36 protein-coding genes and 1 pseudogene are annotated in these 47,949 nt (G+C 71.1%); 23 read left to right on the top strand and 14 right to left on the bottom strand.

Translation table 11 applies throughout. The features are described from left to right. Positions 1 to 203: 203 nt before the first annotated feature. Genes ACWGJB_RS02715 through ACWGJB_RS02730 form a run of 4 tightly spaced genes read right to left on the bottom strand, consistent with a single transcriptional unit; the run spans position 204 to position 3,984 of the window. Complete coding sequence (locus ACWGJB_RS02715; RefSeq protein WP_453378457.1) at positions 204 to 659, bottom strand: MaoC family dehydratase; 456 nt, start codon at positions 657 to 659, stop codon at positions 204 to 206. A 14-nt stretch (positions 660 to 673) separates the two neighbouring features. Further along, positions 674 to 2,182, bottom strand: coding sequence for an o-succinylbenzoate--CoA ligase (gene menE, locus ACWGJB_RS02720; RefSeq protein ID WP_453378458.1), 1,509 nt, complete (start codon positions 2,180 to 2,182; stop codon positions 674 to 676). A 9-nt stretch (positions 2,183 to 2,191) separates the two neighbouring features. Continuing rightward, positions 2,192 to 3,067, bottom strand: a complete 876-nt coding sequence (locus ACWGJB_RS02725; protein WP_362573186.1) for an amidohydrolase family protein — start codon at positions 3,065 to 3,067, stop codon at positions 2,192 to 2,194. Beyond that, the gene (locus tag ACWGJB_RS02730) at positions 3,067 to 3,984 is read right to left on the bottom strand and encodes an SDR family NAD(P)-dependent oxidoreductase (protein WP_453378459.1); all 918 of its coding nucleotides are present in this window, start codon (positions 3,982 to 3,984) and stop codon (positions 3,067 to 3,069) included. Before ACWGJB_RS02730 ends, ACWGJB_RS02725 begins: the two co-directional genes overlap by 1 nt. A 288-nt stretch (positions 3,985 to 4,272) precedes the next feature. Here ACWGJB_RS02730 and ACWGJB_RS02735 point away from each other — a divergent pair, with 288 nt between their 5' ends. Together ACWGJB_RS02735 and ACWGJB_RS02740 are read left to right on the top strand one after the other, a co-directional pair. Then, positions 4,273 to 4,692, top strand: a complete 420-nt coding sequence (locus ACWGJB_RS02735) for a MarR family winged helix-turn-helix transcriptional regulator (protein ID WP_453378592.1) — start codon at positions 4,273 to 4,275, stop codon at positions 4,690 to 4,692. Next, positions 4,689 to 5,459 carry an IclR family transcriptional regulator gene (locus ACWGJB_RS02740; protein WP_453378460.1) on the top strand — a complete coding sequence of 257 codons (771 nt, stop codon included), beginning with the start codon at positions 4,689 to 4,691 and terminating at the stop codon, positions 5,457 to 5,459. Before ACWGJB_RS02735 ends, ACWGJB_RS02740 begins: the two co-directional genes overlap by 4 nt. A 240-nt stretch (positions 5,460 to 5,699) precedes the next feature. Here the strand turns inward: ACWGJB_RS02740 and ACWGJB_RS02745 are convergent, their stop codons facing one another. Then, complete coding sequence (locus ACWGJB_RS02745; protein WP_453378461.1) at positions 5,700 to 8,366, bottom strand: FAD/NAD(P)-binding protein; 2,667 nt, start codon at positions 8,364 to 8,366, stop codon at positions 5,700 to 5,702. Positions 8,367 to 8,666: 300 nt separating this feature from the next. Here ACWGJB_RS02745 and ACWGJB_RS02750 point away from each other — a divergent pair, with 300 nt between their 5' ends. Continuing rightward, positions 8,667 to 9,914, top strand: a complete 1,248-nt coding sequence (locus tag ACWGJB_RS02750; protein WP_453378593.1) for a L,D-transpeptidase — start codon at positions 8,667 to 8,669, stop codon at positions 9,912 to 9,914. Positions 9,915 to 10,094: 180 nt separating this feature from the next. Continuing rightward, positions 10,095 to 11,510 (top strand): glycoside hydrolase family 16 protein, encoded by a 1,416-nt coding sequence (locus ACWGJB_RS02755; protein WP_453378462.1) that lies wholly within the window; start codon positions 10,095 to 10,097, stop codon positions 11,508 to 11,510. A gap of 52 nt (positions 11,511 to 11,562) precedes the next feature. Here ACWGJB_RS02755 and ACWGJB_RS02760 read toward each other — a convergent pair whose 3' ends face one another. Beyond that, complete coding sequence (locus ACWGJB_RS02760) at positions 11,563 to 12,459, bottom strand: helix-turn-helix domain-containing protein (RefSeq protein ID WP_453378463.1); 897 nt, start codon at positions 12,457 to 12,459, stop codon at positions 11,563 to 11,565. Positions 12,460 to 12,604: 145 nt separating this feature from the next. Between ACWGJB_RS02760 and tkt the strand changes: the two genes are divergently transcribed. From tkt to ACWGJB_RS02830, 14 genes and pseudogenes are all read left to right on the top strand, one after another. Beyond that, on the top strand, positions 12,605 to 14,683 hold the full coding sequence (tkt, locus tag ACWGJB_RS02765) for a transketolase (RefSeq protein WP_453378464.1): 2,079 nt from the start codon (positions 12,605 to 12,607) through the stop codon (positions 14,681 to 14,683). A 62-nt stretch (positions 14,684 to 14,745) separates the two neighbouring features. Then, on the top strand, positions 14,746 to 15,888 hold the full coding sequence (tal, locus tag ACWGJB_RS02770; RefSeq protein ID WP_453378465.1) for a transaldolase: 1,143 nt from the start codon (positions 14,746 to 14,748) through the stop codon (positions 15,886 to 15,888). Beyond that, positions 15,888 to 17,456 (top strand): glucose-6-phosphate dehydrogenase, encoded by a 1,569-nt coding sequence (gene zwf / locus ACWGJB_RS02775; protein WP_453378466.1) that lies wholly within the window; start codon positions 15,888 to 15,890, stop codon positions 17,454 to 17,456. The genes tal and zwf overlap by 1 nt, the downstream gene beginning before the upstream one ends. Further along, a complete protein-coding gene (gene opcA / locus ACWGJB_RS02780; RefSeq protein ID WP_453378467.1) occupies positions 17,453 to 18,388 on the top strand; it encodes a glucose-6-phosphate dehydrogenase assembly protein OpcA in 936 nt (311 codons plus the stop codon). Before zwf ends, opcA begins: the two co-directional genes overlap by 4 nt. Then, entirely contained in the window at positions 18,381 to 20,021 is a 1,641-nt protein-coding gene (pgi, locus tag ACWGJB_RS02785) for a glucose-6-phosphate isomerase (RefSeq protein WP_453378468.1), read from the top strand. The genes opcA and pgi overlap by 8 nt, the downstream gene beginning before the upstream one ends. A 6-nt stretch (positions 20,022 to 20,027) precedes the next feature. Continuing rightward, positions 20,028 to 20,909 (top strand): phosphogluconate dehydrogenase (NAD(+)-dependent, decarboxylating), encoded by an 882-nt coding sequence (gene gnd / locus ACWGJB_RS02790; protein ID WP_453378469.1) that lies wholly within the window; start codon positions 20,028 to 20,030, stop codon positions 20,907 to 20,909. Between the two features lie 6 nt (positions 20,910 to 20,915). After that, positions 20,916 to 21,509 (top strand): histidine phosphatase family protein, encoded by a 594-nt coding sequence (locus tag ACWGJB_RS02795; RefSeq protein WP_453378470.1) that lies wholly within the window; start codon positions 20,916 to 20,918, stop codon positions 21,507 to 21,509. 228 nt (positions 21,510 to 21,737) lie between these two features. Continuing rightward, positions 21,738 to 22,982, top strand: coding sequence for an ROK family protein (locus ACWGJB_RS02800; RefSeq protein WP_453378471.1), 1,245 nt, complete (start codon positions 21,738 to 21,740; stop codon positions 22,980 to 22,982). A gap of 36 nt (positions 22,983 to 23,018) precedes the next feature. Then, the gene (locus tag ACWGJB_RS02805) at positions 23,019 to 23,306 is read left to right on the top strand and encodes a hypothetical protein (RefSeq protein WP_453378595.1); all 288 of its coding nucleotides are present in this window, start codon (positions 23,019 to 23,021) and stop codon (positions 23,304 to 23,306) included. Further along, positions 23,258 to 23,800: pseudogene (locus ACWGJB_RS02810) on the top strand (ricin-type beta-trefoil lectin domain protein); the annotation flags it as partial. The gene ACWGJB_RS02805 and the pseudogene ACWGJB_RS02810, both read left to right, overlap by 49 nt. A 252-nt stretch (positions 23,801 to 24,052) precedes the next feature. Then, positions 24,053 to 25,318: an ABC transporter substrate-binding protein gene (locus ACWGJB_RS02815; protein WP_453378472.1), complete on the top strand. Its 1,266-nt coding sequence runs from the start codon at positions 24,053 to 24,055 to the stop codon at positions 25,316 to 25,318. 20 nt (positions 25,319 to 25,338) lie between these two features. Then, positions 25,339 to 26,304 carry a carbohydrate ABC transporter permease gene (locus ACWGJB_RS02820; protein ID WP_453378473.1) on the top strand — a complete coding sequence of 322 codons (966 nt, stop codon included), beginning with the start codon at positions 25,339 to 25,341 and terminating at the stop codon, positions 26,302 to 26,304. After that, positions 26,301 to 27,194 (top strand): carbohydrate ABC transporter permease, encoded by an 894-nt coding sequence (locus tag ACWGJB_RS02825; protein WP_453378474.1) that lies wholly within the window; start codon positions 26,301 to 26,303, stop codon positions 27,192 to 27,194. The genes ACWGJB_RS02820 and ACWGJB_RS02825 overlap by 4 nt, the downstream gene beginning before the upstream one ends. 25 nt (positions 27,195 to 27,219) lie before the next feature. After that, positions 27,220 to 30,102 carry a glycoside hydrolase family 2 TIM barrel-domain containing protein gene (locus ACWGJB_RS02830; RefSeq protein ID WP_453378475.1) on the top strand — a complete coding sequence of 961 codons (2,883 nt, stop codon included), beginning with the start codon at positions 27,220 to 27,222 and terminating at the stop codon, positions 30,100 to 30,102. A gap of 13 nt (positions 30,103 to 30,115) precedes the next feature. Here ACWGJB_RS02830 and ACWGJB_RS02835 read toward each other — a convergent pair whose 3' ends face one another. From ACWGJB_RS02835 to ACWGJB_RS02845, 3 genes are all read right to left on the bottom strand, one after another. Next, positions 30,116 to 31,987, bottom strand: coding sequence for an ArnT family glycosyltransferase (locus tag ACWGJB_RS02835; protein WP_453378476.1), 1,872 nt, complete (start codon positions 31,985 to 31,987; stop codon positions 30,116 to 30,118). Positions 31,988 to 32,195: 208 nt separating this feature from the next. Continuing rightward, entirely contained in the window at positions 32,196 to 33,986 is a 1,791-nt protein-coding gene (locus tag ACWGJB_RS02840) for a bifunctional sugar phosphate isomerase/epimerase/4-hydroxyphenylpyruvate dioxygenase family protein (RefSeq protein WP_453378477.1), read from the bottom strand. A 103-nt stretch (positions 33,987 to 34,089) separates the two neighbouring features. Then, positions 34,090 to 34,971 (bottom strand): shikimate dehydrogenase, encoded by an 882-nt coding sequence (locus tag ACWGJB_RS02845; protein WP_453378478.1) that lies wholly within the window; start codon positions 34,969 to 34,971, stop codon positions 34,090 to 34,092. A gap of 144 nt (positions 34,972 to 35,115) precedes the next feature. On the opposite strand from ACWGJB_RS02845, the gene ACWGJB_RS02850 reads away from it, so the two are divergent. Together ACWGJB_RS02850 and ACWGJB_RS02855 are read left to right on the top strand one after the other, a co-directional pair. Next, positions 35,116 to 35,781, top strand: coding sequence for a TetR/AcrR family transcriptional regulator (locus tag ACWGJB_RS02850; RefSeq protein ID WP_453378479.1), 666 nt, complete (start codon positions 35,116 to 35,118; stop codon positions 35,779 to 35,781). A 222-nt stretch (positions 35,782 to 36,003) separates the two neighbouring features. Beyond that, positions 36,004 to 37,365 (top strand): MFS transporter, encoded by a 1,362-nt coding sequence (locus ACWGJB_RS02855; RefSeq protein WP_453378480.1) that lies wholly within the window; start codon positions 36,004 to 36,006, stop codon positions 37,363 to 37,365. A gap of 105 nt (positions 37,366 to 37,470) precedes the next feature. Here ACWGJB_RS02855 and ACWGJB_RS02860 read toward each other — a convergent pair whose 3' ends face one another. Further along, entirely contained in the window at positions 37,471 to 37,776 is a 306-nt protein-coding gene (locus ACWGJB_RS02860) for a hypothetical protein (protein WP_453378481.1), read from the bottom strand. Positions 37,777 to 38,042: 266 nt separating this feature from the next. On the opposite strand from ACWGJB_RS02860, the gene ACWGJB_RS02865 reads away from it, so the two are divergent. After that, positions 38,043 to 39,044 carry an acyl-CoA desaturase gene (locus ACWGJB_RS02865; protein ID WP_453378482.1) on the top strand — a complete coding sequence of 334 codons (1,002 nt, stop codon included), beginning with the start codon at positions 38,043 to 38,045 and terminating at the stop codon, positions 39,042 to 39,044. Positions 39,045 to 39,148: 104 nt separating this feature from the next. On the opposite strand, the gene ACWGJB_RS02870 is transcribed toward ACWGJB_RS02865, so the two are convergent. Genes ACWGJB_RS02870 through wecB form a run of 4 tightly spaced genes read right to left on the bottom strand, consistent with a single transcriptional unit; the run spans position 39,149 to position 44,892 of the window. Then, a complete protein-coding gene (locus ACWGJB_RS02870) occupies positions 39,149 to 41,335 on the bottom strand; it encodes a glycosyltransferase (protein WP_453378483.1) in 2,187 nt (728 codons plus the stop codon). Further along, positions 41,332 to 43,140: a hypothetical protein gene (locus ACWGJB_RS02875; RefSeq protein WP_453378484.1), complete on the bottom strand. Its 1,809-nt coding sequence runs from the start codon at positions 43,138 to 43,140 to the stop codon at positions 41,332 to 41,334. Before ACWGJB_RS02875 ends, ACWGJB_RS02870 begins: the two co-directional genes overlap by 4 nt. Continuing rightward, positions 43,140 to 43,811: a class I SAM-dependent methyltransferase gene (locus ACWGJB_RS02880; protein ID WP_453378485.1), complete on the bottom strand. Its 672-nt coding sequence runs from the start codon at positions 43,809 to 43,811 to the stop codon at positions 43,140 to 43,142. The genes ACWGJB_RS02875 and ACWGJB_RS02880 overlap by 1 nt, the downstream gene beginning before the upstream one ends. Beyond that, a complete protein-coding gene (gene wecB, locus ACWGJB_RS02885; protein ID WP_453378486.1) occupies positions 43,804 to 44,892 on the bottom strand; it encodes a non-hydrolyzing UDP-N-acetylglucosamine 2-epimerase in 1,089 nt (362 codons plus the stop codon). The genes ACWGJB_RS02880 and wecB overlap by 8 nt, the downstream gene beginning before the upstream one ends. A gap of 92 nt (positions 44,893 to 44,984) precedes the next feature. Here wecB and ACWGJB_RS02890 point away from each other — a divergent pair, with 92 nt between their 5' ends. Both ACWGJB_RS02890 and ACWGJB_RS02895 read left to right on the top strand, forming a co-directional pair. Further along, a complete protein-coding gene (locus tag ACWGJB_RS02890; protein ID WP_453378487.1) occupies positions 44,985 to 46,406 on the top strand; it encodes a glycosyltransferase in 1,422 nt (473 codons plus the stop codon). Positions 46,407 to 46,483: 77 nt separating this feature from the next. Continuing rightward, complete coding sequence (locus ACWGJB_RS02895) at positions 46,484 to 47,806, top strand: nucleotide sugar dehydrogenase (RefSeq protein WP_453378488.1); 1,323 nt, start codon at positions 46,484 to 46,486, stop codon at positions 47,804 to 47,806. Positions 47,807 to 47,949 lie beyond the last annotated feature (143 nt).

The following is a 47,949-nucleotide window of genomic DNA, read 5'->3' on the forward strand; positions in this document are numbered from 1 at the left end:
TCCGCCCCGCCCGCCCCCACCCCCCCCGGGGGGGCCCCGGGCGCGGGGGGGGGGCAATGTTGTTTATACTCCCCCCTTTTTGGGGGGGGGGGGGGGGGGGGCCCCGCCCCCCCCCCGGGGGCCCGGGGAACTGCGCGCCCAGCCCCCGCCGGCCCGCAGTTCCCCACCGCAGCAGCCCGGAGAGTCGGTTCCCGGGCGAAGCCCTACGCGTAGAACCGCGACAGACTCTGCAGCACGGCGGCCGGCTTGGTGCCGCCCTCGATCTCGATGGTCCCCTCCACGGCGATCTGCACCCCGCCCGGCACCACCTCGACCTCCGCCAGCCGGGCGGCCAGGCGGATACGGGAGCCGGCCTTCACCGGGGACGGGAAACGCACCTTGTTCAGGCCGTAGTTGACCTTCGTGGTGACGCCCCGGACGTCCAGCAGCTCGGTGAAGAGGGGGATGAACAACGACAACGTGAGATAGCCGTGGGCGATCGGGGCGCCGAAGGGGCCCTCGGCCGCGCGCCCGGGGTCGACGTGGATCCACTGGTGGTCGCCGGTCGCGTCGGCGAAGGTGTCGATGCGGTCCTGGGTGACCTCGATCCACGCGCTGGTGCCCAGGTCGCTGCCCGCGAGCTTCTTCAGTTCGTCGAGGCCGTTGACGGTGACGCTCATGTCGATGTCCTTGGCTATGAGTTGGCGGAGCCGTAGCGTTTGCGCACACGGGACTTGAGGAGCTTTCCGGAGGCGGTGCGCGGGAGTTCGTCCGCGAGCACCACCGATTTCGGAAGCTTGTACTTGGCGAGCCGGCCGGACAGGGAGGCCAGCACCTCGTCGGGGTCGAGGGCGGCGCCCTCGCGGGGGACGACCACCGCACGCGGCACCTCGCCCCACTTGTCGTCCGGCACGCCGATGACCGCGCACTCCACGATGTCGGGGTGGGCGAGGAGCAGGTCCTCGATCTCGGCGGGGTAGATGTTCTCGCCACCGGAGATGATCATGTCCTTGAGGCGGTCGACGATGTAGACGTAACCGTCCTCGTCGACCCGGGCCGCGTCCCCGCTGCGGAACCAGCCGTCCGCGAAGGTGGCCGCCGTCTCCTCCGGCAAGCCCCAGTAGCCAGGCATGACATGGGGGCCGCGGACCACGACCTCGCCGGGTTCGTCGACGTCGACCGGGGTCAGGTCGGGCCGTACCACCCGTACGTCGCTGAAGAAGTGCGGCACGCCCGCCGAGCCCGCCTTGCCGATCGCGTGCTCGGCGTCGAGGAAGAGGGTGCCGGGCGAGGCCTCGGTCATGCCGTAGCCCTGGAGGAAGGTCAGCCCGCGTTCCTGGTAGGCCGCGATCAGCGGGGTCGGGACCGGGGAGCCGCCGCAGGTGAGGATGCGCAGGGAGGAGAGGTCGGCGGCCTGCCAGCGCGGGTGGCGGGCCACCTGGTCGAACATCGTCGGCACCCCGAACATGAAGGTGATCCGGTGTTCCTCGATCAGGTCGAGGGTCGCCTCCGGGTCGAAGGCCGCCACCAGGACACAGGTACCGCCCTTCAGGAGGACCGGCAGGGTGAGCATGTTGAGGCCCGCTGTGTGGAACAACGGGGCCGAGACCAGGGCGCGTTCGTCGGCGATCAGGTCGGTGTCGACCAGGACGTTGACCGCGTTCCAGGTCAGGTTGGCGTGCGTGAGCATCGCGCCCTTGGGGCGGCCGGTCGTCCCCGAGGTGTACATGATGACGCAGGTGTCGTCGGGGGTGACGGGCTCGTCGATCGGGTCGTCCACCGCCGCCGCCAGCAACTCCTCGTACTCGGGGCCGACTTCGACGTATGTCCGGACGTCGGTGGTGCCGGGCAGGCCCGCGACGAGACCGGCGTGCGAGGGGCCGTACAGCAGGACCCTGGCGCCGGAGTCGGCGAGCTGGTAGGCGATCTCGGGGCCGGTCAGGCGGGTGTTGAGCGGGACGAAGACCGCGCCGAGGGTACCGGCCGCGAAGAGGGTTTCCAGGTGGGCGGGGTGGTTGGGGCCGAGGTAGGCGACGCGGTCGCCGCGGCGGACGCCCCGGGCGCGCAGGGCGTGCGCGAGGCGGGTGGTGCGCGTGTACAACGTGCGGTAGTCGGTGGCCTGTTCACCGTGTACCAGCGCGGTGCGGTGCGGGGTCTTGCGGGCCCGGCGTGCGGGCCACGACCCCAGTCCCTCGTTGCGCATCTCGGCCCCTTACGGCTTGGTCAGCCCGAGCAGACGGGCGGCGTTCTCCTTGAGGATCTTCGGCCGGACCTCGTCCTTGACCGGCAGCTTCGCGAAGTCGGCGAGCCACCGGTCGGGGGTGAGGACGGGGAAGTCGGAGCCGAACAGCACCTTGTCCTTGAGCAGCGTGTTGGCGTACTGCACCAGCTGCGGCGGGAAGTACTTCGGCGACCAGCCGGACAGGTCGATGTGCACGCCCGGCTTGTGGGTGGCGACCGCAAGGGCCTCGTCCTGCCAGGGGAAGGACGGATGCGCCAGAATGATCTTCAGGTGCGGGAAGTCGGCCGCCACGTCGTCCACGTGCAGCGGGTTGGAGTACTTCAGCCTGATCCCGCCGCCGCCCGGGACGCCGGCGCCGATGCCGGTCTGGCCGGTGTGGAAGAGGGCGATGGTACCCGTCTCCTCGATCACCTCGTAAAGGCCGTACGCCACCGCGCGGTCGTCGGGGAAGAAGCCCTGGATGCTGGGGTGGAACTTGAAGCCCTTCACGCCGTACTCCTCGACCAGGCGGCGGGCCTGCCGGACCCCCGCCTTGCCGCGGAAGGGGTCGACGGAGGCGAAGGGGATCAGGACGTCCGCGTTGGCGGCGGCGGCCTCGGCGACCTCCTCGTTGGGGACGGGCGCGGTGCCGGTCGCGGACTCGGCGTCCACCGTGAAGATCACGGCGGCCATGTTCCGCTCACGGTAGTAGGCGGCGGTCTCCTCGATGGTCGGCTTCCGCTTGCCCTCGACCTTGAAGTAGGCGGAGGAGGCGTCGTGCAGGTCGTCGTCCAGGGAGGAGTGGCCCTTGGCGGAGACCTCTGCGTGGGTGTGGACGTCGATCGCCGTGAGTGCCTCGATGTCCATCATGCCTCCGGGAGCCTGGGCGCCGGGATACCGACCGTCTGGAGCTCGGCGCCGACCGAGGTGGGGAAGGCGTCGGCCAGGGCCTCCGGGGTCCAGCCGCCGTCGGCGTAGGCCGCCCGGATCTCCTGCGGGTGCGACCACAGTGCCACCTTGTCGCCGCCGATGCCGATGGCCTGGCCGGTGATGGAGCGGGCGGCCGCGGAGGCGAGGAAGGGGACGACGGCCGCGCAGTCCTCGGGGGTGCCGAAGCCCTCGCCCTTGCGCAGGAGGTCCGGCAGCGGTTCGCCGGTCTTCATGGCCTCGACGTAGGGGGCGAAGGCGGGGATGGTCTCGGTCATCGCGGTGGCGGCCACCGGGACGATCGCGTTGACCGTGATGTTCGCCCGGCCCAGCTCCATCGACCAGGTGCGGGCCATGGCGGCGATGCCGGCCTTGGCGGCGGCGTAGTTGGTCTGACCGAAGTTGCCGCGCTGGCCGGCCGGGGAGCCGACCAGGATCAGGGTGCCGCCCTCGCCCTGCTCGCGCATCCGGACGGCGGCGGCGCGGGCGCAGGTGAAGGTGCCCCTGAGGTGGGTGGTGAGCACCGCGTCGAAGTCGTCGTCGGTCATCTTCCACAGCACCTTGTCGCGGAGGATGCCCGCGTTGGTGACCAGGACGTCGAGCCGCCCGAACTCCGCCACGGCCCGGGCGACCAGCCGGTCCGCAGCCTCGCTCGTGCCGACCGGGACCACCTCGGCGACGGCGGTGCCGCCGGCCTCGGTGATGGACTTCACGGCCTGCTCGGCGACGGCCTCGTCCACGTCGTTGACGACCACACAGGCGCCGTGGGCGGCGAGTGCGTGGGCGTAGGCGAGGCCGAGGCCCCGGCCGCTGCCGGTGACGACGGCGGCCTTGCCGGTGAGATCGATGCTGGGCACGGGCGATGTCCCTTCGGGTACGACGGGTACGACGGGTGCGGCTTGCGGGTACGACAGGTGCGGCTTGCAGGTACGACGGGTGCGGCTTCTCGGGTGCGGCGGGTGCGGCTTCGAGATCGAAGCTAGGAGCAATAATTGTTGTCGTCAATAGTTGTTGCACATCCACGAGTGCGCCATGCTGGAATCTGCGCCACAGACCGCCCCGCCGCCGGGGCCCGGACCAGGGAGACGGCCATCACCCGCCAGCACACCGAGAACCCGACCTCGATCGACGCGGATGAGCCGTGGATGCGCGGGCTGCACGCGGACACGGGCTACCTGCTGTACCGCCTGGGCCTGCGCTCGGGGCAGCTCTTCAACACGTTCCTGCAGGAGTCGGGGGTGCGGCTGCGCCACTACGCGGTGCTGCGTTTCCTCGCCACCTCGCAGGGCGCGCTCCAGCGGGAGCTGAGCACCCGGCTCGGCTACGACCCGAGCGCGATCGTCGGCCTGGTCGACGACCTGGAGAAGCTGGGCTTCGCCGAGCGGCGCCCCTCCCCCGACGACCGCCGCAGCCGGATCGTCGTCCTCACCGAGGCCGGCGGTGCCTTCCTGCGGGACACCGACGAAGCGGGCCAGCGGGTCACCAACGATCTGCTGGGCCCGCTCGACCCCACCGAGCGCCGGGCGCTCCACGCACTGCTGCTGCGCGTCGCCGACCGGCCATGACCGCCGCCGCCCGCTCCGCACCCGACCGGCTGCTGTCGGTGCTGGCCGCGTTCGACCACGGGCATCCGGCGCTCAGCCTGAGCGGCATCAGCCACCGGGCCGGGCTCTCCCTGACCACCGCGCACCGCCTGGTCGGCGCGCTCACCGCGTGGGGCGCGCTGGAGCGGGACGCCGACGGTTTCTACCATGTGGGGCTGCGGCTCTGGGAGCTGGCCGCGCTGGCACCCCGTGGGCTGGCGCTGCGTCAGGTCGCGCTGCCGTATCTGGAGGACCTGTACGAAGCGACCCATGAGAACGTGCAGTTGGCCGTGCGGGACGGATCCGAGGTCGTCTACATCGAGTGGCTGTCGGGACGTTCGGCGGTGGGGGTGCACATCCGGGTGGGCGCCCGCTGGCCGCTGCACGCGACGGGGGTGGGCCTGGCCCTGCTCGCGCACGAGCCCTCCGGGTTCCAACAGGATTACTGCGCGGGCCCGTTGGATGCCTTCACCCCGTACACCATCACGGATCCGGGCCGGTTGCGGCGCTCGTTGGCCGAGGTGCGGCGCACCGGGGTCGCGGTGAGCAGCCGTCAGGTGACCGACGACGCGCTGTCGGTGGCGGCTCCGGTGCGCGGAGCGGCGGGGCAGGTGGTCTCGGCCGTCTCGGTGGTGGTGCCCCGGGCCGACGCCCAGGTACCGGCGCTGGTCCCGGCGGTACGCCTGGCGGCCCGTGGCATCTCCCGGGCCCTGGGCTGGCGGCCGGAACGCCCGGAACAGGCCGGGTAGCGGTGCCCGTTCCCGGCTCGTCGCGGTGGGTGCGGAGCAAGCCGAGCGCGGGTCCGGAGATCAGGTCGGGGGCGCAGACCTCCTGGGCGCCGCCCTTGTCGGCCGGGATCTCCTCGCGGGTGCCGTTGACCACAGGTACTCGGGGAAGCGGTCGTAGGCCCGGGTGAAGCCGACGGCGAGGGTGTCCAGGCGCGCGTCCCCGCCGGTCGTCCGGCGGGGACGGGCACAGGTGCCGTCGGCTCAGGCGGGCAGCGCCGCGCGCAATCGCCGGTCGCGGGGCGCCGGTTTGCGGTCGAGCCGGGCGTCCAGCAGACGCCGGGCGGCGTCGCAGCGGCCGCCCGCGACCAGGGCGTACAGCAACGTCTCCGCCACCACCTCCCGTTGGGCCGCGCTGCCGCCGACCCTGCGCAGCACCGGCAGCAGGGCGTCGAGCCCCCGGGCCGCCTCGTGGAAGCGCTCCTCGACGAGGTCGGCGAAGGCCTCGCACAGCGGCGCGATCACCTCCCGCTGCACCGGGTCGGCGGCGGCCGCGTGGTCGCGCAGCCTGCGCAGCGCGGGCAGGTCGCCGGCGGCGGTGAGGGCGATGGCCACGTGCAGCGCGGTGAACGCGGTCGCGGGCCGCTCCAGCACCTCCCGGGCCACCGAGTCCAGGACGTCCGCCGCCGGCAGGTCCCCGTCCCAGCTGTCGCTGAGCCGGGCCCGCCACAGCAGCGAACCGGAGTCCACCAGCGCCCGCACCCCGCGCACCCGGCCCGGCGCGAGCTGGGCGAACCAGCGGCGGCGGACGGCGGCCGGGTCGTCGAGGGCGAGTTCGTGCAGGGCGATGTGCCAGGAGAAGTGCGCCCGGTGCACCGCGCCCCGTCCGCGCCCGGACACCCAGCCGTCGAGCCAGTCCCGGCCCGCCTCGTGCGCCCCGGACTCGTAGTGGACGTGGGCCAGGGCGTGCACCGCATGCCCGGAGGCGGGCTCGGCGGCCAGCGCGCGGTGGGCCAGCTCCCCCGCCTCGTGCAGCCGGCCCTGCTCCTGGCGCAGGAAGGCCAGCAGCGAGGTGTGGAACCAGTGCCCGTCGTAGGCGGGCGAGGTCAGGTCGAGCAGTCGCAGGGCGTCGTCGTCCTGGAGATCGCTCACCCCGGAGAACGCGATGGTGGGCACGGCGGCCGCGAGCGCCAGCGCGTCCCCCGGGTGCTCCCGCAGATGCCGTACGAGCGCCGCGTCCCCGTCGTCGCCGGTCACCCGGCGGGTGACCACGTCCACGAATGACCGTTCGCGTTCGTCGGCGCGCTCGCGGGCCGAGCGCTGGGCGTCGGCGAGGGCGCGGGGCACGTCGACGGCGGCGGCGCACTCGTGGCCCAGCAGGGCGAGGGCCGCGTGGCCGAGGGCGAAGCCGGGGTCGAGGGCGACCGCGCGGGCGACGGCGTCCTCGGCGCCGGAGCGCACCTTGAGGACCCGGTCGAGACCGCTGCGGTAGGCGGCGGCCGCCTCGGCGTGGGTGGACAGCGGCAGTCCGTGGCCGTCGAGGGGACGCCGGGAGGCCCGCCTGCGCCCGGGCAACGGCAGCAGCCGCTGGGCCAGCTCGACGGCCTGGACGCGGATCTCCGGGATCGCCGTGGTCTCCCACAGCTCGCCGCGGCGCGGGGCGCCAAGCGTGAACAGGGACCCCGCGGCGCGGCCTTGGGCGTCGAGGAGCAGTCCGTCGTGGGTGGCCGCGCCCATGCCGAGCGGTCCGGGGACGGCGAGCCCGGCGGTGAACAGGGCCTGCCACAACGGCTCGTCCAGACGGCGGCCGGGTCCGGTGCAGTCCACCACCCAACCGACGTGCACCACGTGGCCGTTGGACAGTTCGACAGCGAGAGGGCCGGACTCGCCGGCCGTGACGCGGGCGACGGTGCCGGTGTGGACGTGCAGGCGGCGTGCGGTGCGGGCGCGGGAGACGTGTTCCGCGGTGGCGGGGGCCATCCGGTGGCGGTGGGTGTTCCACAGGGCGCCCTCGCGGGCCAGGAACTCCTCGCGCTCCTGGGGGGAGAGGCTGCGCCACAGCCGTGCGGTGTGCGGGCGGAGGCTGTCCAGGCCCGGGCGCCAGTCGCCGTGGGTGCGTACCGAGCGGCTCACCTGGCGGTAGACCGCGCGGCGCAGCCGGCCCAGCGAGGTGTCGTCGAGGCCCTCCGGGGCGGGCATGGCGCCGGCCGGGCCCAGGGCGTGCGGCTGGGGCAGCAGCCCGCTGCGGGACAGGGCGTGCACGGCACGGCCGGGGCGGTCGAGGGTGAGGGCGAGGTCGACGGCGGTCAGACCGGTGCCGACCAGCAGGACGTCCTCGGGGCTGTCCTGTACGGGGTCCAGGGCACCCGGCGCCCACGGGGTGCCGACGAACCGGTCCGAGGCGCGCAGGGCGGGTGGGGCCCAGCCGCCGGTGGCCCCGGCGGGACCGGTGGCCAGGACGGCGCTGTCCGCCAGCAGGGGTCCCCCGGCGGCGAGGTGGAATTCCACCCGGCCGTCGGGGGTGCCGGTACAGGACTCCGCTCGGGTGCGCAGCCGGCGGACCGCGACCGTTCCGTGGGCGCGGACGAGGGCTTGGCCGAGGGTGTCGGCGAGGTAGGCGCCGTAGCGGTAGCGGGTGGCGAAGTCGGCGCCGGTGACGGTGGGTTCGCCGTGCCGGCACAGCCAGCGCAGGAAGTGCCCGGGGTCGTCCGGGTAGGCGCTCATGTTGCCGGCGGGCACGTTGAGGCGGTGCCGGGGGTCGCGAGTGGCGTAGGCGGTGCCGCGGCCCGCCTCCGGGGCCGGGTCGATCAGGACGAGGTCGAGAGGGGTCCGGCGGCGGTGCGCCGTCTCGCAGAGCTGGACGGCGGTGAGAGTGCCCGCCGCTCCGGCTCCCACGATGGCCACGCTCTGCCGCTTGCGGACGTCGGTCACGGAATACCTCCGGCGGGGGATCGGCGTACTGCTTCTTCACTATTCCGATCGGATAGGTGGGGAAGCCATCCCGGGAGGGGGATCTCACCGGAAACTCAGGCCGCCGGTCGGGCGTTCATACTCTGTTCACGAACGGAGCCGCGGACAACCGGGGTTCCGGTCGACTCGTTCCGGCTCCGCAGGGCGACGCCCGGAGCTCCTCATCGGAATCTCAGGGATCACCCCCGCGATTCAAAGGAACCACCCATACAACCGACGCAGGATGCCCTGACACAGGTGGACAAGTCAGGAAGGCGTGTCGTGGGCGTCCAGCACATATCGAACGGGTCCGGTCGGCAGTCGCGGAGGTGGTCCCGGCGCGGACTCCTCGCCGCTCTCGGCGCGGTGCCCGCGGGGGCCGCGCTGGCCGGATGCAGTTCCTCGGCGGACGCCTCGGCCGCCGCCGACGGCAAGGGCGCGACGCCCTCGGCCAAGTCCGCGGCCAAGAAGGCCACGATCACGGTCACCCCTGTCTCCGGCACCACGAAGGCCGCCTTCACCAGCCCGGTCGAGGTCACGGTGACCGATGGCAAGCTGGCCTCCGTGACGGTCGCGGGCAACGACGGCTCGACGCTGTCGGGCACCTTCGACGACGCGAAGACGAAATGGACGTCGGCGAAGAACCCGTACTCCGGCACGAAGTACACGGTGACGGCAAAGGCGCAGGGCGCGACCGACGAGACGGTGGCCACCTTCACCACGAAGTCCCCGGGTGAGACCTTTCTCGGCTACTTCACGCCGGAGGCGGACTCCACGTCCGGTGTCGGCATGCCGGTGTCGATCAACTTCACGCACGCGGTCGCGGACCGGGCGGCGGTCCAGAAGGCGATCACGGTGACGGCCGAGCCGGAGGTCGAGGTCGCCGGGCACTGGTTCAGTGACACCCGGCTCGATTTCCGCCCGGAGACGTACTGGGCGGCCGGCACGAAGATCACCCTCAGTCTGCGGCTGAAGGACGTCGAGGGCACGGACGGTGTCTACGGCACCCAGTCGAAGGACGTCACCTTCCACATCGGCCGGGAGCAGATCTCCACGGTCGACCTGTCCACCAAGCAGATGGTGGTCAAGCGGGACGGCGCCACGTACGCCGGTTACCCGGTCTCCGGCGGCGACTCCGACCACACCACCTGGTCCGGGATCATGGTGATCAGCGAGCGGTTCAAGCAGACCCGGATGGAGTCCTCCACGGTCGGCCTCGGCGACGAGTACGACATCTCCGACGTCCCGCACGCCCAGCGCCTGACCACCTCCGGCACCTTCGTGCACGGCAACTACTGGGCGTCCACCTCGGTGTTCGGCAGCCAGAACACCAGCCACGGCTGTGTCGGCCTGCACGACGCCAAGGGCGCGAGCGACTCCTCGGTGGCCGGCTACAAGTTCTACGAGAGCTCGATGCTCGGCGACGTGGTGATCGTGAAGAACTCCGGCGAGAAGACCGTCGAGGCCTCCAACGGCCTCAACGGCTGGAACCTGTCCTGGTCGGACTGGAAGGCCGGCAGCGCGGTCTGATCCGCAGGCGCCTTCACCGCCTGAACTCCGTTGGGAAACAAGGAGATTCTTTGTTTTAACTCTTGACGACCGCAGGCACGGAGAGCACATTGGGCCCACTTTGAGAGCGCTCTCAACAACGTCTTCCGGCGCTCTCGGAGGCATCCCGCGCACCCCCACTCCGTACCCGAGAGGCACCCCATGAGTGAAACCTCCGGTATACCCCTTGCGGATCACAGACGGCGGCGCTCCCTCCGCCGCGCCCTCGTCGCCGTACTCGCCACGATCGGTCTGGCGGCCGCGGCCGCCACGACCGCCACCCTCCCCGCCAGCGCCTCCGCACCCGGTGCGCCGTCCGGCTGGAGCCAGGTCTTCCTCGACGACTTCAACGGCACCGCCGGCACCGGCGTCAACACCTCCAACTGGCAGTACGACACCGGGATCTCGTACCCGGGCGGCGCGGCCAACTGGGGCACCGGCGAGGTCGAGACGATGACCTCGTCCACCAACAACGTCGCGCTCGACGGCAACGGCAATCTGCTGATCACCCCGCGCCGCGACGCGTCGGGCAACTGGACGTCGGGCCGGATCGAGACCACCCGCACCGACTTCCAGCCCCCGGCCGGCGGCAAGCTGCGCGTCGAGGCGCGGCTGCAGATGCCCAATGTCACCGGCACGGCGGCGCAAGGGTACTGGCCCGCGTTCTGGATGCTCGGCTCGCCGTTCCGCGGCAACTACCAGAACTGGCCGTCCGTCGGCGAGCTGGACATCATGGAGAACGTGCAAGGCCTGAACACCACGTGGGCCACCATGCACTGCGGCACGAGCCCGGGCGGTCCGTGCAACGAGACCACCGGTCTCGGCAACTCCACCTCCTGCCCCAACTCCACCTGCCAGTCCGGCTTCCACACCTACACGATGGAGTGGGACCGCTCGGTGAGCCCCGAGGCGATCCGCTTCTACGTCGACGGCGTCAACTACCAGACGGTGACGGCCAATCAGGTCGATGCCACGACCTGGTCCAACGCCACCAACCACGGCTTCTTCGTCATCCTGAACGTGGCGATGGGCGGCGGCTTCCCGGGCGCGTTCGGCGGTGGCCCCTACAGCACCACCGAGCCGGGCCACCCGATGGCCGTCGACTATGTGCAGGTGCTCCAGTCCAGCGGCAGCGGTGGCGGCACCACGCCCCCGCCGTCCGGCAACCGGGACGCCTACAGCGCCGTCCAGGCGGAGTCGTACGACAGCCAGTCCGGCGTGACCGCCGAGACGACGACCGACACGGGCGGCGGCCAGGACATCGGTTACGTCGCCAACGGCGACTGGGCGCTGTACAAGGGCGTCAACTTCGGCTCGTCGGCGGCCACTCAGTTCAACGCGCGAGTCGCGAGCGGCGCCGCGAGCGGAGTCAGCGGGCTGGTGGAGGTCCGCCTCGACAGCCGCAGCAACGCACCCATCGGCAGTTTCGCGGTGGGCAACACCGGCGGCTGGCAGACCTGGAAGACGGTCCCGGCCAACATCGGCGCGGTGACCGGCACCCACGACGTCTACCTGACCTTCAGCAGCGGCCAGCCGGCGGACTTCGTGAACGTGAACTGGTTCGACTTCGGTCACTGACAGGGGAGTCGAGCACGCGGCGCCGGGGGTTTCCTCCGGCGCCGTCGCCGTGTCAGCGCAGTTCCGCCCGGAAGGCCACCGGGGTCTGGCCCGTGTGCAGGTGGAAGAACTTGGAGAAGTTCGCCGCGTCCGGGAAGCCGACCGCCGCGCCCACCCGGCCGATCGGGAGGTCCGTGTGGGCCAGCAGGCGTTTGGCCTCCAGGACGACCCGCTTGTCGATGAAGCCCTTCGGGGTCTCCCCGGTGGCGGCGCGGACCGCGCGGACCAGGGTGCGGCGGGAGTAACCGAGGGCGTCGGCGTAGGCGCTGACACTGTGGTTGGTGGCGAAGTCCTCCTCCACCGCGTCCCGGAACAGGGTGAAAGTCGTATCGGCCTGGCGGCGGGCCGCCTCCGCCGAGCTGGCCGCGAGATGCGCGAGCCGCAGCAGGAGCGCGGTGAGCGAGTGCCGCAGGACCGAGGTGTGCAGGCTGAGGGGGAGGGTCTCGTCGTCCTCGTACTCGCGTTGCAGGTTGGCGAGCGACGCCCGCAACGCGGTGAGCTGGGGTGCGTCGGGGCGGAGCAGCGGCGGCAGGTCGTAGCGGTAGAGGCCGGTCGCCTCCACGATCGCCCTCGGCAGGAAGCCGGGCTGCATGGTCAGGACGCTTCCGCGGTACTCGCAGGTCCGCGAGAAGCGGTGCACCTGTCCGGGCCGGATCCACAGCAGGTCACCGGCGTGTGCCTCGTACTCGGCGAAGTCGATCATGTGGCGGACGGGGCCCTCGGTGAAGAGCATGACCACGTGGAAGTCGATGCGGTGGACGCGTTCCAGGGGGGCGTCGGCGTGCCACATACGCTCGGTCCCCATCGGGCCGACCTGTATGCCGACACCGCCGACGCTCAGATCCACCGGGAAGGGGAAGGTTCTGATTCCGTCACCGTCGCCTGCCCCTTCGGGCGTTCTGTCCGCCATGTCCTTCTCGTGCCGTCCCTGTCGAAGATCCGTGTCCCACTTTCACCACAGGCTGACACACTCCAACCTTCCTTCCCAAAAGTCAGACTTTTAGTTTTGAACGCGTCAGGCCAGCCAGAACGCTTCTAACGAGGACTTCTTGAAGATGAGCACGCAGACATCAGACGGCTTCGAGTGGACCGACCTGGACCGGCGTGCCGTGGACACCGCGCGCCTGCTCGCGGCCGACGCCGTGCAGCAGGTCGGCAACGGGCACCCCGGCACCGCGATGAGCCTGGCCCCGGCCGCGTACACGATCTTCCAGAAGGTGATGCGCCACGACCCGGCCGACCCGGAGTGGACCGGCCGGGACCGTTTCGTCCTCTCCCCCGGCCACACCTCGCTGACCCTCTACACCCAGCTGTTCCTCGCCGGGTACGAGCTGGAGCTGAACGACCTCAAGGCCTTCCGGACGCATGGGTCGAAGACGCCGGGCCACCCGGAGTACGGCCACACGGCCGGTGTCGAGACCACCACAGGACCGCTCGGCCAGGGCGTCGCCAACGCGGTCGGCATGGCGATGGCCGCCCGCTACGAGCGCGGCCTCTTCGACCCGGAGGCCCCCGAGGGCACCTCCCCCTTCGACCACACGATCTGGGCGATCGTCTCCGACGGAGACCTGGAGGAGGGCGTCTCCGCCGAGGCCTCCTCGATGGCCGGCCACCAGAAGCTCGGCAACCTGGTCTTCCTCTACGACGACAACCACATCTCCATCGAGGGCGACACCGCGACCGCGTTCTCGGAGGACGTGCTGGGTCGGTACGAGGCCTACGGCTGGCACACCCAGCGCATCGAGCCCACCGCCGAGGGTGACGTCGACGTTCACGCCTTGTACGCGGCCCTGAAGACGGCCCAGGCGGAGACCGAGCGACCGTCGATCATCGCGATGCGCACGATCATCGCCTGGCCCGCGCCGAACGCGCGGAACACCGAGGCCTCCCACGGCTCCGCGCTCGGCGCGGACGAGGTCGCCGCCACCAAGCGCGTCCTCGGCTTCGACCCGGAGCGGACCTTCGAGGTCGCCAACGAGGTACTGGCCCACACCCGCCGGGCGCTCGACCGGGGCGCCGAGGCGCACGCCGCCTGGGACAAGCGGATCGCCGAGTGGCGCACCGCCCGGCCGGAGCAGGCGCGGCTCTTCGACCGGGTCGTCGCCGGCCAGCTCCCCGAGGGCTGGGAGTCCGAGATCCCCGTCTTCGAGGAGGGCAGGTCCGTCGCCACCCGGGCCGCCTCCGGCAAGGTCCTCCAGGCGCTCGGTCCGGTGCTGCCCGAGCTGTGGGGCGGCTCCGCCGACCTCGCGGGCTCCAACAACACCACCATCGACAAGACCTCCTCCTTCCTGCCGGAGGGCAACCCGCTGCCCGAGGCCGACCCGTACGGCCGTACCGTCCACTTCGGGATCCGCGAGTTCTCGATGGCCGCCGAGATGAACGGCATCGCGCTGCACGGCAACACACGGATCTACGGCGGCACCTTCCTGGTGTTCTCCGACTACATGCGCAACGCCGTCCGCATGGCCGCGCTCATGCAGCTCCCGGTGACCTACGTCTGGACGCACGACTCGATCGGCCTCGGCGAGGACGGCCCCACCCACCAGCCGGTCGAGCACCTCGCCGCGCTGCGCGCCATCCCGGGCCTGAACGTCGTCCGCCCGGCCGACGCCAACGAGACCGCGACGGCCTGGGCCGAGATCCTGAAGAGGCACGCCACGCACCCCGCCCCGCACGGGCTCGCGCTGACCCGCCAGGGCGTGCCGACGTACGCGCCGAACCCGGACGCGGCCAAGGGCGGCTACGTGCTGCGCGAGTCGTCCACCGAGACCCCGGAGGTGATCGTCATCGCCACCGGTTCCGAGGTCCACCTCGCCGTCGAGGCGCGGGACCTCCTGGAGGCCGAGGGGGTCGGCACCCGGGTGGTGTCGATGCCTTCCGTGGAGTGGTTCGAGGAGCAGCCCCGCGAGTACCGCGAGAGCGTCCTGCCGCCGGCCGTGAAGGCGCGGGTCGCCGTCGAGGCCGGGATCGGCCTGACCTGGTACCGGTTCGTCGGCGACGCCGGCCGGATCGTCTCCCTGGAGCACTTCGGTGCCTCCGCCGACGCCAAGACCCTGTTCGCCGAGTTCGGCTTCACCGCCGGGCACGTGGCCGCCGCGGCCCGCGAGTCGCGCGCCGCCGCCCGTACCGCCTGATCCGCCCGACAGAAGCACCGGCAGCAGTACCAGAAGAGCCAGAAGAGTTCCGGTAGAGGAAGATGATCACTGTGACCGAAGCAACCGCCACCGCGGGAGCACTGAAGAACCTGTCCGACGAGGGCGTCTCGATCTGGCTGGACGACCTGTCGCGCAAGCGGATCAGCACCGGCAACCTGGCCGAGCTCGTCGCGACGAAGAACGTCGTCGGCGTCACCACCAACCCCTCGATCTTCCAGGCCGCCATCGGCTCGGGCGAGGGGTACGAGGAGCAGCTGGCCGACCTCGCCGTTCGGGGTGTCACGGTCGACGAGGCCGTCCGCATGATGACCACGCAGGACGTGCGCGCCGCCGCGGACGTACTGCGCCCCGTGTACGACGCGACGGACGGCCGGGACGGCCGGGTCTCCATCGAGGTCGACCCCCGGCTGGCCCACGACACCACGGCCACGGTCGCCGAGGCCAAGCAGCTCGCCTGGCTGGTCGACCGCCCCAACGTCATGATCAAGATCCCGGCGACGAAGGCCGGTCTCCCGGCGATCACCGAGGTCATCGGCCTCGGCATCAGCGTCAACGTCACGCTGATCTTCTCGCTGGATCGCTACCGCGAGGTCATGGCCGCGTACTTGGCCGGCCTGGAGCGGGCCGCCGCCAAGGGCCTGGACCTCTCCACGATCCACTCGGTGGCCTCCTTCTTCGTCTCCCGCGTCGACGCCGAGATCGACAAGCGGCTGACCGTCCTCGGCACGGACGAGGCGCTCGCCCTCAAGGGCAGGGCCGCGCTGGCGAACGCGCGGCTGGCCTACGAGGCCTACGAGCAGGCCTTCGCCACTGACCGCTGGACCGCCCTGGAGTCCGCCGGCGCGAACCGGCAGCGCCCGCTGTGGGCCTCCACCGGCGTGAAGGACCCGTCGTACAAGGACACCCTCTACGTCGACGAGCTGGTCGCGCCAGGCACGGTCAACACCATGCCGGAGGCGACGCTCGACGCCACCGCCGACCACGGCGACGTCCGCGGTGACACGGTGACCGGCGGCTACGACCGGGCCCGCGCCGACCTGGCGGCCGTCGAGCGGCTCGGCATCTCCTACGACGAGGTCGTGGGCAAGCTGGAGGACGAGGGCGTCGCCAAGTTCGAGGTGGCCTGGCAGGAGCTGCTGGACGCCGTCACGAAGTCCTTGAACAGCAAGGGAGTTGACGCGTAATGAGCAAGACGGAAAAGGAGGTGCGGGTGCCGGTGGCGCCCGCCGCCGACTGGGACAACCCGTTGCGGGACGCACGCGACCGGCGGCTGCCGATGGTCGCCGGGCCGTCCGGCCTGGTCATCTTCGGTGTCACCGGTGACCTGTCCCGCAAGAAGCTGATGCCGGCCGTCTACGACCTGGCCAACCGGGGTCTGCTGCCGCCGGGCTTCTCGCTCGTCGGCTTCGCCCGCCGGGACTGGGAGGACCAGGACTTCGCCCAGGTCGTCCACGACGCGGTGCGCGAGCACGCCCGGACCCCGTTCCGCGAGGAGGTCTGGCAGCAGCTCGCCGAGGGCATGCGCTTCATCCCTGGCGACTTCGACGACGACACCGCGTTCAAGCAGTTGAAGGCCGCGGTCGACGAGCTGGACGGCTCCCGGGGCACCGGCGGCAACTTCGCCTTCTACCTCTCCGTGCCGCCGAAGTTCTTCCCGAAGGTCGTGCAGCAGCTGAAGAAGGTCGGCCTGGCCACCCCGCCGGCCGGGTCCTGGCGGCGGGCGGTCATCGAGAAGCCGTTCGGCCACGACCTGGCGTCGGCGCAGGACCTCAACCGGGTCGTGCACGACGTGTTCGACCCGGACCAGGTGTTCCGGATCGACCACTACCTGGGCAAGGAGACCGTCCAGAACATCCTGGCGCTGCGCTTCGCCAACCAGATGTACGAGCCGATCTGGAACCGCTCCTACGTCGACCACGTGCAGATCACGATGGCCGAGGACATCGGCATCGGCGGCCGGGCGGGGTACTACGACGGCATCGGGTCGGCCCGTGACGTCATCCAGAACCACCTGCTCCAGCTGATGGCGCTGACCGCCATGGAGGAGCCGATCGCGTTCGACGCGGACGCGCTGCTCACCGAGAAGCTGAAGGTCCTGAAGTCGGTGCGGCTGCCCGAGGACCTGGGCAGGCACACCGTGCGCGGCCAGTACGCCGAGGCCTGGCAGGGCGGCGAGAAGGTGATCGGCTACCTCCAGGAGGACGGTATCGACCCCAAGTCGAAGACCGACACCTACGCCGCGGTCAAGGTCGAGATCGACAACCGCCGCTGGGCGGGCGTCCCCTTCTACCTGCGCACCGGCAAGCGGCTCGGCCGCCGCGTCACCGAGATCGCCGTCGTCTTCCAGCGGGCTCCGCACTCCCCCTTCGACTCGACGGCCACCGAGGAACTCGGCGCGAACGCGATCGTCATCCGCGTCCAGCCCGACGAGGGCATGACCGTCCGGTTCGGCTCCAAGGTGCCGGGCACGTCCATGGAGATCCGGGACGTGACGATGGACTTCGCGTACGGCGAGTCGTTCACGGAGTCCAGCCCCGAGGCGTACGAGCGGCTCATCCTGGATGTGCTGCTCGGTGACGCCAATTTGTTCCCCCGTCACCAGGAAGTGGAAGAGTCCTGGAAGATCCTCGACCCGATCGAGACGTACTGGGCGAAGCATGGCAAGCCCGCGCAGTACGAGTCGGGCAGCTGGGGACCGAAGGAAGCCGACGAGATGCTCGCACGAGACGGACGGAGCTGGCGCAGGCCATGAAGATCGACCTGACCGACACCACGGCAAGCAAGATCAACAAGGCGCTGGTGCAGGGCCGCCGCGCCATCGGAACCCCTGCGGTGGGCATGGTCCTGACGATGGTGATCGTCACGGACGAGGAGAACGCCTACGACTCGATCAAGGCGGCCGAGGAGGCCTCGCACGAGCACCCCTCGCGCACCCTGGTCGTCATCAAGCGGCACGCCCGCACCCTGCGCGACCGCACCACCTCCCGCCTCGACGCGGAGGTCCGGGTGGGCTCCGAGGCCGGCACCGGCGAGACGGTCGTGCTGCGCACGTACGGCGAAGTCTCCGACCACGCCGACTCGGTGGTGCTGCCGCTGCTGCTGCCGGACGCCCCGGTCGTCGTGTGGTGGCCGGTGGAGGCCCCGGACAACCCGTCCAAGGACCCGCTCGGCGCCCTCGCCCAGCGCCGGATCACCGACCTGTACGCCGTCGAACGGCCGATGGAGGTCCTGGACGCCCGCGGCCGCAACTACGCGCCCGGCGACACCGACCTCGCCTGGACCCGGCTCACCCTGTGGCGGTCCATGCTGGCCGCCGCCCTCGACCAGGCCCGGGTCGCCGTGACCTCGGCGGCCGTCGAGGCCGAGGCGGACAACCCCAGCGCCGAACTCCTCGCCCGCTGGCTGGAGGCCCGCCTGGGCGTCAAGGTGAACCGCGTGGTCTCCCCCGGCCCGGTCGTCACCGCCGTCCGGCTCGGCACCGCGACCGGCGAGATCGTCATCGACCGCCCCGAGGGCCCGCTGGCCACCCTGACCCTGCCGGGCCAGCCGCCGCGCACCCTCGCGCTGAAGGTCCGCGCCACCTCCGAACTGATCGCCGAGGAGCTGCGCCGCCTCGACGCCGACGAGATGTACGCCATCGCCCTGCGCGGCGAGGGCACCAAGGAGACCGCTTCCGATGTCTGACACCCCCCGGCTCACCCGGCGGCCCGAGTGGGCCGCCCTGGAGGACCACCGCGCCCAGGGACAGCCGGTCCTGCGTGAGCTGTTCGCGACGGACCCGGCACGCGCCGAGCGGTACGTCGTACGGGTCGGCGACCTGTACATCGACTACAGCAAGCACCTGATCACGGACGAGACCCTCGCCCTGCTCCAGGAACTGGCCACCGCCACCGACGTGTTCGGGCTCCGGGACGCCATGTTCCGCGGCGAGAAGATCAACATCACCGAGCAGCGGGCGGTCCTGCACACCGCGCTGCGCGCCCCGCGTGACGCGGTGGTCGAGGTCGACGGCGAGAACGTGGTGCCGGCCGTGCACGCGGTCCTGGACAAGATGGGCGACTTCGCCGCTCGGGTCCGCTCCGGCGAGTGGACCGGCCACACCGGCAAGCGCATCAGGAACGTCGTCAACATCGGCATCGGCGGCTCCGACCTGGGCCCGGCGATGGCCTACGAGGCCCTGCGGGCCTTCACGGAACGGGAGTTGACGTTCCGATTCGTCTCCAACGTGGACGGCGCCGACCTGCACGAGGCGACCCGTGACCTGGACCCGGCGGAGACCCTGTTCATCGTCGCCTCGAAGACGTTCACGACGATCGAGACGATCACCAACGCGACCTCGGCGCGCACGTGGCTGCTGGATGGCCTGGATGGCGACGAAAAGGCGGTGGCGAAGCACTTCGTCGCCCTCTCCACGAACGGCGAGAAGGTCACCGACTTCGGTATCGACCCGGACAACATGTTCGAGTTCTGGGACTGGGTCGGCGGCCGCTACTCCTACGACTCCGCCATCGGCCTCTCCCTGATGATCGCGATCGGCCCGGACCGCTTCCGTGAGATGCTCGACGGCTTCCACCTGGTCGACGAGCACTTCCGCACCGCCCCCGCCGAGGCCAACGCACCCCTGCTGCTCGGCCTGTTGGGCATCTGGTACGGCAACTTCTTCGACGCCCAGTCGCACGCGGTGCTGCCGTACTCGCACTATCTCTCCAAGTTCACCGCCTACCTGCAGCAGCTGGACATGGAGTCCAACGGCAAGTCGGTGGACCGGGAGGGGCGTCCGGTGGACTGGCAGACGGGTCCCGTGGTGTGGGGCACGCCCGGCACCAACGGGCAGCACGCCTATTACCAGTTGATCCACCAGGGCACGAAGCTGATCCCGGCGGACTTCATCGGCTTCGCCGAGCCGGTCGCCGAGCTGAGCGGTGAACTCAAGGCGCAGCACGACCTGTTGATGGCGAACTTCTTCGCCCAGACCCAGGCGCTGGCCTTCGGCAAGACCGCCGAGGAGGTCCGTGCGGAGGGCGTCGCGGAGGAGCAGGTCGCGCACCGCACCTTCCAGGGCAACCACCCGACCACGACGGTCCTGGCCCGTGAGCTGACCCCGTCCGTGCTCGGCCAGCTGATCGCGCTGTACGAGCACAAGGTGTTCGTCCAGGGCGCCGTGTGGAACATCGACTCCTTCGACCAGTGGGGCGTGGAGCTCGGCAAGGTCCTCGCCAAGCGCATCGAGCCCGCCCTGACCGAAGGCGCCGATGTGCCCGGCCTCGACCCGTCCACCTCCGCTCTCGTCTCCACGTACCGCACGTTTAGGAAGTGAACTGACATGCAGCTCGGACTCATCGGCCTCGGCAAGATGGGCGGCAACATGCGCGAGCGGATCCGCCGCGCGGGCCACACCGTCATCGGCTACGACCGCAACCCGGACGTCTCCGACGTCAAGAGCCTTGCGGAACTGGTCGACAAACTCGACGCCCCGCGCACGATCTGGGTGATGGTCCCGGCCGGCACCGCCACCCAGGGTGTCGTCGACGAGCTCAAGGACCTGCTGTCCGACGGCGACACCGTGGTCGACGGCGGCAACTCCCGCTGGACGGACGACGAGAAGCACGCCGCCGAGCTGGGCATCAAGGGCATCGGCTTCGTCGACGCCGGTGTCTCCGGCGGTGTGTGGGGCCTGCAGAACGGCTACGCCCTGATGGTCGGCGGCGACAAGGAGCACGTCGAGCGGTTGAAGCCGATCTTCGACGCGCTCAAGCCGGAGGGCCCCTACGGCTACGTGCACGCGGGCCGGGTCGGCGCCGGGCACTTCTCCAAGATGGTCCACAACGGCATCGAGTACGCCATGATGCAGGCGTATGCGGAGGGCTGGGAGCTTCTTGAGAAGGTCAAGTCGGTGGACAACGTCCGTGAGGTCTTCCGCTCCTGGCAGGACGGCACCGTCATCCGCTCCTGGCTGCTCGACCTCGCGGTCAACGCCCTGGACGACGACGAGCACCTGGACAAGCTGAAGGGCTTCGCCCAGGACTCCGGCGAGGGCCGTTGGACCGTCGAGGCGGCCATCGACAACGCGGTGCCGCTGCCGGCGATCACCGCCTCCCTGTTCGCGCGGTTCGCGTCCCGCCAGGACGACTCCCCGCAGATGAAGATGATCGCGGCCCTGCGCAACCAGTTCGGCGGCCACGCGGTCGAGTCCACGAAGGAGTGACCGACGGTGGGGGACCTCCTTCTGGTCCGCCACGGTGAGACGGAGTGGAGCCTGTCGGGACAGCACACCAGCTGGACCGACCTGCCCCTCACCCGGCACGGCGAGGAACAGGCCAAGTCCCTCGCCCCGCTGCTCACCGAGCGAACCTATGCACTGGTGCTGGCCAGCCCGCTGAACCGCGCGATACGCACGGCCGAGCTGGCGGGCCTCACCGGGGTCGTACCAGACCCCGACCTGCACGAATGGGACTACGGCGGCTACGAGGGCATCACCACGGTGGAAATCCACCGCTCCCGCCCCGACTGGTACCTGTGGACCGACGGCGTGCCCCCGGGCCCGGCGGGCCACCCCGGCGAGTCGCCCAAGGAGATCGGGGCCCGGGCCGACCGGGTGCTCGCCACGGTGGACAAGGCCCTCGCGGGCGACGACGGCGATGTGGTCCTCGTGGCCCACGCCCACTTCCTGCGGGTGCTCACCGCCCGCCGTCTGGGGCTGCCGCCCGCCGAGGGCCGGCTGTTCCAGCTGGCGACCGGGACGGTCAGCCGGTTGTCCATGGAGCACGGGTGGCCCGTGATCGCCGAGTGGAACAAGACGCCGTAAGCGACCTCGTGACGGCCCGCCAGTAGCAACCGGCGGGCCGTTTCGAGGTGTTGGACCACCCCCGGCAACACCCGCCGTTTGCGCCGAGGCCCGGGCCAGGGCGTCGCGAGTTTCTACGGCCCCTTTCCTAACCCCTTGTCGAAAGTCCGGCGAAGCCCATAGCCTTGCGCCGCGCCGGTGCCGTCGTACGACCGGGCCCGGTCGGGACGGGATGGGAGGGGCAGCCGCGTGAAGCGCACATCACGTGACATCCGCACCGTGAACCGCTATGAGGTGCTGCGCCAGATCATCGCCCAGTCCCCCACCTCCCGGCAGACGCTGGCCGCCGCCACCGGACTGAGCGTCGCCACGGTCGCCACGCTCGTCGGTGAGCTCCTCGACCTGCGGATGATCACGGAGGTCGGTTTCGAGGACTCCGCGGGGGGCCGCCCCCGGGGGCTGATGGCCGTCAACACGGCGGGCGGCGCGCTGATCGGCGTCGACATGGCGGAGACATACGTCCGGGTCGAGCTCTTCGACCTGGGGCTGAACGTGCTGGCCCGCGCGGTGGAGGACATGCGTCCCGGGGAGAGCCGGCCCGAGCAGGCGATCGGCCATGTCGCCACGGCCGTCGGCTCGGTGGTGGCGCAGGCCGGGGTCGAGGGCGCGCGGGTGCTGGGCGTCGGGGTGAGCGTGCCGGGCCAGGTCGACCGGGACACCGGGATCGCCGAGTACGCGCCCAACTGGAACTGGCACGAGGTGCCGTTGCTGGATCTGCTGTCCGAGCACATCGCCTACCCGCTGTACCTCGACAACCCGTTGCGGGCGAGCGCGGTGGCCGAGCTGTGGTTCGGGGCCGCACGCGGACACGAGAACGCCGTGGTGGTGAACCTCGGGACCGGGGTGGGCGCCGGGCTGGTCCTGGGCGGCGGGCTCTACCGGGGGGTGAGCAACAGCGCCGGGGAGTGGGGGCACACGACGCTCGTGCTGGACGGGCGGCTGTGCCACTGCGGCAACCACGGCTGTGTCGAGACGTACGTCGGCGCTCCCGGCATCATGCTCAACCTGCGCGAACTGAGCCCGCGCAGCACGCTGTTGCACCCCGAGGACCAGACGGCGACCATCGACGCCCTGGCCCACGGGGCCGGTGTGGGCGATCCGGTGGCCGTCAAGGTCGTCCGCGACACGGCCCGTTACCTGGGCGCGGGCATCTCGGACCTGGTGAACCTGTTCAACCCCGAGGTGGTCGTGCTCAGCAGCTGGGTCGCCAAGAAGCTGGGCACACCGCTCCTCGACGAAGTGCGCGAGGCCGTCCGCCGGCATGCGCTGAGGCGGCCCTTCGCCGCCACCGAGATCGTCCTGTCCCCCGTCCCCACCGATCCGGTGTGCCTCGGCGCGGCCACGTTCGCGCTGGAGGGCGCCCTGCAGTCGGTGGGACAGCGGACCCCCAGACGCACCACCCCGGCAAGGAGCCGTACCGCACCGCCTTCATGACGACGGAAGGACGCCCTTTTGACCCGCATGACACGTATGACGCGTATGAAGAGATCCGCCCTCGCCGCGACCACGGCCACGGCCGCACTGACCGTGACGGGGGCCCTGATGAGCTCCCCGCTCGCGAACGCGGCCGGGACCGCCGGCACCGCCGTAACGGCTTCGGCGGAGGTCTCCCCGCACGCCGCCCAGACCGTTGACGACATCGGCGCCTCGGGCGCCTGGTGGGTCAACGACCTCCAGCACTTCTCCCCCAAGGTCCAGGCCAGGGTGGCGGCCAGTACAGCAAGTTCGTCAGGCCGGGCTCGGTCGCGCACAACGTGACCGGGGCGCCGGACGGGGTCGAGGTCTCGGCGTACGACAAGGACGGCAAGTGGGTGGTGGTGGTCAACAACCAGAACACCACCGACACCCCGCTGAGTCTGCACTTCAACGGCAAGACGCCGAAACGGGCGAGGGAGGCGGTACGGACCTCGGCCACCGAGGACTGGGCCGACGTAGCGAAACCGTCGGTGAGCGCGGGCACGGTCTCCGCGACACTCGCGGCCCGCTCGATCACGACGTACGTCTTCGACCAGAAGGGCCACGGCAGTTCGGCGGTCACCGGCGCACTGGCGGGCAAGCAGTCCGGCAAGTGCCTGACGGCGGACGCCTCCGGGGCCACGATCGCCACCTGCACGGGCACGGCGGACCAGTCCTGGTCGTACGACGCGAAGGGCACCCTGAAGGGCCCGAACGGCTATCTGACGGCCGACGGCGGCAAGGTGATCCTCTACAGCTGCAACAGCGGCACCAACGAGGTCTGGACCAGGCAGTAACCGCACCTCACCGCCCCGACCGAGAGCCGCCGGCCACCCCCTGACCCCGGCGGCCCCCAACTCACCCTGCTTTACCACCTGTTCGTCATCCCGAACCGGGTGCAACGTTTCACGCAGACTTCGTCCAACCTCTTGCCGAAGTATTAGCCGAAGGTTAACGTCCCGCACCGCAGCGCAATTCCAGCCATCTAGCTTCCGGGGTTCCCCACGGCCGTAGAGCCGCAGCCGCACTCGACAGACAAGGACGTCAGCATGTCGGCACTCAGCAACAACAACTGGTCCCGCCGGTCCCTCTTCCGGGCGGCGGCGGGTATGGCCGCGGCCGGCACGCTGGCCGCGTGCGGCGGCAACAACGGGCGGGGCGGGGGCTCCGGGTCGGGCAAGCACCTCACGCAGATGTTCCACGCCTACGGCGAAGCGGGCACGGAGCAGGCGATCAAGCGGTACGCCGCCGCCTACAAGGACGCCGACGTCACCACGCAGTGGATCACCAGCTCCGACTACGAGAGCAAGCTCTTCGCCACGCTGCTCACCAAGAGCGCCCCCGACCTGTTCGAGTTCCACCCGCAGATCCAGATGGTCAAGAGCGGGCAGGTCGCCGACCTGAGCGACCTCATCGACCCCGTCAAGGACGACTTCAACCCGGCCGACATCAAGTCGCACACGGTCGACGGGAAGATATACGGCGTCCGGATGATCGACGACCCGCAGTTCTTCTTCTACCGGCCGTCGCTCTTCGAGAAGGCGGGCGTCAAGGTCCCGGAGACCCTCGACGAGCTGATCGAGGCCGCGGCCAAGCTCACCACCGGCAAGACAAAGGGCCTGTACCTGGGCAACGACCTGCACGCGATCATCAGCCCGCTGATCTGGTCCGCCGGTGCCGACACGCTCAACGACAAGAACGAGATCGCCTACCACACGGACGGCGTCGTCGAGGGCCTGAAGAAGCTGCGCAAGCTGTTCACCAGCGGCGACCTGCTCCTCGGCGCCCCGACCGACTTCTGGGACCCGTCCTCGCTCAACCAGGGCCTGTGTGCCATCCAGTTCTGCGGTATGTGGGCGATGCCGCAGTTCCAGAAGGCGCTCGGCGACGACCTCGGGATCTTCCCCTTCCCGAAGACCATCGACTCCGGCAAGCAGTCCGTCTACAACGGCGGCTGGTCGATGTTCGTCAACGCCAAGGGCGACAACGTCGACGCGGCCAAGGAGTACGTGAAGTGGCTGTGGATCGACCAGAAGAAGTACCAGGAGGACTGGGCGACCTCGTACGGCTTCCACATCCCGCCGCGCACCTCGATCGCCGCCACGGCCACCAAGCTCAAGTCGGGCCTGCCCGCGGAGGGCGTGAAGCTCTTCAACGAGTTCGGGCACTTCGACAACATCGGCTGGACCCAGGCGATGATCCAGGGCACGTGGGACCTCCTCTCCAACTGCGTCCGCAAGGACGGTGACCCCGAGAAGGCGCTCGACCAGTGCGACAAGACCGTCAACCGCGAGCTGAAGAAGCTCTTCGGATAAGCCGGCGGACGGAACAGACCATGTCGACCACCACGACGCGCGACCTCGCGAACCCCGCCCCGGCGCAGGCCTCCTCGGCCAGGCCGCGGCGGGGCCTGCGGGGCAGCCGCACCCTCAGCTTCTGGCTCTTCGTCAGCCCCTTCCTGATCGGGCTGATCGTCTTCATCTACGTGCCGATCGGCTGGAGCATCTACCTCAGCTTCTTCGACGCACGGTTCACCGTCACGCCGGACAAGTTCATCGGCCTGGACAACTACACCTACATGCTGACGGACCCCAAGTTCGTCGGCTCGCTCGGCACCTTCACCGTGTTCGCCGCGTTCATCGTGCCGACCACCTGGGCGGTGTCGCTGGGCCTCGCCCTGCTGGTCAACCGGATCCGGTTCATGCGGGCGTTCTTCCGGTCGGTGTTCTTCCTGCCGACCGCGTGCAGCTATGTCGCCGCTTCCATGATCTGGAAGATGTCCATCTTCAGCGGGGTCCGCTTCGGCCTGATGAACACCGTCATCGGCTGGTTCGGCATCGACAACATCGCCTGGCTGGCCTCCCCCAGCCCGCCCTGGTACTGGCTGGTCATCGTCACGGCCCGGCTGTGGCTGCAGTCCGGCTTCTACATGATCCTGTTCCTGGCCGCCCTGCAGAACATCCCCGGCGAGCTGTACGAGGCCGCCGCCATCGACGGCGCCAAGCCTGGCTGGCAGACCTTCCGGTACATCACCCTGCCCCAGCTGCGGGCCACCTCGACCGCGGTGATCCTGCTGCTGCTCATCGCCGCCTACCAGGCCTTCGACGAGTTCTTCAACCTGCTCGACAAGACCACCTGGGGCCGGCCTCCGCTGGTCGAGCTCTACTACACCGCCCTGGGCACGGAGCAGGACTACGGCGCCGGCAGCGCGGGGGCCGTCATCCTCACCGCGCTGATCATCATCGTCACCCTGTTCCAGGGCAAGATCATGGGCTTCGGAAGGGGGGAGGAGGCCAAGTGACCACCACCACGCCCGACATACGAAAGACCACGCCCGCGAAGGGCAGGCGCTCCGGCCGGCGCGGCGGTGGAGTGATGGGCAGCACCGGCCTCTACATCGCCACCGGTGTCGCCACCCTCCTCTTCCTGGTCCCGTTCTACATCCTGGTCCGCAACGCCCTCTCCACGGACGCGAGCATCACCGGAGAGCACTGGGAGTTCTTCCCCACGCACCTCCAGTGGGGCAACGTCAAGGAACTGTTCGACGACCCGCAGGTGGACTTCGCCCGGTCGATGTGGAACTCGCTGGTCGTCGCCGTCTCCATGACCGCCGGCATCCTGCTGGTGTGCTCCCTGGCCGGCTACGCCCTGGCCCGCATCCCCTACCGGCACGCGAACAAGATCTTCTACGTCGTCCTGGGCACCCTGATGGTCCCGACCTCGGTGACCTTCGTACCCAGCTTCGTGCTGGTCTCGTCGCTGGGCTGGGTGGACACCTACCGGGGCCTGATCATTCCGGGCCTGTTCAGTGGTTTCACCTGCTTCCTGTTCCGGCAGTACTTCCTGGGGTTCCCGAAGGAGCTGGAGGAGGCGGCACGCGTGGACGGGCTCGGCTACTGGGGCGCGTACTGGCGCGTCGTCGTACCCAACTCGCTGAACTTCTTCGCGGCGATCGCCACCATCACCTTCATCAGCGCCTGGAACGCGTTCCTGTGGCCACTGGTCATCGGTCAGGACCCGGGGGCGTGGACCGTCCAGGTGGTGCTCTCGTCGTACATGACCAACCAGACGGTCGTCTTCCACACGATCTTCATGGCCACCGCCATCTCCATCCTGCCCCTGGTGTTCGTCTTCCTCTTCCTCCAGCGCTGGCTGGTCCAGGGGATCGCGCAGACCGGCATCAAGGGCTGACACGCTTCGAACGACCTGGAGACCGATGTCTTTCCGAACCTCCGCCACCGACTACGTCGAGGACGTCTCCCCGGGCTCCGGCACCCTGCCACCCCGCGCCCGGTACCCACGCTCGGACGCCGAGTCGCTTTCGCTGAACGGCAGTTGGCGCTTCCGGCTGTCACCCACGGCCGACGCCGAGGACGACGCGTTCGCCGAGCCGGGGTACGACGCCGGCGGCTGGGCGGAGGTCTCGGTCCCGGGCCACTGGGTGCTCCAGGGCCATGGCGCACCGATCTACACGAACCACCTCTACCCGTTCCCGGTCGACCCGCCGAGGGTTCCGACCGAGAACCCCACCGGTGACCATCTCCGCGTCTTCGACCTGCCCGAGGGCTGGGACCTGACCGACGGCGGGGCGGTCCTCCGCTTCGACGGCGTCGAGTCCTGTGCCCGGATCTGGCTGAACGGCACGGACATCGGCGGGTTCAAGGGCTCCCGGCTGCCGCACGAGTTCGCCGTCGGCCACCTGCTGAGGCCGGCCGGCAACGTGCTCGCCGTGCGGGTCCACCAGTGGTCGGCCGGCTCCTATCTGGAGGACCAGGACCAGTGGTGGCTGCCCGGCATCTTCCGTGACGTGACGCTGCTGCACCGCCCGGCGGGCAGCGTCCTGGACTTCTTCGTCCACGCCTCCTACGACCACCTCACGGGCGAGGGCACCCTGCGCGTCGACTCCGATGTCGACGGGCGGGTGTCCGTGCCCGCCCTGGACATCGATGTCGCGACCGGCGAGCCGGTCACGGTCCCGGTCGAGGCATGGACGGCGGAGACCCCGAAGCTGTACGACGGGGTGCTGGCCACCGAGGGCGAGCGGGTGCCTTTGCGTATCGGCTTCCGGACGGTGGCGCTCGCCGACGGTCTGATCAAGGTCAACGGCAGGCCCGTCCTCTTCAAGGGCGTCAACCGGCACGAGTGGCACCCCGAACGGGGCCGCGCCCTCGACCTGGAGACCATGCGCGAGGACGTGCTGCTGATGAAGCGGCACAACATCAACGCGGTGCGCACCTCCCACTACCCGCCCCACCCGGACTTCCTGGACCTGTGCGACGAGTACGGCCTGTGGGTGATCGACGAGTGCGACCTGGAGACCCACGGCTTCACCGAGCAGGCCTGGCGGGACAACCCGGTCGACGACGACCGCTGGACCCCGGCCCTGCTCGACCGGGCGGCCCGGATGGTGGAGCGCGACAAGAACCACCCGTCGGTGGTGATCTGGTCGCTCGGCAACGAGGCCGGCACCGGCCGGGGCCTGACCGCGATGGCCGAGTGGATCCACGGCCGGGATTCCTCCCGCCTGGTGCACTACGAGGGCGATGTCAACTGCCGTGACACGGACGTCTATTCACGGATGTACGCCGACCACGCCGAGGTCGAGCGGATCGGCCGGGGCCTGGACGGCGGTACCCACAAACGCCGTCGACTCCCCTTCATCCTCTGCGAGTACGGGCACGCGATGGGCAACGGTCCCGGCGGCCTCGCCGACTACCAGCGGATCTTCGAGTCGTACGACCGGATCCAGGGCGGCTTCATCTGGGAGTGGATCGACCACGGCATCAAGGACGACCGCTACGGCTATGCCTACGGCGGCGACTTCGGTGAGGAACTGCACGACGGGAACTTCGTCTGCGACGGGCTGGTCTTCCCCGACCGGCAGCCCTCCCCCGGTCTGGTCGAGTACAAGAAGGTGATCGAACCGGTCCGGTTCGAGGGCGACGGCACCGCCGTCCGGGTCACCAACAAGCAGGACTTCGCCGATCTGTCCGCGCTGGCCTTCGAGTGGTCGTACCAGGTCGGCGGGGAGACCGTGGAGTCGGGCCGACTGGCCGTACCGGCCTTGGCGGCCGGCGAGTCGGCGGAGGTGAAGCTGCCGGAGCCCCCGGTCGCCGCCGGCAGCGGCGAGACGCAATGGACGGTGCGGGCGGTGCTGGCTGCCGACACCGGCTGGGGACCACAGGGACATGTCGTGGCCTGGGGCCAGTTCCCGGTCGCGGGAAGGCAGTTGCCGTCCTTCGCCGCCTCCGCCGGACCGGTGGTGTCCGGCGACGGGCTGATCACTCTCGGCCCGGCCGTCTTCGATGCGCGCAGCGGCGCGCTGCGGAGCATCGGCGCTGTGGCAGTGACCGGACTGCGGCTGGACGTATGGCGGGCAACGACCGACAACGACGACGGCGCCGCCTGGCAGAGCGACATCCGCTACGGCACGCTGTGGCGGAAGTTCGGTCTGCACCGCATGCGGCACCGCCTGGACGCGGTGGAGCCGACCGGCGACGCGTTGACCGTGCGCACCCGGGTGGCGCCCGCCGCCTGGGAGTTCGGACTGGTGACCGTCTACCGCTGGATCACGGACGGCAGCCGCCTCGGGCTCACCGTCTCCGTGACCCCCGACGGCGACTGGACGGTGCCGCTGCCCCGGCTCGGCGTCCGCTTCGGCCTGTCGGCGGCCGACCGCGTGCGGTGGTTCGGCGGCGGCCCGGGCGAGGCGTATCCGGACACCAAGGCGGCCTCGATGGTGGGCCGTTGGCAGTCCACGGTGGACGACCTGCAGACACCGTACCTCCGCCCGCAGGAGAACGGCGCCCGCGCTGACGTCCGTTGGGCGGAGATCGGCGGCCTGCGGATCGAGGGAGACCCGGAGTTCTGGTTCACCGCCCGACGCTGGACCACCGAACAGCTGGACGCGGCCGCTCACCGCAGCGACCTCACCCCGGGTACCGCATCCGACAGCGGCTCCGCCGCGGGGGTGTGGGTCAACCTGGACCACGGCCAGCACGGCATCGGCTCGCAGTCCTGCGGCCCGGGTGTCCTGCCGCCGTACCAACTCCATGCCCGACCGGCCGAGTTCTCCTTCGTGTTCTCGGACATCGGCTGACCCTTCGGCCCGGTCACCCGCCGTGCCCCGGCCCGCAGCGGTACACCGTGTAGGCCGAGACATGAACCGGCGAACAGTGGCCGATGACCCAGCGCATCAGGGCCCGGCCCGGGGTCCTGGCGCCCCGGGCACGGTGGGTGAGGTCGGCGCGGCCCAGAAGGACGTACCGGAGCCTGCCGGTGTCGATCAGTTGGTGGAAGGTCGTGGCGGCGGGGTAGGGCACCTGGGCGGTGAAGCCGCCCACCGGCAGGACCGAGGCGTCGGCGGTGAGGATGTACGGTGCCGCCGCCTGCCAGCGGGGTACGGCGGCCAGATAGCGGGCGCCGTCGCGGTGCGCGGTGAGGTAGGCGAGGACCTGCCGCTGGGCCGGGGTCAGAGCCGACGTGGCGTTGTGGACGCGGACGCTCTCCGGGCCGACCCGGCCGAAGCCGCCGGGCTGGTTGTACCGCAGGGACAGCGCGGACGCGGACCACACGGTGGGGATGAAGAGGACGGCGGTGAGGGCGACGGCCAGGCCGGCCCGGTGTCGGCGCGGTCGGTCGGCGACGAGCAGGGCCAGGGCCGGCAGGGACAGTCCCCCGGCGACCGCGACCGACCAGACGAAGAAGTGCGGGTAGGTGAGGGCGAGGGCCGCGCACCAGGCGACGTTGACGGCGAGCACCGCGCGCAGCACGCCGCGGCGGCTCACCTGCGTGACGCCGGCCCCGGCCAGTGCTGCCAGGGCCACCGCCACCACACCCATGTAGTACGTGTGTCCGGTCACGCTGCCGAAGCTGAAGACCAGGAAGAAGGTCACCAGCCACACCCCCCACATCAGATACCCGGCCAGGGCGGGGTCGGTGGGCGGGACGCGGCGGCGCCACAGCGCCGACAGCCCGGCCGCCAGGCCGAGCGCCGCCAGCGGATACAGCCAGCCGGTCTGGGTGGCGATGCCGGGGCTGAACATCTTCCAGACGCCGTCGCCCATGCCCGCCGACAGCCTGCTGTGCGCCCGGTCGGCGACGATGCTGCCGGTGCCGGCCGCGTCGACGCCCAGCGCACGGAAACGGGTCAGGAAGTTGTAGCCGACGACCAGCCCGAACGGCGAGTTGTCGGTCGTACCGTCCAGGTACGGGCGGCCCGACGCCGGAGTGAGCGTGGCGGCCAGCATCCAGGACAGGGACACCGCCAGCATGACCGCGCCCGACACGGCCAGGTCGCGGATCCGGCGGCGCAGGGACGTCGGCGCGGCCACCAGATAGGGCACGGCCAGCGCCGGCAGCACCGCCCAGGCCTCCAGCATCTTGCACTGGAAGGCCACCCCGACCCAGACGCCCGCCAGGGCGAGGGTGCGCATCCGGGCGCGGGCGGTGGCCCGTTGGGCGGCCTCGGCGGCCAGCAGCAGCAACAGCACGAACGGCGCGTCCTCGGTGACGGATCGGGCGAGGCCCACGGTCACCGGGGTGAGTGTGAGAAACGCGGCGGCCAGCAACCCGGCCCCCACCCCCGCCCAACGCCGGACCACCACATGCAGCAGCACCACGGCGGCCACGCCCTCCAGGCCCTGCGGGATCACCAGGGCCCAGGGGTGGAAGCCGAAGGCCAGCGCCGACAGGGCCTGCGGCCACAGGAAGCCGGGCAGTTTGTCCAGGGTGATCGAGCCCGCCGGGTCGAAGGAGCCGTAGAAGAAGGCGACCGGGTTGTCGGTCATGCTGCGGACCGCGCTCGCGTAGAAGGCGTGGTACGCGCTGTGCCAGATGCCCCAGAAGTAGAGGAGCGCGGCGACGGCGACGACGGCGCCGAGCAACGGGCGCTCGTAGCGCTCGGTGCGGGTCCGCGCCGGGGTCGGCGGAGGCGGCGGACCCTGGACACGGACGAGCGGCGCGGTGACGGCAGGGCTCGGCATCGGAGGCGGCCTCCAGGACTCCCGGGTTCCAGGACTTCCGGTACGTCCTGGATTGCTACGGCCTCTAGGACGGGTGGAAATCGACGAAGGTCACATCCGGAACGGTGAGAACATTCCGGATCTTCGTGAGTATCCGCCGCAGCGCCTGTGAGCAGCCGGAATCCGGGGCGTGTCTCACCGGCCTCTCACCGCAAGCTCACCCGGCGGCTCAGCGGGCCGGCCGTCCGGCGTGCTGGGCGGCGAGGCGCACCGGCGCGTTCGGGGCGCCGTAGCCGCGGTAGCCGGGATCGCGCTCGACCAGTTCGAAGAAGACCCGTCCGACGGTCCGGGTGTACCAGTGCCGGAAGACACCGTCGGCGTCCCGGTCGTAGAGGATGCCGAGGGAGCGGTACGTCTCCAGCTCGCCGTCGGCGAACTCGTACCGGGCGGCCAGGTCGTCGTAGTAGTTGGCGGGGATGGGCAGTGGATTGCCACCGGCGGCGCGGAAGGCACGGGCCGCGGCGACCACGTCGTCGGTGGCCAGGGCGATGTGCTGGGCGTGCAGGGTGTCGTCGGCCGGGGCCGCGCCGACGCCGAGGGCGATCCGGACACTGCCGTCGGCGTTGGTGACGGCCCGGGAGCGCAGCAGGCCGTAGGGGTCGGCGACGTCGACGCTCTCCTGGGCGTGCAGGCCGAGGACGCTGCGGTGGAAGAGGGTCGCCTCGTCGTACTGGTGCCAGGGCTGGGTGAGTGCGAGGTGGTCGATGCGTACCGGGTCGGGCTCCGGGGTGTCCGACTTGCCGACGAAGTCGGCCCGCCAGTCGGGGAGTTCGGGACCCTGGCCGGTGGCGCAGAAGAACAGTTCGGTGCCGTCGGGGGCGGCGACCGCGTCAAGCGGGGCGTCCTTGGGGTCCCGGCGGCGGGGCAGTACGGGAGCGAGCAGGGCCTCGGCGCGGCGGGCGGCGGCCCGGGGGTCGGGCGACTCCAGGCCGATCGCGGCGAGTTGAGTGCCGTCGCGGCGGGCGGCGGGGCCGGTGTTGACCAGGATCCGGGCCTCGCCCCGCTCCCACAGGTCGACCGGCTTGCTGCGGTGCCGGGCGGTCCGGGCGAAGCCGAGGACGCCGAGCAGCGCGGAGACGGGTTCGGCGTCCGGGGTGACGAGTTCGGCGAAGGCGACTCCCGTCGGCACTACCGGCTGCGGCAACTCCCCTATCCCTATGGCGTCTTGGAGGACCAGCAGTGAACGGTGCGCGTCGACGGCGGTCGGGCCGGCCTCGGCCTGGCGGAAGACGTCGTTGAAGACTTCCAGGGAGAGCGGCCCGTCGTACCCGGTCCGCAGCACGTGCCGGACCAGCCCGGCGACATCGAAGCCGCCCTGCCCCGGGAAGCACCGGTAGTGACGGCTCCACTGGAGCACGTCCATGGCGAGCAACGGGGCGTCGGCCAGCTGGAGGAAGAAGATCTTCTCGCCGGGGATGGCCTCGATGCCCTTGGGATCGGACCCACGGGACCGGATGTGGAAGCTGTCGAGGCAGGTCCCGAGGGCGGGATGGTCGGCCGCCGCCACGATCCGCCAGGCATGGTCGTACGTACTGACGTGCCGACCCCAGGCGAGCGCCTCGTAGGCGACACGGATGCCGAAGTCATCTGCCAGGGAGGCAAGTTCAGCCAGCTGCTCGGTGGCGAGATCGTCGTCGTCGAGGGCGAGCGGGGAGACGGAGGAACAGACGAGGACGGTGTCAGCCCCCAGTTCCCTCATCAACTCGAACTTGTGCCGGGCACGGCGGAGGTTACGACCGAACTCGTCGTCGGGGACGGCTTCGATGTCCCGCATGGGTTGGTAGAGATCGATACTGAGCCCGAGGTCAGCACAGCGGGCGCGGATCTCGCGGGGCGGGAGGGGGCTGGCAAGCAGATCGTTCTCGAAGATCTCTATGCCGTCGAACCCGGCCCGGGCGGCGGCCGTGAGCCTTTCCGTCAGGGGTCCACTGAGCGAAACGGTAGCAATGGAAGTGCGCATGACCTCTTTCCTCACCTGCAGTGCACCTACTCAGGGGCGCGGGGCTGTATCGATATGCGGCTCCGCCGCGTGGGCGCGACCAGCCACAACGGACCGGCACCAGTCACACGACCTGGCCCGCGGACTTCTCCGCCAACTCCCCGATGTCGGCCAGCATCCGAGCACCGTCGACCTCCCTCCCCGTGAACAACCGAAACGCGTCCGCAGCCTGGAACACCGCCATCCCGCCCCCGTCCAACACGGCACACCCCGACGCCCTGGCGACCCGCACCAGCTCCGTCTCCAACGGCCGGTACACCACCTCGGCCACCCACAACCCGGGATGCAGCAACTCCGCGGCCACCGGCAACCCCGGATGCGCGGCCATCCCCGTGGGCGTCGCATGCACCAGACCGTCCGCACCGGCCAGCAGTTCCGGCAACCGGTCCGGCGTCCCGGCCGCCGCCCGCCCCGCGCCGAAGCGCCGGTTCAGGGCGCCCGCGAGATCCGTGGCCCGGTCGGCCAGCGAATCCACCACGGTCACCCGTTCCGCCCCCAACGTGAGCGTCGCGTGCGCAACGGCGGCTCCCGCACCCCCCGCGCCGAGCTGCACGACCCGCTCCAGCGAAGCGTCCCGCAGCCCCCGCGCGAAGGACGCCGCGAACCCGGTGACGTCCGTGTTGTGGCCGACCGCTCGCCCACCGGCCTCGAAGACCACCGTGTTGACCGCGCCCAGCGCCTCGGCCTGCGGGGCGAGCGCGTCCAGGTGCTCGATGACCAGCTGCTTGCACGGATGCGTGATGTTGAGCCCGTCGAAGCCGAGGTCACGCGCGGCCCGCACCAGATCCCCCACGGCCTCGGGCGGTACGCCCAGCACGTCGATGTCGATCAGCCGGTACAGGTACCGCAGGCCCTGCCGGTGGGCCTCGCGCTCGTGCAGGGCCGGGCTGAGCGACGGTCCGATTCCGGAGCCGATCAGTCCGACGAGAAACGAGTCCTTGGCCACGGGGACCTCCTGAGCTGAGCTCTAATGTACGAACTAGTACGTTAGCTATATCAGGCGAACCGCCCTCGGGGAAGACCCTGGCCGCCGGGCCCGGCCCGCCTTCTAGAATCTCCGGCACCGGAGCCGTACTCCCGAAGGAACCCGATGACCAGCGTCGAAGAACCGGCACAGACCAACGGGCGGATCCGTGACGCCGCCCGCACCCAGGCCGAGATCCTCGACGTGGCCACGCAGGAGTTCGCCCGGGCCGGCTACGACGGCGCCCGCGTCGACGAGATCGCGGCCCGCACCCGCACCACGAAGCGGATGATCTACTACTACTTCGGCGGCAAGGAACAGCTGTTCACAGCGGTCCTGGAGCGGGCGTACGGCGTGATCCGGGAGGCCGAGCAGCAACTGGACGTCGAGCATCTGGACCCGGTCGCGGCGATCCGCCGGCTCGCGGAGCTGACCTTCGACCACCACGAGCAGCACCCGGACTTCATCCGCCTGGTCAGCATCGAGAACATCCACGGCGCCGAGCACATCGCGGCCTCCGAGAAGCTCGGCAGGATCGGCTCGCCGGCCCTGGAGGTGATCCGCCGGATCCTGGGCCAGGGCCAGGAGTCCGGCCTGTTCACGGCCGACGTCGACGCGGTGGACCTGCACGCGATGATCAGCTCGTTCTGTTTCTTCCGGGTCGCGAACCGGGCCACCTTCGGTGCCCTCTTCGGCCGTGACCTGGTGGACCCGGCGCAGCGCGCGCACTACCGGACCATGCTCGGCGACATGGTGATCGCCTACCTCACCGCGGAGCGCGCGGCGGGCTGACCCCCGTGGCGGGCCGGCGGGCCGACCGCCGCGGGCGGGGAACCCGCACGACCTCTTGACAGCGGGGAAACGCGAGCGCAACATCCCTACCCATCGCGACTAACTATCCAGTGGGTTAATTAGCCCCGCCCGCTGGGCCCGCCGACCCGTCATCCCTGGGAACCGGCCTTCTCCCCCGCCGCTCTCTCCGCCTACGTCGGAGTTCTCCGAAGGAGCACCGCCGTGTCCGTCCCCGCCCCGCCCGCCGTCACCGCCGTACCACCCGGCGGCCAGCCGAAGAAGGCCGCTCTGGCCGCCTGGATCGGCAGCGCCCTGGAGTACTACGACTTCTTCATCTACGGCAGCGCGGCCGCGCTGATCTTCCCGAAGGTCTTCTTCGACGAGTCGGACCCGGCCACCGCCACCCTGCTCTCTCTGGCCACTTTCGGAGTCGCCTACGCGGCCCGTCCGGTCGGCGCCCTGTTCCTCGGCCACTTCGGGGACCGGATCGGCCGCAAGAAGATCATGCTCTTCACGCTGCTGCTGATGGGCCTGTCGACGTTCCTGATCGGCTGTCTGCCGACCCGCGCCGAGGTGGGCGGCCTGGCTCCGGTGCTGCTGGTGCTGTGCCGGGTGCTGCAGGGCGTCTCGGCCGCCGGCGAGCAGGCCAGCGCCAGTTCCATGAGTCTGGAGCACGCGCCGCCGAACCGGCGTGGCTTCTTCACCAGTTTCACGCTGAGCGGCACCCAGGGCGGTCAGTTGATCGCCACCCTCGTCTTCATCCCGGTCTCCCAGCTGCCCGAGGACCAACTGCTGTCCTGGGGCTGGCGGGTGCCGTTCTGGCTGAGTGCCGCGGTGGCGGTGGCCGGCTGGTTCATCCGCCGCACGGTCCAGGAGACGCCGGCCTTCGCGCGGCAGGCGGCGACCGACGGTGTCGTACGGCTGCCGCTGGTGACGCTGGTGCGGCACCACTGGGCGGACGTCCTGCGGGTGATCGGGGGCGCGCTGATCGCCTCGGTGAGCACGATCTTCACGGTGTGGGCGCTGGCGTACGCGACGAGCGACGCGGTCGGGATGTCGAAGACCTCGATGCTGTGGGTGAGCGCGCTGGCGAACCTGGTGGCGCTGGGCGCGATCCCGGCATGGGCGACGCTGTCCGACCGGATCGGCCGCCGGCCGGTGTACCTCGTCGGCGCGGTGGGCAGCGCGGTGGCCATGTTCGGCTACCTGTGGGCGATCTCCACCGGCTCCTACCCGCTGATCCTGGTCCTCGGCGTCGTGGCCTTCGGTGTCGTCTACAGCGCGGCGAACGGGGTCTGGCCGTCCTTCTACGGCGAGATGTTCTCGACCCGGGTCCGACTGTCGGGCATGGCCATCGGCACCCAGATCGGGTTCGCGGTGGCCGGGTTCGCGGTGACCTTCGCGGCGCAGATCGCGGGTCCGGGCGGGGACGACTGGTCGGCGGTGGCCCTGTTCACGGCGGCGCTGTGCGTACCTCCGGTCATCGCCGCCCTCTCGGCACGCGAAACCCACAAGCTGGCCACGGAGGACCTCGGCGCACGCACCCCCCGGGAGGCGACCCGCCCGGAGACGGTCACGGCCTGAGCCTCTTCGCGAGTGCCCCGGAGACGGTCACGGCCTGAACCTCTTCGCGAGCGCGAGGAGCAGGCGTGCGTCCGCCCGGACCGCTGTCCGGGCGGACCGTGGCCGTCACCCTTCGGCGGCCTGCCGGATCAGCGGCTCGAACTCCCGCCGCACATAGGCGTCGAACGGCTCCGACAGCGCCCCGTCGATCACCCGCCGCACCTGGTGACCTGCCGCGAACTCCTTGATCTGGGCGCGGGATTCGGGCCCCACTCCGCCACCGATGATCAGCACCTCGAACTCCCCGGTCGCCAGCAGTTTCCGGGCCTCGTCGTCGGTGCTCACCCCCTCCGCGTCGAAGCCGTCCGCGTGCAGTGTGGCCAGCACGGCCGTCACCCTGGCGGGCGTCCTCCCGAGTACCAGTGTCCTCATGGCCGTTCCCCTCCCGTACATCGGCGTCAGCACACTCGACTCTAGAACCTCAAGCGGACTTGAGATCAAGCGTTCCCTCACGGCGGGGCGACGGCGATTTGGTCCCGCGCCGTTCACACCCTGGACATGAGCGATGACCTGCGGGGATGCCGTCCGGTGCGATCGTGGGACATGGGCCGCCGAGCATGCTCCACAGCGCACGCGTGTGCCTACTCCCGGTCGGTCCGGCAGTGTGTCCGACACCCTTGAGCAACGGCGGGGAACCGATGAACACGAGCAGAACCGACCGTTCCGAACAGGTCGTCACCGAAGGCGACGCCGACACCGCGGCCGGGGTCAGGCCACTACTCGACGCCCCGCAGACGGCCGCTGCGGGCATCGCGATGTGGATCTTCGTGGTCGGCCCGCTGATCGGCCTGGTCGTCGCGGTGCCGTTGGTGTGGGGACGCGGCCTGTCCGCGCTGGACGTCGCCATGGCCGTGGTCGCCTACCTGGTGTCCGGCTTCGGTCTCACGGTCGGCTATCACCGCCTCTTCACGCACCGCTCGTTCAAGGCGAAGCGGGGTCTGCGCATCGCCCTGGCCGTCGCGGGCTCGCTGGGGGTCGAGGGCTCGCCGGTGCAGTGGGTGGCCAACCACCGCCGCCACCACGCCTTCGCCGACCGCGAGGGCGACCCGCACTCGCCCTGGCGCTTCGGCACCGACACGCGTGCGCTGCTCAAGGGGCTGCTGCACGCGCACATCGGATGGATGCTCAAGCGTGAACTGAGCAACCGGGCCAGGTTCGCGCCCGACATCACCGCCGATCGCGACCTGCGGCTCGTCGGCCGGCTCTTCGGACCGCTGACCGTCGTCTCGCTGCTGGCTCCCGCGCTGGTCGGCGGGCTCGTCACCGGCACCTGGACCGGGGCGCTCACCGGGTTCTTCTGGGCCGGTGTGATGCGGATGGCGCTGCTGCACCATGTCACCTGGTCGGTGAACTCGGTCTGTCACGTCGCGGGCAGGCGCCCGTTCGCCAGCCGGGACAAGGCCACCAACTTCTGGCCGCTCGCGCTGCTCTCCTTCGGCGAGAGCTGGCACAACTCGCACCACGCCGACCCCACGGGCGCGCGCCACGGTGTGCTGCCGGGCCAGATCGACCCGTCGGCCCGCCTGATCCGGATGTTCGAGAAGCTGGGCTGGGCCTACGACGTCCGCTGGCCGAGCGCGGACCGTCTCAGCGCCCGCCTGCTGCCCGAACCGGCCGCCCAGCAGGAGTCCGCGGCCTGACGCCCCGCAGCGAGGACCCCGCCCACGGCGAAACCGCTGAGGGCGGGGTCTTCGGGCATGCCCTGGAGGCTGCGAACGGGCAGGCGGCTCGGGAAACGCGGGGCTCAGCCGGACACCAGCAGCTCCGTCCACTCCTTCGCCACCCGTTCCAGCGAGAAGCCCTCCCGTACCTGGCCGCGGGCCGTTTCCCCGGCCGACCGCCAGTCATCCTGCTCGCCCAGTCCGGCGATCGACTCGGCCATCGCCTCCGGGGTGTCGTGGATCCAGCGCCGGTCGTAGATCTCGTCCGCGCCCGGCCACGGCAGCAGCGCGGGTACGGCACCGGAGGCCATGCCCTCGGCTGGGGCGAGGTGGAAGCTCTCGTCGTCGCTGGTGGAGAGAACATGGCCGATGCGGCGCAGCCAGTTCGGCACGTCGGGCCCGAACTGGTCGAAGACGACGGCCCCTTCGAGCAGCGGTGAGGTCTGCATACGGCGCAGGATCGCCTCGTAGTGTGCGCGTTCCTCCGGCTTGTTCCAGATCCACCAGTACTCCCACGGCGGCTTGGACTTGACCGAGAGGTGCCAGCGCCGGTCGTGGGCGCGCAGTACCTCCAGGACGTCGAGGCCGAGGTCGAGGCGTTTGCGGCTGGGCGCGATGCCGATCATGCCGAGACGGTGCCGGGCGCCGGGCGCCTTGGGCCGGTCGAGCTGGTCGACGTCGACCCAGTTGCCGATCGTGGTGATCTTCGAGGCGGCCCAGCCGGTCCGTTCCCGGGTGCTGCGGGCGTAGTAGGGGCTGACGCAGACCACGCGGTCGACGGCGTCGATGTCGACCTGCTGCGGGTAGCCGGCGTCGAGCTCGAAGCGGTGCAGGCGGACGATCAGTCTGCTGCCGCGCCGCTTGTGGCGGCTGTACCAGACCGCCGCCGGGCCGCACCACTCGACGACCACCACGTCGGCCCAGTCGGCGAGTTCACGGCTCGCGGCCGGGTCGTGCCGGGCGAGCGCGGGCCAGGCGTCGACGCGTACGTCGAGGCCGGGCAGGGCGCGGAAGTGGTCGAGCAGCCGGGTGAGGAACTTCAGGTCGTGGCCCGCCACCCCGATCCGCAGGGGGCGCCCGCGGGTGGCCACGGCGGCGGGGGCGGCGGGGAAGGCGCCGTCGAGGTGGCCGCGCCAGCGGGCGGCCGCGGCCTCCATGGTGTACTGCCGGGCCGCGGCCGCACACCGGTCGGCAGCGAGATGCCTGGCCTCGGCGTCGCGTACGGCGACGGTGACCGCGTCCACCGCGTCCGCGAGGGCCGCGTCGCCGGGCACGAACAGCGGGTAGTCGGTGCCGAGCAGCGCCTCGTGCGCGGGGGTGCGGTTGAGCACGACGGGCAGTCCCAGGGAGCCGAACTCCAGCACCTTGGTGGAGAGTTCGAGGCTGGCGTCGAGGGAGGAGTCGCGCCAGCCGAGGCCGAGGTCGCAGTCGGCTGCGATGCGCATGGCCTCCTCGCGGGGCATGCCACCGTGGTGGACGACCTCGGGGGTGGTGCGCAGCGCCTCGGCCATGGCGGTGTCGAAGCCGGGATGGGCGACATCCTTGTGGATCTTGTCGCCGACGGCGTGGAGTTCCGCCCGGATGCCGCGTTCGGCGAGCCGCGCGGGCAGCCGGGTCATGGGCAGGGTGTTCCAGCGGGGCGCGAACTTGCCGGTGTAGACGAGGCGTACGGGATCGTGCAGCCCGGCGCGCTGCGGGACCGGGAAGCCGGGTTCGGGCACCGCGGGCGGGCAGAGCACGGCCCGTCCGCATGCCTCCGGCACCCAGGCCTCCAGGAAGCAACGCAACTCCTCGGTCTGACACAGGAGTTGCCGGGAGGCGTTGGCGATGCGGGCGAGGTCGACACGGTCCTGTTCGGTCATCTCGGCCGGGGACTGCGGGATGTCGGTGAGATAGGCCCAGATGCGTCCGTGGAAGTGACCGTCGCCGACGATCTGCTTCACCAGCCGGCGGCCGCGCAGCACCAGCAGGTCGCAGGGCTCCTCCTCGTCGAGGCGGGCGAGCAACTGCGAGGCCTGGTAGGGGGACAGGGGGTGCGCGCCCTGGCCGGGGACGAGGTGTTCCTCGTACGGGCGGACCACGGTGACCCCGGGCAGTCCGGCCAGCGGGTCGGTCAGCCGGCCGGTCTCCACGGGAGCCTTGAGGACGAGCCGGGTCCGGCAGCCCGCGCGGGACAGCGCCTGCACCGTCGACTGGGCCCAGACGGCGGAGCCGTCGATGAGGTTGAGGTCCACGTCGCCGTAGACGAGCGCCCTGAGGGTGCGGGTCATGACGGCTCCTTTCCACGCACGGCGAACAGGCGGTGCCCGGCCCGCGACCAGGTGTCCGGTGGGGTGCCGGTGTCAAGCAGGGACCGGCGGACGAGCAGCGGTTTCAGGGTCGGTACGAAGGCGTAGTCGTCGGCGGCGGGGGTGTGTCCCACCGCGTCGGCGCCCGAGAACTCCTGGGCGCAGAGCAGGTCGAGCAGCAGGGTGTCGGGGCGGTCCTCGGTCAGGTCCGTCCAGTCGGCGACCCAGGGCGCGGTGGGCGGTCCGGAGTGCACGGTGACGGAGGCGGCGGTGAGTTCGCCGAGGTCGAGCCCTGCCGGGTCGGCGACGACGACCTCGGCCGGCCGGTGCAGCTGGCCGAGCGTCTGGGCGACGAGCCGGGCGACGTCGGTGGCGTCCCGGGGGGCGGCCAGTACGGCGACCCGGCGCTCGGCCGTCGGGTCGGGGGCGCCGGCCAGTGCGGCGAGGCGGGCCAGCCGTACCCGGGTGCTGTCCTGCTGAAAGACGTCCCGGAGCCGGTCGCGGCCGTCGGTGACCGGGTCGAGGCGGGACAGCGCGGTCCCGGTGTCGCCGTCGAGGACGGCGTCCCAGGGCAGTTGGGACAGGCCCGGCGCCAAGGACGCCGGGCCGTCCCGCCACAGCACCGCCGCCCGGCCCAGTCCCCGTGCCTGGCTGATCAGTTCGGCGAGGCGGCGGTCCAGGTCGGGGGCGTCTCCGGTGCCGGTGAGCGTCCAGGGGCCGGCCTCGGCGGTGCAGGCACCGAGCTGGACGAGGAAGACGTCCGGGTCGGTGCGCTCGATCAGCAGCCGGCCGTCGTGCGGCAGTACCCGGCTGACCACGGCGTCGGCCGCGAAGTCGGCGGCGGTGCGGTCGGTCAGCACGCCGCTGATCACCAGCCGGTCGCGGGGTGCCACGGACAGCGCGCGGTGGGAGAGGTAGAAGCGGTCGTCTGCGGTTGCCTCCGGTGCCAGGGCGGCGCTCGCGGCCCGCGTGGGCCGCCCCTTGACCTTCCGCTGCCGCCACAGCCCGTACAGCTCCCCGGGCAGCCTGGCCGCGCCCCGCTTGGGTGAACGGGCCGCCGACACCAGCGCCTTGCCGACCCGCAGCGAGGTGGAGCCCTCCAGCATGGCCACGCGGGCCTCCAGCACGCCGGTCCGCTCCCGGGCCCCGCGCAGGGCGGAGGCGAGCTGGTCCTTGTCCCGCAGGGCGGCGGCCAGCCGTTCGGCCAGGCCGTCCTCGCGGCCGCTCTCCAGGGCGCGGGCGGTCTCCTCGGCCGCCCGCTCCAGGTCGATCAGGCGGGCCCGCTGGGAGCGGGAGACGAAGTCGGCGAGCACGTACTCGTCGGCGATCCGGAGGGCCGTGGCGAAACCGTCGGCCGGCAGCGGGTGGCCGAACCAGTCGTGCGGCGGCAGGAGCTCCTCGGTACAGGCGAAGACCGCGCCGGCGTGCAGATGCGTGTAGCCGAGCGCGGCGGCGTGCAGCACCTGGCAGCGGTGGGCCACCAGGGCGTCGAGGAGGCGGTGGTAGGGCAGGTCGGTGCCGGGATGGCCGAAGACGATCAGGCCGCGGCCGCCGGGCCGCATGCGTTCCAGTGCGGTGAGACAGTCCGCCTCGTCGCCGTGCAGGGCGGCGTCGGGGCCGTAGCAGAGGAGCATCAACTCCCCCTCGCCGACAGGCTGTTGGTTCCGGGTCGACTCGACGCCCGGCGGGAGGTGCAGATAGGGGTCAAGACGCAGGCCGCCGCTCGTCGCGTCCACGACCGAGGTCACGTCGTCCAGGTGCGGGTGGAGCAGATCGGTCAGGCGCATCAGCGGGTCCTTGTGAAGACATGGAAGCCGACCCGGTTCTCGCGGAAACCGTAGGGCCGGAAGAGGGAGTGACTCAGGCCCAGGGGCTCAAGTTCCTTGCGGTAGGCGGCGATAGGCCGGTGCATGATGTAGTCGCCGCGCGGGACGGGCTCGTCGGTGTGCTCGTCGGTGACGATCAGCCGGCCGGTGATCCGGACCAGCGAGGCGAGGTTGCGCAGGCCGGCCGCCCACTCCGCGTCGTCCAGGACGTGGAAGAGGACGTCCACGCACATCACCACGTCGTAGAGCCAGGGGCTGCGCCACTCGTCGAGGGCGGCCAGGGCGTAGCGGGGTCCGCCGCCCTCGGCCCGGGCCTGGGTGACGGCCTCCTCGCTGGCGTCGAAGGCGTCCACGTGGTGGCCACAGCGGGCCAGGGCGCGGGCGAAGTGCCCCTTGCCGCAGCCGGCGTCGAGCACGAACAGCGGGGACGCCGGGCTGGACAGGTCGCCGATCAGGGTGAGCAGCTGGCCGAGCCGTACCGCGTAGAAGATCTCGTTGCCGGGCCGGTCCAGGCCGATGTGGCCGCCGGAGGCGAGGTCGTCGCGTTCGCGGTGCCGGGTGTCCCAGTAGGTGCGGACGGTGTGCCCGAGGGTGCGGGGACCGTCGGGGCGGGTGCGGGTGGCGTCAGTCATGGCGCTCCAGCCACTCGGTGAGGACGCGGGCGATGCGGGGGCCGGCCTTGCCGTCCCACAGCGGCGGGCCTTCGGGGTCGGCCGCCGGCGGTCCGTCCAGGACCTTGCGCAGGGCGGGCACCAGTTCGCCGTGGCTCACCAGCCGGTTGGTGCCGTGGGTGACGGTGACCGGGCGTTCGGTCGTGGTGCGCAGCGTCAGACAGGGGACGCCCAGCACGGTGGTCTCCTCCTGGACCCCGCCCGAGTCGGTGATCACGGCGGCGGCGCCCCGCACCAGGCCCATGAACTCGACGTAGCCGAGCGGTTCGAGCAGATGGATGCCGGGCGCGTCGGCGAGGCCCGCCTTGCGCAGTGCCGCGCGGCCGCGCGGGTGCAGGGGCACGGCGAGGTCGAGGTGGCCGGCCGCCTCGGTCAGGGCGCGGGCGGCGGCCGCGGCGGCCTCGGGGTCGTCGACGTTGGCCGGCCGGTGCAGGGTGACCACGCCGTACCGCTCGGGCAGCGCGTGGGCGGCGCGGGCGGCGGCCGGGTCGAAATGGTCCAGATGGGTGAGCAGGGTGTCGATCATCGGGTTTCCGACGAGGTGCGTCCGGCCCGGGTCGACGCCCTCGCGGGCCAGGTGTCCGACGGCTTCCGGGCTGGTCGCGAAGAGCAGCTCGGCCAGCTGGTCGACCAGGCGCCGGTTGACCTCCTCCGGCATCGCCATGTCGAAGCTGCGCAGGCCCGCCTCGACATGGGCGACCGGGATGCCCAGCTTGGCGGCGGCCAGGGCCGCGGCGAGGGTGGAGTTCACGTCGCCGTACACGACGACCAGGGCCGGGGCACGGGCCAGCAGCTCGCCCTCCAGCGCCACCAGCAGGTCGGCGGTCTGCCGGGCCTGGCTGCCGGAGCCGACACCCAGGTCGGTGTCCGGGGCGGGCAGGCCCAGCTCCCGGAAGAAGATGTGCGACATCCGTTCGTCGTAATGCTGACCTGTGTGCACCAGGACCTGGTCGTGCCCGGTCGCGCGCAGGGCGGCGACCACGGGCGCGGCCTTCACGAAGTTCGGCCTGGTCCCTACGACATGGAGTACGCGGCCGTTCATGTCGTACGTTCTCCGCTCTGTCGGCCTACCTTGACGACATGGCCCGACCTCTGTCCCGGCACACGCCGCGTCGAATCCCCCGTGCACTCAGCTTGGCCGCATCCGTCGCATGGGGCGAGTTGCGCAACGATCCCGCGCGGGCCGTGCTGCTCGGCGTACGGCTGCTGCCGGGGCGGGTGCGGCGCGGGCTGCGGCCGGCCGAGCGGCGGCTCGCCGCCCGGGCCCGCTCGGCCGGGCCGACCGCCGCGCCGTCCGCCGCCCGGATCCCGGCGCCCGCCGGGCGGCCGGTGCGGCCCCAACCGGGCCGGGTGCTCCATGTGGTCACCAACGGGCTGCCGTTCAAGCACGCCGGTTACACCGTGCGCACCCAGGCCCTCGCCGAGGCCCAGCGGGCCGCCGGGCTCGATCCGCACGTGGTGACCCGCATCGGGTTCCCGGTGGCGCAGGGCGTCCTGGACGCCCGCCCGCTGCAGATCGTGAACGGGGTGCCGCAGCACCGGCTGCTGCCGCTGAACCTGCCGTACGGGCAGGGCCCGGTGCTGGCCCGCAATGCCGAGCTGGCCGGGCGCCTGGTGGAGCGGCTGCGGCCCGCCGTGCTGCACGCGGCCACCGACCACGGCAACGGGCGGGTGGCGCTGGCCCTGCGGGAGACCTACGGGCTGCCGGTGGTGTACGAGGTGCGCGGGTTCCTGGAGGAGACCTGGCTGACCCAGGCGGCGGCCCGCACTCCGGACGACCCGACCTACCGTGCGCGGCGCGCCCTGGAGACGTACTGCATGCGCCAGGCCGACCTGGTGCTGACCCTGGGCGCGGCGATGCAGGCCGAGATCGTGTCCCGCGGGGTGCCCGAGGAGCGGGTCCTGATCGTGCCCAACGCGGTGGACGACGCCTTCCTCGCCCCGCCGCCGGACGGGGCGGAACTGCGTGTCCGGCTCGGCATCGCGGCGGACGACTATGTGGTGGGCACCGTCAGCAGCCTTACTCCACACGAGGGAATCGGCACATTGCTCCATGCGGGTGCCGAGCTGCGCCGCCGAGGGGTTCCGCTGCGGCTGCTGATCGTCGGCGACGGCCCCGAGCGCGGGGCGCTCGAGGCGCTGGCCGGCCGGCTGGGACTCGGTGCCGGCGTCGCGCTGTTCACCGGCCGTGTCCCGCACCACCAAGTGCGCTCCTACCACGCGGTTCTGGACGTTTTCGCGGTGCCGCGCACCGATGAACGGGTCTGCCGTCTGGTGACCCCGCTCAAGCCGGTCGAAGCGATGGCGAGCGGTCTTCCCGTGGCGGCCAGTGATCTCACAGCCCTACGAGAACTGGTCGAACCGGACGTCAACGGACAGCTGATCACTGCTGAATCACCACATGCTTGGGCAGAAGCTCTCGAAGTATTGCTTTACAGTCGAGAACGGCGGCATGAATGGGGAGCATCCGCCCGCGCTCTGGTAGCGCGTGATCGCACCTGGAAGAGGGTCGCTGCCACGACCCGAGACGCGTATCGCGCTCTTGGATGTGTCTGAGGCCCCCGTCGCCCGGAATCGCACCGTCCGGGCCCTTCGATCCATACGGCGTCTGCCGTTGAGGGCGGAGAATCCCTATGCAGGTCGAAAAGGCCGTACCGCTCGGGGAATTGAGCGAATCGCTCGGGGACGCAGAACGGACCGACGGCTTCGAACTGGCCGTCATCGGGCTCGGCTACGTCGGACTTCCGCTCGCGCGGGAGGCGTCGCTGGTCGGGCTGAGAGTGGCGGGGCTCGACCTCGACCCACGGGTCGTGGAGGGCCTCAACGCCGGACACTCCCACGTCGACGACGTCTCCGACGACGACGTCGCCCGCATGCGACAGGCCGGTTTCACCGCGTACACGGACGACGCCTGTCTGGCCCGTGCGCAGACGATCGTGATCTGTGTGCCGACCCCGCTCAGCGAGGACGGCGGTCCCGATCTGAGCGCGGTGATCTCCGCCGCGCGGGCGGTGGCGCGCAGGCTGGGCCGCGGACGGCTCGTCGTCCTCGAATCCACGACCTATCCGGGCACCACCGAAGAGGTGGTGAAGCCCATTCTGGAGGAGTCCGGGCTACGGGTCGGCGACGACTTCTCGCTGGCGTTCTCACCGGAGCGCATCGACCCCGGCAACACCACCCACGGGCTGCGCGAGACCCCGAAGGTGGTGGGCGGCTGCACCCCGGCGTGCGCGGCCCGGGCGGCCGCCTTCTACGGCAAGCTCGTCGACACCGTCGTACAGGCCAAGGGCACCCGGGAAGCCGAGATGGCCAAGCTCCTGGAGAACACCTACCGGCACGTCAACATCGCCCTGGTCAACGAACTGGCCATCCTCTGCCAGGAGTTGCGCGTCGACGTATGGGACGCGATCCGCTGCGCCGGTACCAAACCGTTCGGCTTCCAGGCCTTCCGGCCGAGCGCCGGGGTGGGCGGCCACTGCATCCCGATCGACCCCAACTACCTTTCCTACAAGGTGCGTTCGATCGGCTACGAGTTCCGGTTCGTGGAACTCGCCCGGGAGATCAACGCACACATGCCGGAGTACGTCGTCCGGCGCGCGCAGGATCTGCTCAACCACGAGGGCCGCGCCCTGCACGGCTCCCGGGTGCTGCTGCTCGGCGTCACCTACAAGCCGGACGTCGCCGACCGGCGCGAGGCGCCGGCGATGCCGGTGGCCCGGCTGCTACGGGCCCGGGAGGCCGAGATCGCCTTCCACGACCCGTTCGTGCCCGCCTGGTTCGTGGACGGCGAGGCCGTGCCGCGCGTCACCGACGTCATGGCCGCCGTGCGCTCGCACGACCTGACGATCCTGCTCCAGGACCACTCCGCCTACGACCTGCCGGCCATCGGCGACGAGGCACGGCTGCTCTTCGACACCCGCGGGCGGATCTTCCGGCCCGGTGTCGAGGTGCTGTAGGCGACCTCAGCGGCAACTCCCTTCCGCCGCCCCCCGGGCCCCGGGGGCGGGGGGGGGGGGGGGAAAGAGCGCCAATTCGGGTTAAAGGCGGCACACGCGAACACCCCCCCCCCGACGCCACCCAACAAAAACAACACATAAAC

Source organism: Streptomyces sp. NPDC054813, assembly GCF_053611365.1.

What these genes read in the sequence shown, in the direction of transcription:
- ACWGJB_RS02715 (WP_453378457.1), bottom strand. Translation starts at nt 659, where the DNA reads ATGAGCGTCACCGTCAACGGCCTCGACGAACTGAAGAAGCTCGCGGGC.
- menE (WP_453378458.1), bottom strand. Translation starts at nt 2,182, where the DNA reads ATGCGCAACGAGGGACTGGGGTCGTGGCCCGCACGCCGGGCCCGCAAG.
- ACWGJB_RS02725 (WP_362573186.1), bottom strand. Translation starts at nt 3,067, where the DNA reads ATGGACATCGAGGCACTCACGGCGATCGACGTCCACACCCACGCAGAG.
- ACWGJB_RS02735 (WP_453378592.1), top strand. Translation starts at nt 4,273, where the DNA reads ATGCGCGGGCTGCACGCGGACACGGGCTACCTGCTGTACCGCCTGGGC.
- ACWGJB_RS02740 (WP_453378460.1), top strand. Translation starts at nt 4,689, where the DNA reads ATGACCGCCGCCGCCCGCTCCGCACCCGACCGGCTGCTGTCGGTGCTG.
- ACWGJB_RS02755 (WP_453378462.1), top strand. Translation starts at nt 10,095, where the DNA reads ATGAGTGAAACCTCCGGTATACCCCTTGCGGATCACAGACGGCGGCGC.
- ACWGJB_RS02760 (WP_453378463.1), bottom strand. Translation starts at nt 12,459, where the DNA reads ATGGCGGACAGAACGCCCGAAGGGGCAGGCGACGGTGACGGAATCAGA.
- tkt (WP_453378464.1), top strand. Translation starts at nt 12,605, where the DNA reads ATGAGCACGCAGACATCAGACGGCTTCGAGTGGACCGACCTGGACCGG.
- tal (WP_453378465.1), top strand. Translation starts at nt 14,746, where the DNA reads ATGATCACTGTGACCGAAGCAACCGCCACCGCGGGAGCACTGAAGAAC.
- zwf (WP_453378466.1), top strand. Translation starts at nt 15,888, where the DNA reads ATGAGCAAGACGGAAAAGGAGGTGCGGGTGCCGGTGGCGCCCGCCGCC.
- opcA (WP_453378467.1), top strand. Translation starts at nt 17,453, where the DNA reads ATGAAGATCGACCTGACCGACACCACGGCAAGCAAGATCAACAAGGCG.
- pgi (WP_453378468.1), top strand. Translation starts at nt 18,381, where the DNA reads ATGTCTGACACCCCCCGGCTCACCCGGCGGCCCGAGTGGGCCGCCCTG.
- gnd (WP_453378469.1), top strand. Translation starts at nt 20,028, where the DNA reads ATGCAGCTCGGACTCATCGGCCTCGGCAAGATGGGCGGCAACATGCGC.
- ACWGJB_RS02805 (WP_453378595.1), top strand. Translation starts at nt 23,019, where the DNA reads ATGACGCGTATGAAGAGATCCGCCCTCGCCGCGACCACGGCCACGGCC.
- ACWGJB_RS02815 (WP_453378472.1), top strand. Translation starts at nt 24,053, where the DNA reads ATGTCGGCACTCAGCAACAACAACTGGTCCCGCCGGTCCCTCTTCCGG.
- ACWGJB_RS02820 (WP_453378473.1), top strand. Translation starts at nt 25,339, where the DNA reads ATGTCGACCACCACGACGCGCGACCTCGCGAACCCCGCCCCGGCGCAG.
- ACWGJB_RS02830 (WP_453378475.1), top strand. Translation starts at nt 27,220, where the DNA reads ATGTCTTTCCGAACCTCCGCCACCGACTACGTCGAGGACGTCTCCCCG.
- ACWGJB_RS02835 (WP_453378476.1), bottom strand. Translation starts at nt 31,987, where the DNA reads ATGCCGAGCCCTGCCGTCACCGCGCCGCTCGTCCGTGTCCAGGGTCCG.
- ACWGJB_RS02840 (WP_453378477.1), bottom strand. Translation starts at nt 33,986, where the DNA reads ATGCGCACTTCCATTGCTACCGTTTCGCTCAGTGGACCCCTGACGGAA.
- ACWGJB_RS02850 (WP_453378479.1), top strand. Translation starts at nt 35,116, where the DNA reads ATGACCAGCGTCGAAGAACCGGCACAGACCAACGGGCGGATCCGTGAC.
- ACWGJB_RS02860 (WP_453378481.1), bottom strand. Translation starts at nt 37,776, where the DNA reads ATGAGGACACTGGTACTCGGGAGGACGCCCGCCAGGGTGACGGCCGTG.
- ACWGJB_RS02865 (WP_453378482.1), top strand. Translation starts at nt 38,043, where the DNA reads ATGAACACGAGCAGAACCGACCGTTCCGAACAGGTCGTCACCGAAGGC.
- ACWGJB_RS02870 (WP_453378483.1), bottom strand. Translation starts at nt 41,335, where the DNA reads ATGACCCGCACCCTCAGGGCGCTCGTCTACGGCGACGTGGACCTCAAC.
- ACWGJB_RS02875 (WP_453378484.1), bottom strand. Translation starts at nt 43,140, where the DNA reads ATGCGCCTGACCGATCTGCTCCACCCGCACCTGGACGACGTGACCTCG.
- ACWGJB_RS02880 (WP_453378485.1), bottom strand. Translation starts at nt 43,811, where the DNA reads ATGACTGACGCCACCCGCACCCGCCCCGACGGTCCCCGCACCCTCGGG.
- wecB (WP_453378486.1), bottom strand. Translation starts at nt 44,892, where the DNA reads ATGAACGGCCGCGTACTCCATGTCGTAGGGACCAGGCCGAACTTCGTG.
- ACWGJB_RS02895 (WP_453378488.1), top strand. Translation starts at nt 46,484, where the DNA reads ATGCAGGTCGAAAAGGCCGTACCGCTCGGGGAATTGAGCGAATCGCTC.